Genomic DNA, 57,671 nt, shown 5'->3' with positions numbered 1-57,671 from the left:
GATTAGAATTAGCGTGTGTCACCTGTTAGGACCCGCGCAGGCACGTGGGGGATTGCCTTTCGTCATGAGCCAGCTGGCGAAGAGCACGCCAGTTGTCTCATGACTTCGGCCGACCCCGCAGTTGTGCCTGCGCTGCTGAGTGGAGGCAATCCAGGTTGCTGTTTAAAAGAGATGAAGTGCATTTACTCGCTGCCGACTGACGTATGCTTAGGCGAATGAAGTGTCATACTTGCTTCCCCCTAACTGAACGGAGGCGCCTTACAAGCGGTCGGCGAAGTGATGAGACAGCCAGGCGATCTTCCTGTCTGGCTCATTGCGTAGCCATCCGCCAGCGCCGCAGTGAGTTCAATGCTGTTCTAGCTCTAGTTTTAGGGTCGTTGCTCGACTTTTTGTCGGGGATTAGAATTAGCGTGTGTCACCTGTTAGGACCCGCGCAGGCACGTGGGGGATTGCCTTTCGTCATGAGCCAGCTGGCGAAAAGCGCGCCAGTTGTCTCATGACTTCGGCCGACCCCGCAGTTGTGCCTGCGCTGCTGAGTGGAAGCAATCCAGGTTGTTGTTTAAAAGAGATGAAGTGCAGTGACTTGCTGCCGACTGGCGTATGCTTGGGCAAATGAAGTGTCATACTTGCTTCCTCCTAACTAAACGGAGGCGCCTTACAAGCGGTCGGCGAAGTGATGAGACTGACAGGCGATCTTCCTGTCTGGCTCATTGCGTAGCCATCCGCCAGCGCCGCAGTGAGTTCAATGCTGTTCTAGCTCTAGTTTTAGGGTCGTTGCTCGACTTTTTGTCGGGGATTAGAATTAGCGTGTGTCACCTGTTAGGACCCGCACAGGCACGTGGGGGATTGCCTTTCGTCATGAGCCAGCTGGCGAAGAGCGCGCCAGTTGTCTCATGACTTCGGCCGACCCCGCAGTTGTGCCTGCGCTGCTGAGTGGAAGCAATCCAGGTTGCTTTTTAAAAGAGGTGGAGACCAGTGAGTCTAATGCCGTTCTGGCTTTGGTGTTGGGATCGTTGCTCGACTAGTTGTCGGAGATTGGAGTTAGTGGGTGTCCGCTCTTTGGACCCGCGCAGGCACGTGGGGGATTGCCTTTCGTCATGAGCCAGCTGGCGAGGTGCGTGCCAGTTGTCTCATGACTTCGGCCGACCCCGCAGTTGTGCCTGCGCTGCTGAGTGGAAGCAATACAGGTTGTTGTTTAAAAGAGATGAAGTGCAGTGACTTGCTGCCGACTGGCGTATGCTTGGGCAAATGAAGTGTCATACTTGCTTCCTCCTAACTAAACGGAGGCGCCTTACAAGCGGTCGGCGAAGTGATGAGACTGACAGGATGCTCTTCCCTGTCTGGCTCATTGCGTAGCCATCCGCCAGCGCCGCAGTGGGTGCAAAGACGTTTCGCTTCTATTTTTACAATGATGTCAACACGCGGAAACCAGTTATGATGCAAAAGAGCTGAACACGGTCTGCCCTGCAATTCTTCATCTCTTTTCCAAAACCAGAAGCCAAAGTGACTACCCCTCACTGAACGGAGGCGCCTTACAAGCGGTCGGCGAAGTGATGAGACTGACAGGATGCTCTTCCCTGTCTGGCTCATTGCGTAGCCATCCGCCAGCGCCGCAGTGGGCGCAAAGACGTTTCGCTTCTATTTTTACAATGATGTCAACACGCGGAAACCAGTTATGATGCAAAAGAGCTGAACACGGTCTGTCCTGCAATTCTTCATCTCTTTTCCAAAACCAAAAGCCAAAGTGACTACCCCTCACTGAACGGAGGCGCCTTACAAGCGGTCGGCGAAGTGATGAGACAGCCAGGCGATCTTCCTGTCTGGCTCATTGCGTAGCCATCCGCCAGCGCCGCAGTGGGTGCAAAGACGTTTCGCTTCTATTTTTACAATGATGGCAACACGCGGAAACCAGTTATGATGCAAAAGAGCTGAACACGGTCTGTCCTGCAATTCTTCATCTCTTTTCCAAAACCAAAAGCCAAAGTGACTACCACTCACCGAACGAAGGCGCCTTACAAGCGGTAGGCGTAGCGATGAGACAGGCAGGCGTACTTCCTGTCTGGCTCATCGCGGAAGCCATCCGCCAGCGCCGCAGTGGCTTCAATGACGTTCCCCTTCTCCACTCACAATAACGTCAACCCGTGCAATCCGGTCATGATGCAAAAAAGCAGAAGCCAAAACAGCTTCCCAAAACTTGGACAAAATAAAAAAAGCTACCAAGTTACTGGTAGCCTTTCAGAGTATTATGAGAAATATTTATTTACTTGTTCAAACACGTTGGAATCCATGACCACTGTACCATATTCTGCTATACGATGAATCGACATCTTCGACATTGCACCGTACTCCGTAACCATACTGGCAATATCCTTGGCACGTTTCTTCTCAATCAAAGAAGAATCGAAACGTAAGTTGAGATAATAACGATCCTCGAATGCATATAGCTGCGAATCAAATTCGTCTTCAAGTGAAATCATTTTGGCTGCCAATGGTATGATCTGGTCAAATTCATTGAAAACAAACAATTTGTCAGTGATTTGCAACTCTTCCTCACTATCCTCTTCCGTTTCATTAATTGCATCGAAAATCGGGTCAAACAGCTCTTCCGGGTCTTCAATTCCAAAAGGAAACTGTGAGGATTCTGCGTTCTTTGGAAGATGTGCACGAGTAACAATTACTTCAATGCCTTCATTCATCGCGTTCACCTGAATCCAAAGCGGACCTTCCACTTCAAATTCTGTGTCGTCACCGAGTTCATCCATCATATCCCAAAAAAGCTCTTCGCTTTTATCACGATTGTACCAGACGTCTTCTTTACTAAATCCACGGGCTTCAATATCTCCATAGGACAAATTAAACTTTACCGTGTTTTCATTAATACGCTCTATTTCCATCCCTTATCTCTCCCTTCTGTTGAACAGGCCCTCCCCTGTCCTATACTTTACACACACTTGCAATGCTTATTATTACTATATGTCGACACTGCCGTTTACGAAAGGGTTTCTGACAAATCATTTTTATTCGTCAGCATTGAAGTGCTTAGCCTAGAGGAATACAAGGGAATATCAATTCAAAAAAGCTGATAGGCACAATTGTATCCCGTGTCATCCCTATCAGCTTTTTTTATTAAGATTAGTTCACCATACGCCGCGCTTCGAGCAGCTGATAGGCTCTAACTTTTCTCGGTAGGAAACGACGAATCTCATCTTCATTGTACCCTACTTGGAGTCTTTTTTCATCTAGAATGATTGGCCGTCTTAAAAGACCCGGATGTTCCTGAATCAATTCATATAATCTTTGAAGCGGAAGGCTTTCCACGTCAACATTTAGTTTTTGAAAGATTTTGGATCGTGTTGAAATAATTTCGTCAGTGCCATCTTCCGTCATGCGAAGAATTTGTTTAATTTCTTGAATATTCAATGGTTCAGAGAAAATGTTACGCTCTGTGTAAGGAATCTCATGTTCCTCCAACCATGCTTTTGCTTTTCTGCAAGATGTACAACTAGGTGATGTATAAAGTGTAACACCCATTAATTGACACGTCCTTTCCCACGGCTTGCGCTCAGTAGATTTAGTATATTTAAATTCATCTGCTTCACTTTAGAATTATTATAATTTGTTTCTATACTGCTCATTATACACATAATCATTCTCAATTAATATACTTTTTTTAAAAAACTTTTTTAGAATGCAAAATTTCTTATGTTTCAACATTTCATTAGAGAATCGTGATGTTTTCTGCGATAAATGAGCACCTTCTACTTTTATACCCAACGCTGAAATGTTTTAAACCTGTGAGTGGAAATTACTCGCATTCTCATTTAGATAAATTTTCTTCTAGTAATTCCCTCTCTATAATAGTACGTACAAGTGTACTGAAAGGTTTCATTTTCTCTGAAATCTTTTTTAATTATCAATGAAAGTTGCATTTTTCAAAACGTACCGATATAATTTTAAGCAATAAGCGAATGGCACTGAAGGAAAAAGTATTTTTGCCGCGGTTTTTTCAGAGAGCTTGTATATGGTGAAAGCAAGTAAAACCGCACAAAAAGAATGGGCTCCTGAGCTTGATGGATGAATGAAGTACTCCATCACGTCTTCCCGCGTTATGGGATTTGAGCGGCTAGTGATAGCAATTCGGGTGGTACCGCGGTTACCTTTTCATCAATCGTCCCTATTTACAGGGGATGACTGGTGTTTTTTTATGCCATTTTTTCGCAGCAGACAGTAAATAAGAGGAGGAAACATCTTATGAAAACTATTTTTTCCGGTGTCCAGCCAACCGGCGTCATCACGTTAGGCAACTATATCGGCGCATTCCGTCAATTCGTTGAGCTTCAAAATGAAGAGGACTGCATTTTCTGCATCGTGGATCAGCATGCGATTACGGTACAGCAAAATCCCGATGATCTGAAACAGGCAATCCGCTCACTCGCTGCGACATATATTGCAAGCGGCATCGATCCTGAGAAATCCACTTTGTTCATCCAATCGGAAGTTCCGGCACACGCACAGGCAGGCTGGATTATGCAATGTATTTCCTATATCGGTGAACTGGAGCGCATGACACAGTTTAAGGATAAGTCAGACGGTGCAGAAGGCGTATCCGCAGCACTTCTGACGTATCCCCCGCTGATGGCTGCTGATATCCTGCTGTACAATACGGATATTGTTCCAGTCGGAGAAGATCAGAAGCAGCATCTCGAGCTGACAAGAGATCTGGCTGAACGCTTCAACAGCCGATACGGAAAAGTATTGACCATTCCGGCCGTTCGTATTCCTAAAAATGGCGCGCGCATAAAATCTTTACAAGATCCGCTAAAGAAAATGAGCAAATCAGATCCGAATAAAAAAGCAACAATCACTATTTTGGACACACCAAAGCAAATCGAGAAAAAAATCAAAAGTGCGGTAACCGATTCTGAAGGCATCGTAAAGTTCGATGTCGAAAATAAACCGGGCGTATCCAATTTATTGACTATCGAATCTTCATTAGGCGGTTTAACCATTGAAGAATTGGAAGCTAAGTACGAAGGTCAGGGCTACGGGGCATTTAAAGCCGGCGTCGCAGAAACTGTTATTGAGCACTTGGCAGTAATTCAGGAACGCTACAACGAACTGATCGATTCTCCTGAACTGGATGCCATACTTGACCAAGGTGCCGAAAAAGCCAATGCCATCGCTTCCGCCACGCTTAAAAAGATGGAGGGCGCGATGGGCTTGGGACGCAGACGGTAAGCAGCATGAAAAAGACCGCGATAAGCAATAACGTAAAATCTGTGGACTGCAATATAAACACCAGGATTTGCCGGTAATTATAACCCAGCGCGGAATAATTCAAGTAAAATAATAAATTCGCCGTCGTCACTACAATTACGCAATAGCTAGAAACAAACACCATAAAACGCGTCAACTGCATCTCGTCCTTTACCGTTTTCTTTCATCCTATGTACAGGCACTATGCAATTAGACGGGAAGCGGTGCTCATAATAAAAAGACTGAAGACATCTCCATAGTTAACGGAGTTTGTCTTCAGTCTTTTGACTTTTATTACATTTTTTTCATGAAACCGCTTTTTGTAATTAAAAACATCTGCCAGTTCAGTGAAATCAGAATGGGTTTTCAGATGCGTCAGAGAAAATTGTAACGTCCCTGACATTCACCGCTTTCAGCTTATATTTTCTTAAATACCAGCGATGCATTATGGCCGCCAAAGCCAAGCGAGTTACTCATTGCATACGTAATATCCGCTCTGCGTGCTTCATTCACGACATAATCCAAATCACACTCAGGATCCGGCGTCTCGTAGTTCATAGTCGGAGGCAGAATTCCTTCCTGCAGCGCCTTTACAGTAAAGATCGCTTCAATACCGCCAGCCGCTCCAAGCAAGTGGCCGGTCATCGACTTCGTAGAACTCATTGCCAAATTATACGCATGATCGCCGAACACGGTCTTCGCTGCCATCGTTTCAAATAGATCATTATATGGCGTACTCGTTCCGTGGGCATTGATATAGTCCACTTGTGTCGGCTCCACGCCTGCTTTTGCCAATGCCTGCTGCATTGCACGCGCGCCGCCTTCCCCGCCCGGTGCCGGTGCTGTAATATGATGCGCATCTCCAGTTGAACCGTACCCTACGATTTCAGCATAGATTTTCGCACCGCGCGCAACTGCATGTTCGTACTCTTCCAAAATCAAGATCCCCGCGCCTTCACCCATTACGAAACCATCGCGGTCTTTATCGAACGGACGGGAAGCCTTTGCTGGATCCGGATTTAATGATAATGCGGTGCTTGCGATGAAGCCTGCTACTGCAAGAGATGTGATCGGCGCTTCTGTTCCGCCCGTGATCATGACATCCGCATCTCCGCGAAGGATCACTTCAAATGCATCACCGATAGAGTTCGTGCCTGACGCACAGGCAGTCACGGAACAAGAGTTGATTCCTTTCGCGCCAGTGAAGATCGATACTTGTCCTGCCGCCATATCCGGAATCATCATCGGGACGAAAAACGGACTGACGCGGCGGTATCCTTTTTCAAGGAATGTATTGAACTGGGTTTCATGAGATTCCATGCCGCCGATTCCAGAACCGATCCAGACGCCCGTACGCAGTGCCAGGTCGCCTTCAAGTTCAAGGTTCGCATCTTTCATTGCCATCATCGCTGAAGCGACAGCATAGTGCGTGAAGCGGTCCATTTTACGAGCGTCTTTGCGTGATACATATTGCTCGATATCGAAACCTTTCACTTCGGCCATTACACTGACAGGGAATTTCTCTTGGTCCAGTCTTGTCATGACATCAATGCCTGACTTTCCTTCCAAAACCGCTTTCCACGATTCTTCAGCAGTATTTCCTACTGGTGTGACTCCGCCGATACCCGTTACCACTACACGTCGTTTTTCCAATTCTAAACTCCCTTTCTATCGTCAACTTTAGTTAAACCGGTTGTTTACTTACCCCATTTTATACATAAGGCGCCCCATGTCAAGCCGCCCCCGAATCCTACCAGCACGATAATATCATCATCCTTGACGCGTCCTTCCGCTAAATCATCTGTTAATGAAATCGGAATTGATGCAGCAGATGTATTTCCATATTTGTGGACTGTTTTTGACATTTTCTCGATTGGCAGTCCGAGACGTTCACGGGATGCTTCCATAATACGGATATTCGCCTGGTGCGGTATCAGATAATCTACATCATCTTTCGTCAGTCCCGCTTTTTCTGCAACGCTCACTGCAGATTCTCCCATTTGGCGAACCGCAAACTTAAATACTTCACGGCCGTTCATTTCTAAGTGATCATTGTGGCAAAGATGCTTCCCTCCGGAACCGTCCGCTCCCAATTCAAATGAAAGAATACCTCTTCCTTCACTTACTTTACCTACGACTGTCGCACCGGCACCGTCTCCGAATAAAACAGCGGTATTACGGTCTTCCCAGTCCACAATCTTCGATAATTTTTCTACACCTACTACAAGAACATAATCATAAGCATCAGATTCAACAAATTGCTTTGCCGTCACTACACCATACATAAATCCTGCACAGGCTGCGGAAATATCCATCGCTGCAGCATTTTTAGCGCCGAGACGATCCTGGATCATAGTGGCAACTGAAGGGAATATATGATCAGGTGTTACTGTGGCCACCAGAATCAGACCGATTTGATCAGCACGGATATCCGCTGACTCCAGTGCAGCTTTTGCCGCTTCATACGCCATGTCTGAAGTGTTTGTTTCATCGTCCGCAATTCTGCGCTCCTCAATGCCGGTGCGCGTGCGAATCCATTCATCGGAAGTATCTATACGTTTTTCTAAATCTTCATTTGTTATAACAGTCGGCGGAACATATTTCCCCACTCCTAAAAGCCCAGCTCTCATTTCATCTACCCCGTTCCTTATCATCTAATATTAGTACCTGGTGGTAATTATAAAAGAAAACGAGCCTTTATTCAAGAAGAGGACACTTTTTCGTCAAATATAATGGATATTATCATTTCATCGGTTTAGCCCGCTATGGTATGATATACTTTGAAATAGACTAGTCGAGGTGAAAATCATGCACTATATTATGACATTTGTTTGGTCGTTCCTATTGGTAGCTATGTTAAACTACGTTGCCGGTTCTATTGGAGGCTTTGAATTTGACTTCATGGCGGGCGTAACCGTCTCTATCGTTTTAGCTGTTGTTGTACTGATTATCACAGCTGTTATTCCAGATGAGTCGCCTGCAGACGTTTGATTGACGACTAAAAAAGCGTAAGAACTGTTCACCAGTTTGGGCTAACCTAAATTTTTGAGACAATATAAAACACCTTCGAAGTGGTACACTTGTAAAAAGTACTTACAACGGAGGTGTTTTTGCGTGGGCAAAAACGTATATTCAAGCGAAGTAAAATGGGCAGTTGTCAAAGATAAATTGAGTGGGGAATTAACAACTAAAGAAATTATGGAGAAGCACGGAGTCAAAAATAAATCCCAGATTGAAACCTGGATGAGATGGTATCGTGCAAATGAAATATATCGTTTTGATCAACCGATAGGTAAACAATATACCTTCGGTCATGGGCCAGAACTTTCGAGTGAAGCGGACAAGAAAGAACGACAGATGTCTCATTTAAAAATGGAGAATGAGATTCTAAAAAAGTACATGGAGATCGAAAGGAGATTGAGAAAGAAATAGTTCTTCAGATTGTGGAAAAACTAAAAAAGAAGTATACAATAACAGCCATTTTATCCGCATTAGGAGTACCACGAGCTACCTACTATAGGTGGCGTCTGGAGGAAACGGATAAGTCTCTTTCAGTGGAAGAGGAGGCTATTATAGAATTGTGTAAACGCACTAAATATCGGAATGGACATAGAAAAATCAAAGCATTTCTAAAGCAGGAATACAACATAGAATTGAATCGCAATACGGTTCAACGCCTCATGCAAAAGCATAACTTACAGTGTCGTATCAAGCCTAAACGAAAGTGGAAATCTCAAGGGGAAAGTATCATAATTGCCCCAGATCTTCTTAAACGTAATTTCACAGCTAGTGAACCGAATCAGAAGTGGGTAACCGACATCACCTATATCCAGTATGGTAGTACGACAAAATATCTTTCAACCATTATGGATTTATACAATAATGAAATTGTTGCTTACAAATTATACGACCATCAACAGACACCACTCGTAATTGACACGTTAAAGGCGGCACTAGCTGCGAGAAACCACCCCACAGGAGTGATTATACATTCGGATCAAGGGAGTGTGTATACGTCATACGCGTATCAAGCCTATATCAAGGATAACGACCTGATCGGCAGCATGTCACGTCGAGGAAACTGTTGGGACAATGCGGTGATTGAATCATTTCATTCGAGTCTGAAATCTGAAGAATTTCAATACGTTAAATTTAATTCATTACGCAATAATATTGTAGTTGAACGAGTAATTGCCTATTTAAATTATTATAATGAAGAACGTATCCAAGAAAAATTAGGCTACCTGACACCGATAAAATATGGTGTCAAAGCAGCCTAATCATGGTGTTTTATATGTGTCTCATATCGCTAGGTCAGTCTAGTTCTTACGCTTTTTATCTTTTTTCTTATGCCTTCTGTGTAACATGCACGGCTAATTGTCCATCTTCCATCGACAATTTGATCGGCTGGCCTTCTTCCAGACCTCCCCGAATTACTTCTTTTGCTACTTTTGTTTCCACATAGCGCTGAATAAACCGTTTCAGCGGACGGGCACCGAAGTCGGCATCCGCACCTTCACGAACAATCCAGTCCAGTACTTCATCGTCATAAAGAAGCGGGATATCTTGCTCTGCTAGACGGCTGACCACATCGCCAAGCATTTTGCGTGTAATTCCTTTAAACGATTCTTCAGTCAGTGAATGGAAGATAATGATATCGTCCATACGGTTCAGCAGTTCCGGTTTAAAATGACGGCGAAGCTCAGCCATGATTAAATCTTCTTTCGCATGATCTTCAGCATCCAGATCATTTTCAAGTAAATAGGCTGATCCGATATTTGAAGTCATAATCACAACGGTATTAGTAAAGTTCACCAAACGGCCCTGACTGTCTGTGATGCGTCCGTCATCCAAGATTTGCAGCAAAATATTTGCCACATCGGGATGCGCTTTTTCAATTTCATCGAGCAGTACGACCGCATATGGATTCCGGCGAACCGCCTCTGTTAACTGCCCGCCTTCTTCATAACCGATATACCCCGGAGGTGCTCCGACTAAGCGGGACACACTGTGTTTTTCCATATACTCTGACATATCGATTCGCACAAAGTGGTCTTCCGAATCAAATAATGTGGCTGCCAATGTTTTGGCAAGTTCGGTTTTCCCGACTCCAGTCGGCCCTAAAAACAGGAATGACCCAATCGGTTTATGCGGATCCTGGATACCCGCACGCGCACGCCATACAGCTTCCGTTACAAGCTGCACCGCATTATCCTGACCGATGACGCGTTCTTTCAGCGTTTCATGCAAACGCAATAGCTTTTCCCGTTCACCTTCGACCAGTTTTGTCACAGGAATGCCTGTCCAGCGCGCCACAATGGAAGCAATCTCTTCTTCTGTCACTTCTTCACGCAACAGGCGGAGATCCTGGCTGCCCTCCAGCGGACTTTCCAGTGCCTTCAATTCCTTTTCAAGTTCAGGAATTTTTCCGTACTGCAATTCCGCGGCTTTGTTCAAATCAAAACGGCTTTGTGCCTCTTCCAGCTCCCGGCGATAACGATCGAGTTCCTCCCGTTTGCTCTGAACCTTTTTCAATGCCGCTTTTTCTTCATCCCATTGTTCACGCATCTCTTTGGATGAATCTTTCAATTCCTGCAGCTCTTCACGCAATGTCTTCAGGCGCGACTGGCTCATAGAATCTTTTTCTTTGCGAAGTGCCTGTTCTTCAATTTCAAGCTGCATAATTCTGCGGGTTACCGCATCCAATTCGGACGGCATAGAGTCAATTTCTGTCCGAATCATCGCACTTGCTTCATCAATTAAATCAATAGCTTTATCCGGCATGAAACGCTCTGTCAAATAACGGTCCGATAATGTGGCAGCGGCAACTAAAGCCCGGTCATGAATACGCACTCCGTGATGCAGCTCAAACCGCTCTTTCAGTCCGCGCAAAATTGAGACTGTGTCTTCTACAGACGGTTCCCGTACCATCACTTGCTGGAAGCGCCGCTCAAGCGCGGGATCTTTCTCGATGTACATGCGGTACTCGTCAAGTGTCGTAGCACCAATACAGTACAGTTCTCCCCGTGCAAGCATCGGCTTCAGCATATTCCCCGCATCCATCGCGCCTTCCGTCTTTCCTGCTCCGACAATCGTGTGGATTTCATCGATGAATAAAATGATTTCCCCTTCACTGTCTTTTACTTGTTTCAGCACGCCTTTCAGACGTTCTTCAAATTCCCCCCGATACTTCGCGCCCGCAATCAATGCACTCATATCGAGTTCAAATATCTGACGGTCTTTCAATCCTTCCGGCACGTCACCTTTAACGATACGCTGGGCGAGCCCTTCAACGATTGCGGTCTTCCCTACACCCGGTTCCCCAATGAGAACCGGGTTGTTTTTCGTCTTTCTTGATAATATTCGGATAACATTTCGGATTTCTTCATCTCGGCCAATTACCGGGTCCATTTTCCCATTTTTTACTTCATCCACAAGGTTACGGCCAAATTGCTCCAGTGGTGTGCGCTGATCTTCTTGCATTCCATCCATACGCATATACATCCGCCTTTCATTTGTTTGACTTTGACTATCTTTGATTAATTTAATTATAGTCTATTATGAAGGAAATGTAAAAGAATTTACCTCAAATAAAGCCGCTGTTTTTTTCGTTCATTTCTGTATATAAAAAAGCCGTCCGCAACAAGCGGACGACGTCGATTATACCAATTTGCGGGGTGCCACTACTACACCGTCTTCATCTGCGTAAACGTAATGGCCCGGCGTCCATTCCACGTTGCCGAAGTGAAGCACTTCGTCTCGCTGTCCTTCGCCGCGTTTAATACTTTTCACCGGCATGCTGCCGATTGCCATAACCCCAATTTCCTGCGTGCCAATGTCCGCTGTATCGCGCGCGCATCCGTAAATGATGACACCTGCGAGTTTGCGGTCTTGTGCGATTTCGCCGAGCATATCCCCCATTAGTGCGCAGCGTTTCGAGCCTCCCCCGTCGACAACCAGCACATTGCCTTCTGGAATGGTTTGCAGTGCTTCCTTGACCAGGACGTTGTCTTCGTAGACTTTTACCGTCGAGATCGGCCCCGAGAACCGCTTGTGCTTTCCATAGGATTTGAATTCTACCGTGCATACTTGCAGTTCGTCGATGAAATCATCGCAAAGGTCTGCTGTTTTTACTGACATTTTCCTATTCCCCCTAATACATTCTGTTTGACGCTACATCATCCTATTCGACAAAAACCCGCAATTCCTTCTTTTTCTTATCATTTAATGGAAATGAAGGGCTGATTTAATCTGCGTATGAGGTTTTCCGCTCCATTTCATTTATGCCGTTTTTGAAGTAGTGTTTGGCTGTGACGTGATCTTGAAACACCCTCGGCTGCCGCTCATTAATCCTTCCTAAGCGATCATAGTGGATATGCGAGCGCTCTATGCGGGCTGGCAACCGCTCAAAACTGTCGTTAAGCGCTCAATGGATCTGTGCAAGCGCTCATACTAGCCTGTTATCCGCTCATTGATTAGATGAAGATACTTTTGTTATACATGTAAGGGGGACTTGCAGTCATTACGGACTTAAAATGTAATCTGTTCTGCAGGCAAACCTGCAATAGATTCAACAGCCAAAATAATTCACATACTGCCTAAAGCCGCGATCATAATTATTTTAGAATCGCTGGCTGACCCGAATCACTCCATTCTGTACATTCCCAATAAAAAAACCACACGATGGGAACCGTGTGGTTTGTGTGATCTATTATCTTACGCCGAGTGCCATTTTTGCGTAGCGTGACATGTTGTCGCGGGACCATGGGGGGTTCCAGACGATGTCAACTTCTGCTTCTTTCACTTCAGGAAGTTCCATCAGTTCTTGCTTGATGTTTGCTACGATCTGCGGACCCATCGGGCAGCCCATGGATGTCAGTGTCATCGTGACTTTCGCAACGCCGCCTTCAAGCAGCTCTGCATTGTAAACCAATCCAAGGTTGACGATATCAATACCCAGTTCAGGGTCGATGACGTTTTCTAGTGCACCGAACAAATATTGCTTAATTTCTTCTTCGCTCATCGGAATGCTCCTCTCTGATGTGTGATGATTCTATCTTACCAACATACTGCCGCGCAAGCAAATGCTGTGCAAGCCAATCGACTGAAGCAAGCATTCCCTTACGTGAAACTGTATGTCCCGCATTTTCGTCAGGCATCCATTTCAGGCGTTCCGGATGGTCTTCGTAATCTTGCTGAATTTCTTCATAGAAGTCTTTTGTGATTTCAAATGGCACCATAGTATCTTGCTCTCCGTGCCACATGAACAGCGGACGCTGATGAAGTCTTCTTGCATTTTTTGATAAATCCACTTGATCAAGTGCAGTAAACAGCTTCTCACGTTCTTCGGCAGATACAGGAATTTTCCGGCCGCCGCGCTCCGCATAAGCGATCTGTCCTTTTGCCAGACGTGTGAATGCCGGTGAGCCCATCATGACAGAAGCTGCATCAATCCAGTCATAGCTTGCCAGACAGCCGAAAGTAGTGATGCCGCCCATCGACGTGCCTGCCATCCCGATTGGCGTGCTGTCGTCTGCCAGCCCTTTTCGATGCAGCTCTTCATATAGCATGTCCGCTTCTTTAATTGAATTCAAAACGATTCCCCAAAAGTTTAATGCCAGCTGAAACTCATCCAATGATTCTGAACGGTCTCCATGCAGCTTTGCTTCCGGCAAAATAACACGGATTCCTTGTTTCGCCAAGTTATATGCATAATGTAAATTATGTTCTTTCGCACTGGTAAATCCGTGAAAAAATAGTACGACCGGAATACGCTCGGCCTCTTTTGACTGTTCCACGATATGAAGGACAGGTATTTCCCGCCATTGTTCTGAACGAATAATCATTCCGATTCCTCTTTTCCTGCGATCATTTGCTGTTATTTCAGAATAACAACATTTAGCAGAGATGACAAAACCTTCGCCTTATCATTCATTCTTTTGACTTACTCTCTCTATTAACGATAAACTATAAAGACATAATAAGGAGAACTTATCAGTACCTATAGGAGAGGATTCAATGAAACCGCATTTAATCGTGTTGGATTTGGACGGAACTTTACTGACAGACGAGAAAGTCATTTCACCTAAAACTATGGAATCATTGCGCATAGCCGCTTCGCAAGGTCATCACGTGATGATTGCAACCGGGCGTCCGTACCGTGCCAGCGAGATCTATTACCGGCAGCTTGGATTGAAGACACCTATTGTCAATTTTAACGGTGCATTCGTTCATCATCCGACTGACAGCTCGTGGAAGACGATTCATGAACCAATCGCTTTGCCGGTTGTCAATGAAGTCGTGGAAGCGATGCAGGACTTCCCCGTAAAAAATATTGTGGCGGAAGTGATGGATGACGTTTATGCCCAATATCATGATGAACGCTTTTTAGATATTTTAAACTTTGGCAATCCGCTCATTACAGCAGGAGATATCCGGGATTCGTTAAAAACAGATCCGACCAGCCTGCTGATTCAAGCGGATCAGCCGACAGTCGAACCGATTCGCCGGCACCTTGAAGATCTGCATGCGGAAGTTATCGATCACCGCCGCTGGGGAGCGCCGTTCCATATCGTGGAAATCGTTCGTCACGGCCTGAATAAAGCCGTCGGAATCGATGCCGTCTCGAAATGGATGAACGTGCCGAAAGAACGGATCATCGCGTTCGGCGACGAAGACAATGATTTGGAAATGATTGATTACGCAGGTACAGGGGTAGCTATGGGGAATGCGATCGACCGATTAAAATCGATTGCGGATGAAATTACCGATACGAATAATGAAGATGGAATTTCACGGATACTTGAAGAACGTTTGGCACTACAGAAAAACATCGTCGTATAAGGGGGAAAAGATATGAAAATTTTTGCAGACAGTGCCTGTGATTTACCGCTGGAATTTTTTAAAGAAAATGATGTGGAATTATTTCCGCTCAGTGTCCTTCTTGATGGCAAGGAATATGAAGACATCGTTGAAATTCATTCTAACGAAGTGTTTGATGCCATTCGCCAAGGACAGCAGCCAAAAACATCGCAGGCTTCACCTGATAAAATGATGCAAACTTGGAATTGCCTCGCAGCATCCGGTGAAGACGGTCTTTATATTGCTTTCTCCTCCGAGCTGTCCGGAACGTATCAAACAGCTGTCATGACGAGTGATCAAGTAAGGGAGGAAAACCCTTCCATGAACTTGGCAATCATCAATTCACACTGCGCGTCCCTCGGTTACGGCCTGCTCGTTAAAGAAGCAGTGCGTCTGCGGGATGAAGGTCTCGGTGTGCAGGAAATCGAAGATAAAGTCCGCACAATGGCCTCACATATGGAACATTTATTCACAGTGGAAGATCTGGACTACCTCGCGAAAGGCGGACGTGTATCCAAAGCGAGTGCGTTCTTCGGCGGCCTGCTCAACATCAAGCCGCTGCTCCACGTAGAAGAGGGAAAACTTGTGCCGATAGAGAAGCATCGCGGACGCAAGAAAGTGCTTCGCCGCATGATTGAAATGATGGAAGAGCGCGGCAGCAACCTGCAGGAGCAAACGATTGCCATCAGCCACGGCGACGATTTAAAAACCGCCAAAGAATTTGAGGAAATGATCCAAGAAGTCGTCAAGCCAAAAGCCATTGAAATCCATCAAATCGGCTCCGTTATCGGCTCACATGCAGGCCCCGGAACGATAGCATTATTCTTCCTGAATCAAACAGAAAATGAATAAAACAGACAGTCTGCGCATGTGCAGACTGTCTGTTTTCATTTTCCTCGCGTTTTTTGTTCATGTATAATCAGGTGTTTCACTCACTGCCCCGCTTGCCCGGACTGTTTACCTTTGCGAATCACCATGTACAGGAACAGCAGGAACAGTACGACAACCATGATAGAAGCGATCAGATAAGGCGTGTTGAAGCCTTTGTCGTCTTCAATGATATAAATTTCAGCAAGCTCACGATCAAGCACAATGTGATATTTATTGTCTTTTGTTTCTTTAATTAAATCCTGGCCAAGAACACCGCGGAGTTTTTTATTCTCTCCGATTTTTTCCGGGTCGATTTCTATGCTTTGCACTTCTGATGTGTTGTTCAGCGCAATGATCCATTTTTCCTCATCCGATGTGCGTTCAAATACGACGAAGCCATCTTGATTGTGCAGGAATTTAAAATCTCCGTTGCGCAATGTGTCGGAGTCATTACGAAGCGTGTTGAGATCCCCGATCCACTCTTTCAGTTCCATATCGGTCTTGAAGTTAAAGAACGGATGGGATTCAGGCGCTTCTTTTCCGTTGACGGCAATTTCAGTTGCATACGGCACTAACGGCACGCCAGGAAGCATGAATTGTGCCGCTGTTGCCACTTTCCAGCGTGTTGGAGGGAATTGGCGCAGCTCCACCATTTTATAAGTGAAGCGCGGCCCTGTCAGATCATCGAACTGAAGCAGCTTCCCTTCGCTGTCTTTGCCGATTTGATCCAATGAAGAGGAATCCGGATCTACTTGAACGAAAGATTCCTGCATTGCTGCACTTTCCTTTTCAGCAGGCGTGCTGTCAAATGATGCATCACTTGCTTCATTCGTAATTACATATAACCCTTCACGTGCTTCCTTCACTGCATTAATAACACCATTTAAAAAATCCGTGTCTGCCTGGCCAAGTTTCGTCAGACGAAGCCCGTCCAGTTCATAATCCGTAACAAATTGTACCGCATATTCCTTCAATTCGTTTTGAACAGCCGCATCCGTTACATCACCAGTGAAAGGGAAATCTGCCATGACTTTTAAATCATTGTCATGCATTTCATCAATCAACGCCGTGAATTGTTCTGCTGTTCCGAAGTGCGGTTCGATCTCGTTATAATCGAGTACGTCATTTCCGTCATAGGAAGCGGTTTTGAAAACCGGACCGACCGAAATCATCGTAAAATGCATGTCGAGCAAATGCTGAAGGCGGTTGCTGATTCCGGCAAAGTCTCCGCCATTAAAAGCGCTGGGATCTTTTGCATCCGCTTCGAAATCATTTTCCCCGAGACCATTGTTGAAACGGTCAACGAGCAAATCATAAATACTTTCATCACTGAATGTTCTGCCGGTATCTGCAAAAGCCGGTGTTGCTATAGATAGGGCAAGCATACATGCCGCCAATAGTCCGATCATTCGTTTCAATTTAGTAAATCCTCCTCACAAAACTCTTCTTTCAGTTTATCAAACGGCCGCAAACAGCGCCATTCTTTCTTTTGAAAACAGCTGGTACCGTATGTAAATGCGACAATCTTGTGAAAAAATGGCCGCCCGCGACAAATAAAAAAGCAGTAAGAGGGAAAACCCTCCACTGCTGCTCACTGATCATCTTCTGAAGAAAAGTCAGGATCATGCTGCCTGCGCGCACTGATCAAAACGGTGACGGCAAACAGCGCCATCAATAACAGGATTACAAGTAAAAATATCCACCCCGTTGATGCGGCCATTTGCTCATCCCCTTTTACATTCAATGTTTAGTTCTTACGCAAACCAGTTGAAGCCCACCGGCAGTTTGAAGCCAACAAATAATGTTGCCAGTAATGCGACGATGAAAAGAATCCACATAAGTCCTGTGTTTTTTCCTTTATTGCCGCGCACAAGCACCATTTCCATAAATCCGATAGTCAAAATACCGAGTACGAACTTAATTCCGTACAGCGCAGAATCAATCGTCATATGCTTGAAGAACAGCGCCGCCCCTGTAATGATGATCAGCACGTAGAACAGACGCAAAATCATATGTGTTACTGTTTTACCTTTTGATCCTGTTGCCATGCTGGCAGAAACTAAAAATAGTACAATTGCAACTACCCACGTAAAAATATGCATGTGGGTTGTATCAGTTAAAAAGCCCAATATTGCCACCTCATTTTAGTATAGTCGTTTGATATTCTACCATATCTTTCAAACAACGACTATTCTATTGCTTATTTCATATTCCGGAAGATTATTCGAAACGGTTGACTAATGTGCCGATACCTTGCACTGATACCTTTACTGTATCGCCCTTTTTCAAATATGTCGGCGGCGTCATGCCTTTGCCTACCCCGGCAGGCGTACCTGTCAGAATCACATCGCCCGGCTCCAGCGTCACATACTTGGAAATTTCTGCAATCAGGTCATCGATTTTGAAAATCATAGCCGATGTATTGCCGTTTTGACGCACTTCATCATTTACTTTTGTAACGACGGATAAATTTTGCGGGTTTGGAATTTCGTCTTTCGTCACTACATAAGGCCCCATCGGACAAGAGCCGTCTAAGCTTTTGCCTAAGAAGAACTGTCTGTGCTCCGTCTGGATATTGCGCGCTGTAATGTCATTGCCGATTGTATAACCGAAAACATAATCATACGCCAGCTGCTTAGGGATATTCTTGCCTGTTCTGCCGATGACGACAGCCAATTCCCCTTCGTAATCCAATGAATCCGTTACATCGCTGTGAACTGGAAGTGTTTGCTCATCTCCAGCAATAGCAGTTGGAGATTTTGTAAACAGCATCAGTTTTTCCGGTGCTTTTGATCCGAGTTCCTCCGCATGATCCAAATAGTTCTTGCCTACACATAATACGTTTTTCGGTGTGCGCGGGATTGGAGACAGCCACTCAATCGCTGTAAACGCATGCTTAAACTGCTCTGCATTTCCTTCAGCTTCCGTTTTCTCTACCAATTTACGAACCATCTCTACAAAATCCATGCCAAGAGATACAGCTTCAATCATGGTCTTAGGAAAATCAGTCTGCTCCAGTGCTTCTGCCATTGCAAGTACATTCCAAACAGCTTCCTCACGTTTCACTTTTGGTCCGAATAATGTCTGCCCTTCGTAACGGAATGACAATAGTTTCATTTGAATGCCCAACCCTTTCTATGTGAATTCACATACTCCTATGTTACGACAAAATCTATACTTTTTCCTCTTTATTGTCGAAATTCTTTCCGTAGGACAGCTTCCGCCATAAGGCTTCAAGCGGTCCCATGCGGAATTTCGACAGCCAGACCTGCGCTGCAATGAGCTGGGCCGCAAAAATACCGATGGCCAGCCACGTGCCGGTCACTATATCTACTTTACCATACAGACCGGCTCCGTATGAATAAAATATCAGCGTCGCAATAACCGACTGCATGATATACGTGGTAAACGCCATTCGGCCGACGGTTGCGAACGGCTTTGTGATGTACTTCAAAAATGGGACCTGAAACAGCAGTAAAAACAATGCCGCCCAGCCGACTGTCAGGACAGGTCCGCCAAATATCGACTGCACCAGCAGAACATTTTCAAATTTCGGCCCATCCCAGTTCGGAACGTTTTTCAGCACAAGCCCGACAGGAAGGAAAACGAACAGCACAACCAGCAGTTTCCCTTTATGGGCATACATCTTTTCGATCACCTTCCACTTGGAAAAGGCAGCCCCCATCATAATCAATGGCAAAATAATAAAACCAGAAGTCAACAAGCCGATAATTTCAAACATAAAAAATTCATTCAGACGAAAAGCAAAAATTTCACCGAACGTTCCGTTTCCGTAAGCTGAAATCGCCAATTCAATTTGCTTCGTATCTGCGAACCCGTCCATCATGAAAGATCCGCTATTACTGCGCATCAGTACGGACAAGCCGTAGAGCAGCAGCGACGGCACGAAATAGATCAGGAGTGACAGAGCCAGCAGCCACTTTCTCGGTATCCGAACGACTGCGATCATGATGAATCCCATCAGAGCATACGTAACAAGTATATCCCCCGACCAGATCAGCACAGCATGCAGCACACCGAATAAGAGCAGGACTGTCATCCGCTTTGCCATGAAAGGACCGAACGCTGTATTCTGCTTTACTGATTTCTCATACTGCATATTGATGCCGTAGCCGAACAGCATCGCAAACAGCGGATAGAAACTTGCTTCGATAAATACATCAATAAAATGGAACATGGACTGCTCAGACGGTATGGTATACCACGAATACGGATCCATATACGCATACGGTGAATGGAAATGCAGCATATTCGCAATGAGAATCCCGAGTAATGCGATGCCCCTCAAGTAATCGAGTGCTTCCACCCGCTCTGTAAGTGGCGTAGGAGTCACCTTCAAACTAATTCCTCCTGTAAGCTAATAGTTTTTGCCTCGCTGAATAAATACAGGAGCATTTCTTTTATTTCAATCGACAAAATGGATTCCAGCACGTTCTTATACAGATTCAGCTGCGTGCCGTAACGGATTTGCATTTCATTGGCAATCGCCTTGTCAGAATAAAACTTACTGACGTCATCTGTTTTATAATCGACAAGCACCCACTCGCCGTCTTCATGGAATAAGCAGTCCGCAATCCCCTGCAGCAGCTGATACTCGCCTTCTGCAGCGCGGTGAGCATATGTGAACGGCATCTCACGCAGAACTTGGTCGGCCTGCTTCATCCGCTGACCGAGCGGCGTATGGAAAAACTCCGCAATTGCCTGCACGTCGATGACTGCCGCTTCTTCTTTCGTCAGCAGCTCACGTGTTTCCAGCTGCCGGACAAATTGTGCGGCACTTTCCTGATCAAGTTCATTCTTCAAGTCAAGATGCTGCATGACCGTATGCATCGCCGTACCAATCTCTGCTTTTGTCAGCGAGCGCTGCTGTAAAAAGGAAGGACGCGCATGAAGATTTGTCATGCGTTTTGCAGCATCCGTCTCCAGCTCTTCAAACGGATCGGCGTCTCCGCGTTCGAGCTCCAGCAATGCAATCCGTTTCAATTCGCTGACGGACTGTTTAGATGACATGCCGACCGCAGCCTCATACGGATATTGCGCGTCAAAACGGCTGCGCACTACTTCCGTCAGTTCCGGATCCGCCACTGCCGCTTCCTGATCAACCGGCAGCCAGTCATCAAATCCGGTCTCCTCTGTGCTACGGAACGCGGAAAATGGATACGCGTTGACTTCCCACTTCGATGCATCATCCATCAGTTCCCCGCCCGCTGTCTTGCCGAACTTCATGAAGTCGATATGGCGCGCAACTGCGGGACCGATCCAGTCAAGATAACCGGCCGCCCTTGAACGTTTATATTCAGGCAGCGGCTCTGATTCATCAAGCAGCTGTGCTTCCTGCCACTGCGTGATCGTTTTTTCAATATCTTTGACCGATGCGATCAGCTCCAGATGCTCTTTAGCACGCGTCATGGCCACGTAGAGCACCCGCATCTCTTCTGCACGCATCTCGAGCTCTTTCTTCTCTTTGATCGCGAGGAACGGCAAAGAGGTGAACATGATTCGCTTGTCAGGATCAATCGCTTTGACAGCCAGGCCGAAGTGCTGATCGAACAGATACGGATTATGGAAGTCCATCTTATTGAAAGGACGCCCCATGCCGGCTAAAAATACATACGGGAACTCGAGCCCTTTGGACGAGTGGATCGTCATGATGCGGACGACGTTTTCCTTTTCGCTCATAAAACGCGCTTCTCCGAGATCATCACCGCGTTTACGCATGCGGTCGATGAAACGAAGGAAGCGGAACAGACCGCGGAATGAAGTTTTTTCATACATCATTGCCCGGTCATGCAGCGCACGCAAATTCGCCTGTCGCTGTTTGCCGTTTGGCAGAATTCCGACCATTTCGTAGTAATACGTATCTTGATACACTTGCCAAATTAATTCTGACAGCGATCCGTGCCGGGCCATATTGCGCCAGTCTTCCAGGAGCAGGAAAAAACGCTGCAGTTTTTCCTGTGCAGCAGAATGAATGCCGGCGCCGCCTGTCTGCATAAATGTCTGCACTGCCTCGTAAAACGATACATTCCGGTTTACCAGACGGATCTGCGCAAGTTCATTTTCCGTCAGGCCGACAAACGGTGCCCGCAGAACGGATACGAGCGGAATATCCTGATACGGATTATCAATCACCCGCAAAGTATTCAGCATGATCATCACTTCAATGGCGTCAAAATAGCCAGACGATAATTCCACATAGACAGGAATGCCCGCCGCTTTCAGTTCATCCGCAATTTCTCCCGACCATGTCATCGAACGCATGAGAATGACGATATCGCGGTACTCAAGCGGACGCTGCTTTCCGCTGAAGGCGTCTGACACCTGTGCCTGACTGTCTTTCCACGCGTTGATTTTCTGCGCGATGGCACGTGCCTCCACTTGGGATTTCTTCAGCTCCTGCTGTGCTTCCTGCTCTTCCGACAGACCTTCTTCCTCTTCATTTTCATAAAGTATCGTCAGTCCTGCCGCCACTTCTTTTTCAGGATATTGCGCGCCGTACTTCAGCGCCGCCGCTTCGTCATATTCAATTTCACCGACGCGTGTCCCCATGATTTGCCTGAAAATGAAGTTCGTTGCGTCGAGCACTTCCTTGCGGCTCCGGAAATTGGCGTTCAAATCGATTTTCAGCCCCTGCTGCTGCACATCTTCTGTAAAACGGCCATACTTGCCTAAAAAGAGCCCCGGTTCTGCGAGACGGAAGCGATAGATCGACTGCTTAACATCCCCAACCATAAATAAATTCCCGTCCGCTTCACCGCCCTGCTTGATTAGCTGCAAAATGGCTTCCTGTAAAAAGTTCGTGTCCTGGTACTCATCGACAAGCACTTCCGCAAAGCGGTTCCGGTAGTCAATCGCAATATCAGACGGTGTCAGTTCGCCTTCTTTGGATAAAATCTGCAGCGCATAATGCTCCAAATCAGAGAAATCCACTAAGCCGCGCTCTTCTTTTACCTTTTGATAACGCACGGCAAAATCTTCGACAAGTCCGACCAGCGTATGCATGAGCGGTGCCATCAGGCGGATTTCTTCCAGCAGCCTGGCAGGTGTTCTCGTAAAATACGTATCTTTTAATGCATTGACGATTTTCTTCACCTGATCGCGCATCGCTTTGCCGCGTGCCGCCAGTTCTTCATCACAAGTGTCTTTCTTAATCGTGCCCGCTTTCACCCATTTCAGCGTCTGGAAATACGTAAAAGCCTCTTCCCATGTGCCGTGAAGCATATGATGAAGCGCCCCGTCAATCCAGGCTTCATCCGCTTTAGCGGTCTCCTGCAGCGGCAGCGGCCCTTCATTCATTTCCGCCACCCGCTGGAGATCCCGCGTAACCGTTTTCGCTTCCTCAAGCGTATGACGGATCGAAACTTTCAGCGAATCAATAAATGACAGACCGTCAATTGTCGCATCGTCTCCAATTTCATACTGCTGAGGAATGAGTGCCAGCCACTGCGAAGGATTCGGGTGCACGCGTGAATAGTCATAGAGCTTGTCTATCAGTGTTTCAATTGCCTGGTCGTTCCGGTCCGCCGTAAAACTGTCGCTCAGACGATAAATTGCCTCTGGATCTGCCTGGCTGTATGCGTCCTCAAGCACGAGTGCAATCGTATCGTCACGCAGAATCGATGCTTCCGCTGCATCGGCAATCCGGAATCCAGGATCAATATCAAGCACATACGAGTATTGCCGCACGACTTGCAGGCAGAACGAGTGCAAAGAAGAAATTTGTGCTTTATTCAGCAGATTCAACTGTCTGCGCAAATGAACAGAAGACGGATCATTAATGATCGCTTCTTCAAGTGCACTGGCCATCCGGTGGCGCATCTCTGCAGCAGCCGCATTTGTAAATGTGACAACGAGCAGCTGATCGACATCGATCGGATTTTCCGTATTCAATACTTTTTCTATCATCCGCGTAATAAGGACTTTTGTTTTCCCCGAACCTGCAGCTGCAGACACGAGGATATCTTTGCCGGACGCATGGATTGCCCTCCATTGGTCGTCCGTGAACGTCTCATGCGGCGGCTTATCTGGAATTCGCATCTGGATCTATCTCCTTCCGCATCTTTTCTAATGATTCTTCGGGCTTGAACGCCGTATAATTCCGCGTCGGCTGTGTCGGATCCGTCTTGTCGAACTGACAGATGGACTGATACGAACAGAACGTACATGGCATATGTTCTTTCAGCCGGTACGGATACACGCGCGTATCGCCTGACAGCATTCCGTCGCCCGCCTGCTGATGCCTTTTCCGGACAAATGAACGCATCATATTAATATCTTCAGGCGGCACTACTTTCGACGTCGAATAAAACGTCCCGTCTTTTTTCAGGCGCGCCGGAATAATAAGTGACTCACTTTCCAGTCTGTCGTCCATGCCGAGCGCCACTTCAGCGTCTTCAATAATATAGCCTTGCATTTTATAGGATTTAAGCAATTCTTTTTCTACCGCTTCTTCGGTCAGCTCTTTCGTCATGCGCAGCATCGGATTGTGCACATACATATACAGCACCCCTGCCGGATTCGCATACACACCGAGCCAGTCTTCCGCATGCTCAAGCGCAACATCGAGATAAGTCAGCATTTGCAGCGACAAGCCGTAATACACTTCCGTCAAATCGAGCGCCCGTGCTGAAGATTTATAATCCACTACACGCAGAAACGTCTGATCATCTTTTTTCATTGTGTCAATGCGGTCAATTCGTCCTCTAATATGCATATGCCGGCCGTTTTTCAAATTAATTTCAAGCGGCGCGATTTCTTCATTCGGACCAAACCCTGCTTCAATCGCAATCGGCGTAAATCTTGAATTGCGCGCCTGTGACTGCAGTGCGCGGATCGTCCGCTGAATAATTTGCATCAATTTTCTTTGGATATATGCATAGCGCTGGCTCGACAGTAAAATACGGTGGAAAAACTTCGGCGCTAATGCATCAATCGCATCCCGGCCCAGCTGCCAGCACTGTTCTTTCGTCAGCGCAGCCCAGGAAAGCCCCTGGCGCATCACTTCATCAGACACCCATTTCAGCGCCGCGTGGAATAAATCCCCGATATCCGGTGCTTCCAGCTGAAATTCAAAACGCTCCTGCAAGCCAAGCCCGTACGTCGTGAAATGCTGGAACGGACAGCTGTAATACGATTCGATCCGCGATACACTCGTTGTAAACGAAGATCCATATAAACCGGCCGTCAATTCCGGCTCCAGCAGCTCTGTTTTCTGGCGTTTTAAAGCAGGCTGCACAATCGACTGGATAATCGATGACCAGAGCGGATCTTCAGTATAATATGCAAGGACCGCCTGCCATTCAGGTTCGATTTCCTCATGGGCAGAAGCTTCACGCATCATGCGGATCGCGTAAGACAGCGCCACTTCCGGGTGCTCAATATACGTCAGCTTATCTTCAACTTCTGACAGTTCGGTCGGCTCAATAACTGCTGTTTCAAGCGGTATATTCGATACAATCTGCTGCAGCCTCGGAATGTAAAGCGACGGTATGAGCGCCTTTCCCTCCTCGTCCGCAACCGGATAACTGACGGTCAGCCGCTGACTCGCTCCTGTGAACGCACGGTACACCATAAACGATTCGCGCATAAGCTGGAGCTTGGTAGTCGGTGCCAGCGTAATGCCAAGTTCACTGAATAATTCCCGGTCACCGTCTGATAATAATCCTTCGTGATCATTGCGGAGAGGCAGTACCCCTTCATTCGCACCGAGCACAAACACGGCCTCCACGTCCATGGAATTAAACAGCTCCACTGTCGTCACGGTCACTTGGTCGAGTGACGGCGGAATGAGTTTAAATTCCAGCGTATCGAATCCTTCATCGAGAATTTTGATCGATTCCGCAATCGGAAGTTCCTTGTCTCCAAACATCAGCACAAACTGATCGAGCACATTGATCCAGCTAGTCCATGCCTGTTCGTGTTCTGCGGCCGCCTGCAGCCGGTTGTTCGTATGTTCCATCTGCTGCAGCTCAATGATTTTATCGTAGACGTTCAATGATTCCAGCGTGACAAACAATGCCTCCGCGACGTCCCGCCCGGTCACTGCCGCTTTCAGTTTCTGCTGCAGTTCCATAAGCGGCGTGCGAATCAAATCCCGAGTCTCCGCAAACTCCGCCTGTGCCGCGAGTTCTTCATCGGTCTGCACGGTGCGAATCTTTTCCAGTCCCCGGTAACGGCTGACTTTCCAGCGTTCTTCATCATTCCAGCGTGAAGTGCCGTGAATTCCTTTTGCCAGCACAAAATTCTCCAGGCGGTCAGCCCTTTCCCTCCACACTTGTTTGCTTTCATTGGCAGGGAAAAAGAGATCCGTCTTTACTGCACGGAACACCGCTTCATACGACCAATCCGTGCGCACCGCTTCCAGCAATGAACGAACGAATTCGATGAGCGGATGATGCAGCATCGGCTTTTTCTGACTGATGAAAACAGGGATATCATATTGCGTAAAAATATTTTGAATCAATTCGTCATACGCATCTGGCTGCCGGTACAATACCGTCATTCCTCGGTAGCGCTTGCCTTCACGCATCATTTTCCGAATCGACCGCGCCACCGCATGCACTTCCGCCCGCCGGTTCGTCGCTTCAATCAGATGAATGGCACCGGTCGCTTCACACGCTTTTGGCGGGTACCGATCGAACTGTTCTTCCAGATGTGCAAGTTCCTGGTTCGCAAAGCGCTGCAGTTCCGTCAGATGAACCCGTTCTTCGTGCTCAACAGATTCACTGTATGCGAGCTGCTGCAGCGTTTCGTATTGCTGTTCTGCTGTATGGAACAGTTCATGCTCTCCGCTGTGGAGCTTTTCTTCCATCGGCAGCACAACCGTGACACGTTTCGTATATTTCATTAATTGTGTAATGATGTTGTATTCCTGTGTCGTAAAGTCGCCGAAACCGTCAATATAGATCGATGCATCCTGCAGCCACTCCGTATGCGGCAACTGTTCAGCAAGTGCGTTGAGCTGCCCTTCACTGTCCATATAGGTCGTTCCAAGGCGTTCTTCAATTTTCTCAAGCAGCAGCTGCAGGTCATGCGCCTTATCCTGCAAAATTCTCGGTGCTTCTTTGGAAGCCAGCGAGCCGGTCAGTTCGGCAAACGCCTGCCGGTCGATGCAGTATTTGCTGAATTCTTTCATGATGTCGCTGACTTGCTCGGCGAATCCATGTTTAGAGGCTGCCTGCTTAAACAGTTTGAACGAGTCTTTGTTTTCTTCGAGCACGCTGCGCACGAGCATGCGGTAGCCGAAGCTGTCGACTTCTTCCCGCGTGATGCCGCCCACTTCCTGCAGCACGCGCCACGCAAGGCGTTTGAACGTCAGCACTTGCGCACGGATCATCCCGGACAGTCCGCGTGTGACGGACAGGCTGTATTCCATCGAGTATGACTGCTGGTCGGGCACGATGATTACGATAGGAGGCCCCATCGGCCGCTCCTTCAGCTCTTCTGCAATTTCCTGTTCAATAAAAGTCGTCTTCCCTGTACCGGAGCGACCTGTAACAAAACGCAACGACATAGCTCTCTCTCCCCTTTCATGGGCAATGGATGATAGTTATATAGTAAGTAGCACGGAATTGGTACGTCATTATAATAAGTGAAGTGAAACGGCATTGGACTCACTGCGCGCTGGCGGATGGCTTCGCGATGAGCCGACCGCTTGTATGGCGTCTTCGTTCGGTGAGTGGGAGCTACTTTGGCTTCTGATTTTTGAAATGTGACGGGCAAGTGCTGTGCAGATGGTTTTCTGCTTTTTGTATCGAAAATGGAATACACCAGTTGCCGTCATTGTGATAAGAGAAGCAAAACATCCTTGGACCCACTGCGGCGCTGGCGGATGGCTACGCAATGAGCCAGACAGGGAAGAGCATCCTGTCAGTCTCATCACTTCGCCGACCGCTTGGAAGGCGCCTCCGTTCAGTTAGGGGGAAGCAGAATATGACACTTCTTTTGCCAGAGCATACACTAATCGTCCAATAGTCACTGCACTTCTTCTCCTTTAAAAAAGTGCTGGGATTGCTCCCACTCAGCAGCGCAGGCACAACTGCGGGGTCGGCCGAAGTCATGAGACAACTGGCACGCTCTTCGCCAGCTGGCTCATGACGTAAGGCAATCCCCCACGTGCCTGTGCGGGTCCTAAAAGCGGACACTCCCTAACTCCAATCCCCAACAACCAGTCGAGCAACGACCCCAACACAAATCCCCTTTATATAAACAACAACAATTTAGACAAGCAAATTTATACGACTGACAGCAGAAATCCAGCCCATTGACCCGCCTGGAATATGGATCAACGCGCCTTCCCGCTCTCCCTCACTTCTATCACCAAGCACAAAAATCCTGCCCTCTTTCTTCCATTGTACCGAAAGAAAAGAGAGACAGGAAACGTTAACCTTTATTCTTTTTCGTCCTGCTTATACAAACTCGAAAAACTTCTGAAGTCATCCTCAACCCTCCGCGCAAGCCGCCGCTCGAACCACTTGCCCACCAGCCACAGAAGGAAAATAACTACAAACATAATCAGCGTCCGGATCGGCTGCGTCAACAGCGCACGCACATCATAACCGATAAACGTAATCATCATGATCATCACCAGCTTACCGAGCATCAGCGCAAACAAATAATTCTTCCTGTTCATCTTCGACAAGCCCGCCACCAGATTGACCAGCGCAGAAGGGGTAAACGGAAAACAGATCAGGATGAACAGCGGGCCGAAGCCGTTGCGCTCTACCCAATGAATCAGCTGCTGCACTTTCTTCGGACGGGTCAGGAAAGAGAAGAACTTATTGCCGCCGTACTTCCGGATCAGCAGAAACACGACATACGAACCTGCAACCGTCCCTGCCCAGGACAGGATAAAACCGTACCAGAATCCGAATGCGATGGCGTTGGCGATTACGAATACGACCAACGGCAAAAACGGCAGGAAAGCTTCTATAAATGGCGGCAGCAGCCCCATTAAGAAACCAAGAGCTTCGTACTGCTCTGCCAAATCCTCTACTTTATCAATTGATAACCATTCATTCATCGCCAACACCCTCATCGGTTTTTTAGTCAGTTTTTGTTTGTTCTGCTGTGGATTTTGTCCGGTTATAGTATACTAGCATTCAGATTCGTTAAAGAAGGATGGGCTGCTTAGTGAATACAACGTTTTCTCATGGTCTGAAGGCAGGATCGAGTATCGCGATCGGTTACTTCCCTGTCGCGCTGACGTTCGGCCTTCTTGCCAAAACAACCGGATTGTCTATAATCGAAGCGACTGCAATGAGCCTGTTCGTGTATGCAGGAGCTGCGCAGTATATGGCGCTCAGTCTCATTGCGACCGGCGTTGCGCCCTGGCTTATTGTCATGAATACGTTTATCGTCAATATCCGGCATTTTCTCATGACCGCTTCATTAAGCGAAAAAGTGGAGCCGGCACCAAAATGGATGAAAGCCATCTATGCATTCGGTGTGACAGATGAAACATTTTCTGTTCTCGCAACGCAGAAGAACCGCACCGTGACGACCGCGTTTGCATTTGGTGTCGCCTTCATCGCGTACGGCAGCTGGGTGATTTTCACCGCAGTCGGCCACGTTATTGGAGCGAATTTGCCGCATTTCCTGCAAAAAGCGATGTCCGTTGCGCTGTATGCGATGTTCATTGGGCTTCTTGTGCCTTCGATGAAAGGCAACCGCAAAGTCGTGCTGCTTGCTTTGATTGCCGCGGCGATTCATTGCGCATTATATTATTCCAATGCTTTATCTACGGGATGGTCGATTCTGGCTGCCACACTCGGGTCCGCCATCTTCGTTGAAATCCTGTATGTAAAGAGTAATAAAAATGCAGACCGATTTATTGCACAGAAGGAGGAAAACTGATGGGTGCTTCTTATTGGTGGATGCTGCTCGGCATGGCCGTTGCTACGTACCTGCCGCGAATGATTCCATTGACGATTCTCGACGGAAAAGAGCTGCCGCCGATTGTCAGCGGCGTATTGCGCAATATTCCGTTTGCAGTGCTTGGCGCGCTTATATTCCCCGCCATCTTACATATCCAGGATGACATCCTGTTTGGCGTCATTGGCGCTGTAACAGCTTTTGCTTTGTCATTCATCGGACTCGACGTCATGTTTGTGGTCATCGGCACGATTGCGGCACTCGCCGTGTACAGTTTATTTTAACTATGTATTATTACTATTCCCCTGAGCTGCCTTCGTTAAAACAGCCAACTGCTTTTTGATACAGAAAAGCGGTTTTCAAAGCAAATATGCTCTTTGAAAACCGCTCTTTTTTTACTCCTCAGCCTGATTCAGCCGCGCATTTTTCACCATACGCGCTGCAAACCAGAAACCTGCAGTAAGTGAGACAGCATCCGCCACATAGAGCATCCAGTTATGGGTGTATCCCGCATAGACGGACGCCGCAATGAGCGACACTGTCAAAATTAACCCGACCACATGATGAAATGTCACACGGGTGAAAAATACGACCAAAATTCCTGGCAGCAACATCGCAAGCAACAGTTTCGTATCGAAATCTTGCATAGTGTCCTCCCTTTTACCGCACAACCAGCATGCCCAGACGGAAGTGATCGTGACGGAACAGCACTTGCTGCTTCAGACGAACTTCCCCGTCGCGGCCGATTACTTGCAAACGGCAGTGTGCGGCATTCACTTGAACTGCATCATACAATTCATCTTCATTGTGAATCGAGATGCCGTTCACCGACTTGATCAAATCACCGGCTACAATACCCATCTTCTCTGCCGGCGAATCCGGCAGCACCGCTACGACAAAGACACCTTCAGACTGCGGCACGAGCATCACCTGTTTATTGCGGTCAGATGCCGAAATAACCGCGCTGATCAGCAAGCGGCATACAACGCCCGCAAGCAAAGCCGCCCAGCCGAGAACTGGCATCCAGATCGCGCCAATTCCGATCGCCGCTACAGAAGCGCCAAGCCAGGCAATCGCCTTCCCCATTTTAGGGAACAGTTCATCCGGGAATGTAGAACGCACCAGCTGTGAGAATCCGATCACTAACGGTATCGGAATAAATGAAAATTTCTCCGCGCCCAGCGTAAATTGCGGCCAGTATGGAGCAAACTCTGAAACCATATGTCCCGGGACCAGCAATACAACCGGCACAATCCACAGCAGTTTCGACTGATAGATCGTACCGCGCCCGCCGCGCTGAGTCTGTACGAATAACGGAGACGTATGACGTGCCGCATGACGGCGAACGAGCATGCCTTCCGTGATCAGAAACAGACCTGCAATAATCGGCACCGTTATAGCCAGGGTGCCGGAAAAGTCCAGATCTTCCTGTACAAACCATGTGCCGATCGAAACGTCTCCTGCCCAGCGATTCAATGCCCAAAGCGCAAAAAATGCAATGGCTGCATAATAAATCGGTGAAGCCAATTTATAAGAGAATGAGAGAATGACGAGCAGCATAACGACAGATAACATCACAATCCAGTTGAAGTCGACGATCAATCCGATACCGGCAATCAAAATCGACAGCACCAGTCCGTGCAGCCAGCCCGCTGAAATCGCATGTTTCATCTCAGCTGAACCTTTTCGTATGCTTACATTAAAGTCTGTCCGCTCGCGGCTTACCCGTTTACTGCCGAGCATATAGGCAGCCACTAAAGCAACCAGCCAGACGGGGTTCAGAAAAAAGTAAAGTAATGCATCTTTCAAATTCAGTAATAGTTCGCTAGACATCTTCTGTCACCTTTCTCGCTTGTCCTTACAGCTCTTTTCTTTATTGTACAAAAAAAGAAGGAAAATAGCGAGAGTGTTGTGAAGGAAGTTCCAATTAAAGCTACAAAACTCACGGCAAAAAAGAGGCTGCCCTGCAGAAAGTCGTGTTGCCTGGACTTTTTCGGACAGCTTCCACTATTATTTTGCTAATTCATTCACCAGATAATCGACCGCCATGCGTAATTGTTTATCGTTTTTCTCTTTCGCACGGTATTCTTCCGCGGCAGTTTTCAGCGCAGTAAAGAATTCACGGTCCATATCATAACCTTCTTTAATTTCGCGGTCAATACGGAATGCATGTACCGCATCTGCTGTGTCACTGTCGAAGTATCCGTCAGTCCGTCCGGGTTTATGGCCGAGAGCTTTAAGCATACGCTGCGCATAGGCAACTTCTTCTGTAAAGTGACCTTCCTTCAAAGTTTCTGTCACCATTTGCAAATGCTCTGTAAATAACGGATGCTGTTTCACTTCAATATCTGCCTCTACACCTTTTCCATGGATCCACTTTTCTTTCGGTGTCAGCCATTTATTTGTCGACAGCTTCAATTCACCGCCGTTAGATAATTCCATCGTCTCCTGGACAGTTCCTTTTCCAAAACTTGTCGTCCCGATGATGGCTCCCCGTTTCAGATCTTTGATCGCTGCACTCAAGACTTCACTCGCCGATGCACTGCCGACATCTTGTACAACGACAATCGGAATATGCTTCAACCGTTCATTGAATGAAAGTTCCTCGTTTTTTTCAGTGACTACAGGTGATAAGTTGCCGGCAGCATCCTGCATAACAACAAATGCACGGTCTTCTTCCAGTAAGCTGCTTGAGATTTCGGATACCGCTTTTAAGTAGCCGCCCGGATTCCCTCGCACATCGATAATAATTGCCTGTGCTCCTTTTTTGATCACGTCCGACGTTGCTTTCTGCCATTCTTTCGCCGTCTCTTCTCCGAACATGCTGAGTGCTATGTATCCGAGCTTAGCACCACGTTCTTTAATCAGATCATGTGCAACCGACTGAACCGGCATATGATCGCGCATTATTGCGTACTCCATATGTTTATCCGCTTCCGGCCGGAAAATTGTCAATTTCACTTCAGTTCCTTTTTTCCCGCGAATCAAATTCACCACATCACGAAGGGTTTCCCCTTCTAATCTTTCACCGTTCACACGCACAATTTCATCATACGGCTGCAATCCTGCTTTCTCGGCCGGTCCGCCTTTAATTGGCGCCACGATAATATACTTGCCGTTCGTCCGCGTCACTTCCGCTCCGATGCCGACACGCGACCCCGCCAGCGATTCACGGTGGGACTCCGCTTCCTGCTCTGTCAGATAGGTCGAGTACGGATCACCGATCGTATCGGTCATGCCGCGCAATGCCCCTTCGATCAGCTCGTCCTTTTTGACCGGGTAAACGGCCCTCTCCTGAATCTTTTCAAACACCTCATCCACCACGGGCAAATTACTGACCGACTGTGGCTGTGCAGAGTCTTTCTTGCCGCAGCCGTTCAGCCATACAATGCCGATCAGCAGTAACATGCCCACTAAAAAAAGCCTGCTCCTTCGCATTCATAACCTCCTCCTCCCTTCACTATATGAAGGGAGACAAGAAGTTACGACACTAGAACAGACTCTTTTTTCAGTCCATGGAATCGACTAAATCATGCAAGGCTTTTTCATCGAGCGGACCGATAATCTTTTGCGCTATGCGGCCTTCCGTATCGATCATGAACGTTGTCGGCATAGAAAACACGCCATACAGCTGTGTGACTTTAGCTGTTTCGTCCAGCGGAATCGGGAAGCTTAAATGATATGAATCCACAAACTTTTTGACTTCATTGACACCGAGCTTCTCTGATTCCGTGACATTCACCGCAATCAGTTCCACTTGATCTTCATCCGTCAATTTTGAATAAAACTTCTGCATATGCGGCATTTCTGCTTTGCATGGCGGACACCATGTCGCCCAGAAATTCAAAATGACTTTCTTTCCTTTCAGCGCGGAAAGTGTAACCGTTTCGCCTGCAAGTGTTTCGAGCGTAAAGTCCGGTGCCGGTGAATATTGCTCCAGTCCTTCTTCTCCCGGCATTGCTTCGTCATCCACTTTTATAATCTGCGTCGGCGAAGGATCCGGCTTCCCCGCCATGTTTTGCACCATGATGAAGATCAGCGTACCGACGAGCAAAGCCGTAATAATATACCCAAGCGTTTTCTTACTCACTCTACCTCTTCCCTTCTGCTATCAGATTGTGCGGAAACCCGTTCTGTTCCCCACATCAGCAAGCCGATGAAACCTGTCGTAATAAGTGCATTATGTACCAAGGGACCCGGCTGAAATGAAGATACCAAAAGATGAAGCGCTATGAAAATAACAGACAGTTCACTGACCGTATTCACAGCTTTTCGTTCACTCCATACCGCCAGCACCAATACGCCGAGAAATAAAATAACCGTACCGCTCTTCACTGCCAGACTTCCTTGATTCAGCACCGCCATCATCGTCTGATAGATTACTTGCCAGGTGATCAGCGCAAGCAACAGCGTCCATTGATCGATACGCTTCCACTTTTCCTGATATGCCTGCTTAAGAGTCAATAAAGCCGCGACAGTTAATCCGAGAATCCAGCCGAATGTGCCTCCGTGAAAGTAAAGGAGTGACAGAGGATGCCGGATCACCATCGAAAAATCCGTCAAAATTACGGACAGCTTCCAAGTCATTACAACATAGAAGAATATATTTCCGATCCGCTCACTATATATTTTACCAAAACACAGGCGAATGAAAAGATAGGTCACAATGAAACCTGCGGCGACCGCAATCCACGAAGACGGCATCGTGATGGAACCGATGGGGTAGTACTGCGTGACCGGCATCGTCATCCCCTCCCTATTATCACTAAAAAAACATGAAAACCTGCCGTCTTAGGCAGGTTTTCTTTTCATGCTATATTAAAAAGATACATAATGCAACGGGTTGACTGCGCTCGGACCTGTGGCGGAGAAGTTTCCTACATGCACTTCAAAATGAAGATGCGGACCTGTAGATAAACCTGTCGAACCGACCGCTCCAATCGACTGGCCTTTATCGACAGTCGTTCCTGAGCTTGTGCCAATTGAAGATAGGTGTGCATAAACAGTCGTTAAAATCTTGCCTTTTACGGAGTGAGTAATCATTACTACATTTCCAAAGCCTTCCATGCTGCCCGCGTACGATACGACACCGTCAGCTGCGGATACAACCGGTGTGCCTGTTGGTGCGCTAAAATCTATTCCACGGTGCTGCTTCTTCACTTTCGTTATCGGGTGAATCCGCCAGCCAAACCCTGAACTCAATGTGCCGCTGGTTGGCTTTGTCCATGTTCCGCTCGAAACTGCCGGAATTTCACCGGAGTAAGCTGCTGAACCGCCCTGTGCTGCCGCTTGTTTCTGCTGCAAGCGCAGCTTTTTCGCCTGTTCTTTCCTTGCCACTTCAGCTAAACGCTCCTGCTCAGCAACGATTTTCTGTTCCAGCTCCTTGCTGAATTCCACAGTATTACTGTATTCTTCTTCCAGCTGGCCTTTTTCACTGGAAAGTTTTTCCTGACTCTTTTCCAATTCGTTAACGACATCTCGTTTTTCAAGTTTCTTTTCCAGTAACTCATCTTTCATAGCCTGGATTTTTTGCCGGCGTTCTTCTTGTTCAGCCAATTTCTGCTCAACCAGCTTCTTTTCCTCTTCCAGTTGTGCCATATCTTCTTCCTGCTGCTGAATAATTTTCCTGTCCGCATCCATCAGAGTCGTTACTGCCGAGAAGCGGTCGATGAAATCCGCAAAGCTGTTTGCGCCAAGAAGCACGTCCAAATAGCTGACTTTACTTCCTTTGACTTGCATGACCTTGACACGTTCACGCAATACTTGATCACGCTGTTCAATACGAATCTCCAGCTCTTTAATAGAAGCCTGAAGCTCATCAATCTCTAATTTGGTCTTATTCATCTCTTCGATGATGCGATCCATATTTTGATTGGTTTCTTCAATTTTGTCGTTCAGCTTTTTGATTTGACTGATCAGCACATCGACTTGCGACTGCTTCTCCTGTATTTGTATTTCTTTTTTCTGAATAGTAGAATCTAAATTTTTCTTTTTTGTTTCTGCTGCCTTTTTCTCATTCTGCAGATCTTTCAGAGACTCTGCGAATACATCTGTACTGCCGACCGTTGCGGTAAGCAGACAAGCAGCGAGGACACTTGATATCATTCGATGTTTCTTTCTCAAAACCCAGTTCTCCCTTCCATTCAGACAATCAGGATCTTAAAAACTTTCTGACTGACATAAAGCTGCCCCATACGCCGATGAAGACGGCGACGAACAGCAGCAAGCCGTTTAATTGTAATAAGAATGGTGAGGGATCAAGCAAATGGAATAATTCATTCTGCAGCCGTCCTTCCCAAAACGTATACAATTGTGAATAAAATGTTGTCATTAAAGCTATTGGTATGACCGCACCAAATATCCCAAGCCACACTCCTTCGAGCATGAAGGGAATCCGTACAAAACTATCTGTTGCGCCGACCAGTTTCATAATATCGATTTCTGTGCGTCTCGCCACAATAGTAAGACGAATCGTATTCGATATGAGGAACATAGCCGTAAATAATAGTGCCAGTATTAAAATCAGCCCAACATTGCGGCCTATCTTCAGCACATTAAAGAGCTTTTCTACTTTACCTTCTCCGTACTCCACGTCGTAAGTGTATTTATACGTGCTGATTTCTTTTGCGATGGATGCCGTTTTCTTCGGATCATCCGCTTTTATATATAACGCATCGCCGAGAGGGTTGTCCTGCTTATAGAGCGCAAACTCTTCACCAAATGATTGAATCATCTGATTGAGTTCCTGTTCACTTGAAGAATATTTGACCTCGGCCACTCCCGGGGTCTCTTTCACTTCTTTCAGCAGCTCCTGGACCTGCTCTTTCGTTGCTTCCTGCTCTGCAACTACTTTGATCTCCACGTCGTTCTCGATATTATCCGCCAGTTGATTCAAGTTCATCATAATGATGACAAATACGCCGATTAGCAGTAATGTAACCGTTACTGCGCTCACCGATGCAAACGTCATCCAGCCATTTCGGCTGAGACTTTTGAAACTTTCCCGAATATGACGCCGTACTGTTCTAGATTTCATTGGAGTACTCTCCTTCGTACTCATCCCGTGTGATGAGTCCGCCTTCTATCTGAATGACCCGATGTTTTAGTTTATCTACAATTTCTTTATTGTGCGTAGCCATGATGACCGTTGTTCCTTGCGCATTTATCCGTTCAAAAATCTTCATGATCTCCCATGAAGTCTCCGGATCCAAGTTTCCTGTCGGTTCGTCGGCAATGACCAGCCTCGGCTGATTGACGATAGACCGTGCAATCGATACGCGCTGCTGTTCCCCGCCTGACAGTTCATTTGGAAACATTCTCATTTTCTTAGTAAGTCCCACTAACTTCAAAACTTCTGTCACTTTTTGACGAATGACGCTTGGTGATTCTTCAATCACTTCGAGCGCATACGCGATATTTTCGTAGACAGTCAGTTTCGGCAGCAATTTAAAATCCTGAAACACTACGCCAATTTGCCGTCTTAAATAAGGCACATCTTTTCTTTGCATTTTTGTCAGTTCCGTATTGTTGAAGTAAATTTGTCCGCTGGTAGGAACTTCTTCCCGATACATCATCTTGATGAAGGTGGATTTACCTGCCCCGCTTGGTCCGACGACATAGACAAATTCGCCTTTTGCAATCTCGACATGGATTCCGTTAGAGGCAATAACACCATTCGGGTATTTTTTGTATACATTTTTCATCACAATCATACATAATAACCACCTGAATTTTGTTTTTCTCTCATATTCGCCATTGTAATTATAGCATGATTTCTATCAGCAAGTATTACAGTTATATTTCAATTCAGTTAGCTGGCGATTCAGCAAAAAATAGCTCCTTTATTTTCAGACAAAAAAAGATCGTTCCCAAGAAATTCTCAGGAACGATCGTTGATATTTAACTTATTTCTTTTCAGCTAACCAAGCAGCAACTGCGTCTGCTTCTTCGCCTTTGATAATACCAGGAGGCATAGCACCTTTACCGTTTACGATGACATCATGGATTTCTTCTTCAGAAAGTCTAGAACCAACGTCCTCAAGTGCAGGACCTGCTCCGCCTTCTAAGTTTCCACCGTGACATGATGCACAGCTTTGCTGTACAACTGCTTCTGCATCTACATCAGTAGTTGCTGCGCCGTTGTCGTTTGTTGCGTCGTCTGCTGGTTCAGAAGCGTTATCGTTGCCCCCGCCGCAAGCGCCGAGTACTAGTGCCGCTCCGAAGAGTGTAGCCAATAGTTTATTCTTCATGTAATATCCTCCCTTTTGCGAAATATTTTCCAACATGAGTAGTATACCAAAAAACGGCCATTCTATGGTGTACAGAAATGACAAAGTTGCAAATTATCCAGGATAATTAAGGTTTTCGTCTGTTTCCAACACAAAAAGGCGCTTTGGTAATGAATACATCTATAGTATTCACCAAAGTTCCGGTTTTTAAACATTACATTTTGGAAAATGAGTGAAATTTTAAGTTAAATGGTGAGTACAAGGGGATGGCAACTCCAGCTTGGGGACGCTTTCTGGAGGGAGGGCGGTGAACCACAGCCCTCTGCTTTAGAGCATTATGGGACAGAGTTCAATGCACGTTAAAAACGATAGCTATTTATACGGCATGGGATTTCCACTCCAGCCGGGGGACGCTTTCTGGAGGGCGGGCGGTGAACCACACCTCTCGCTTCGCTCGCTGGGTGTTTCACCTGTCCCGCTGATCCTCCCAGAGTCGCCCCCGGCTTCCGTTGCAATCCAAATTTTATAGTGGTGGTATGTGGATCACGCATGGCAGGCAGAGTGTGAATGGTTGTTGTGTTTTAATTTATTTACATTCAAGTGCAACTGCTTTAGAGCATTAAGGGACAGAGTTCAATACACGTTAAAAACGATAGTTATTTATACGGCATGGGATTTCCACTCCAGCCGGGGGACGCTTTCTGGAGGGAGGGCGGTGAACCACACCGCTCCGCTTCGCTTCGCAGGGGTGTTTCACCTGTCCCTCTGATCCTCCCAGAGTCGCCCCCGGTTTCCGTTGCAATCCTACGGAGATATTGGATGGAATTTTCAAGTTGCATTGTAATAGTGTGTAATATTGTAACACTTTTGAAATATTTTAAGTTCGAGTTCAAATACAAACGATTACAACCCTTACTTCAATGCACAACAATTAGTGTCTCCTACTGACATTGCAAGGGATTGAAGCGGAGGAGGGGCGACTCCCGGAGGATCAGCCCGACAGGTGAGACAACCAGAGGGAGCAAAGCGACCTGGTTGGCTCACCGCGGGCCCTCGGGAACGCGTCCCCTCCGAAGCGCAAATCCCCACCCCGACACTACTGCAAGCCTTCTATACTTCCCACTTCAATGCACAACAATGAGTGTCCACCGCTTACATTGCAAGGAGTAAAGGTGGAAGAGGGGGGGATCAGCCCGACAGGCGAGACAACCAGAGGGAGCAAAGCGACCTGGTTGGCTCACCGCGGGCCCTCGGGAACGCGTCCCCTCCGAAGCGTAAATCCCCAACCCGACACTACTGCCAGCCTTCCACAATTAAAAACACAGCCCAACAAGTCAGATGATACTGACATGCCGGACTGTGTTTTTTATGTTCAGGAAATTCGTGAACGCAAGTATGCGTTGATGAACTGGTCGATTTCGCCGTCCATGACGGAGCTGACGTTTCCTGTTTCTTCATTTGTACGGTGGTCCTTCACCATAGAATACGGGTGGAAGACGTAGGAGCGGATCTGGCTGCCCCAGCCGATTTCTTTTTGCTCGCCGCGGATATCCGCAAGACGCGCTTCTTCTTCTTCGACACGAATCTGATAAATCTTCGCCTTCAATAAATTCATCGCCCGCTCACGGTTCTTGATCTGCGAACGTTCTGTCTGACACGTAACGACAGCGCCTGTCGGGATATGCGTCATACGCACAGCAGAATCCGTCGTGTTGACGTGCTGTCCGCCGGCGCCGCTTGAGCGGTATGTGTCAATTTTGATATCTTCAGCCTTCAGATCCAACTCGATATCGCCTTCAAATTCTGGCATCACTTCAATGGAAGAGAATGACGTATGGCGTCTGCCTGAAGAATCGAATGGTGAAATCCGAACTAGTCGGTGAACACCTTTCTCCGCTTTCAGATAGCCGTATGCATTATGCCCTTTGATTCCGAGTGTGACAGACTTCACGCCTGCTTCATCACCGGCCTGGTAGTCGAGTGTTTCGACTTTGAAGCCATGGTGCTCTGCCCAGCGTGTGTACATGCGAAGCAGCATCGATGCCCAGTCTTGGGACTCAGTACCGCCAGCGCCTGAGTGAATCTCAAGTACTGCACTATTTTTATCGAATTCATCGCTTAACAGCATTTGCAGATCGAATTTATCCATTCGTCTTTTGAACTCTTTTAATTCGGAAATGAGTTCGTCCTGCAGCTCTTCATCGGCTTCTTCACGAAGCAGTTCAAGCGTCATTTCCAAGTTTTCTTGCGTGTCGTTCAAATCTTTATATTCGCCGACAATATCTTTTAATGCATTGGACTGCGAAATAACTTTCTGCGCGGCATCCTGGTCATCCCAGAAGCCCGGCTCCAACATCATTTCGTCAAATTCCTGCATACTGGCCTCTTTGTTTTCTAAGTCAAAGAGACCCCCTAAAGTCCGCTAATTTCTTAGCTGTTTTGTCGAGCTCGTTCCGAACATCGGATAATTCCATCATAATCATTTCCTCCTGAGTGGTTGTTTCTCGTTATGCTTTGCCGTGGCAGTTTTTGTACTTCTTGCCGCTGCCACACGGACAAGGGTCGTTGCGTCCGATATTGACAGAGCGTCGGATCGGCTTTTTGCGGACCGGTGCGCCATCTTCTTTCGGATTGTTCGCCTGCCCTTTTGCTACTTCTTCCCGCTCGAGGTTATTGCGGATTTCTGCTTTCATGACATACTTCGTCGCATCGTTTTCGATGGCCATCAGCATATCTTCAAACATCGCAAATCCTTCTGCCTGATATTCACGCAGCGGGTCGTTCTGTCCATATGCGCGTAAGTGAATCCCGTTACGAAGCTGATCCATCGCATCGATATGATCCATCCACTTGGTATCAATCGCACGCAATAAGACCACTTTCTCGAATTCACGCATCCGTTCTTCGGACATTTCCTGCTCTTTCTCATTATAGCGCGCAATGACCAATTCGTGAATAAATGTTTGCAGGTCTTCAGGTGTTTTGTCTTCCAAGTCTGCAACCGTCACGGAGTCCTCCGGCAATAAATTCGCTTCCAGATAATCCTTTAGCCCTTTGGAATGCACTGTACCGTCTGCTGTATGCAGCGCGACTACGCGTTCGATGACCGATTCGAGCATACCTTCAAGCACCGGACGGATATTATCCGAACCTAATACTTCATTACGTTCCTTATAAATTACTTCACGCTGCTGACGAAGTACATCGTCATACTGCAATAAACGTTTCCGTGAATCGAAGTTATTCCCCTCTACCCGTTTCTGGGCAGATTCAACCGAACGTGAAACCATTTTTGACTGAATCGGTGTTTCATCGTCCATACCGAGCTTCGTCATCATTGACTTCATTTGCTCAGAACCGAAGCGGCGCATCAATTCGTCTTCCAGTGACAGATAGAACTGTGTGACACCCGGATCTCCCTGACGGCCTGAACGTCCGCGAAGCTGATTATCGATACGTCTCGACTCATGCCGTTCTGTACCGATGACCGCAAGACCGCCGACTTCTTGAATATGATCGCCAAGTTTAATATCGGTACCACGGCCCGCCATGTTCGTCGCAATTGTCACGGCACCTTTTTTACCGGCATCTTGAATGATTTCTGCTTCGCGCTCATGGTTTTTCGCATTCAGTACGTTATGCGGTATGCCATACTTTTTCAGAAACGCAGAAATAATTTCAGACGTTTCGATGGCGACCGTACCGACCAGCACCGGCTGGCCCTTTTCGTGGCGCGCCTTAATATCTTCCGCCACCGCTTTATACTTGCCGTCCATTGATGCATAAATTAGATCCGGACGGTCGTCACGGGCGATCGGTTTATTCGTTGGAATCGCAATAACGTTCATATTGTAGATATTGCGGAACTCTTCTTCCTCCGTCTTCGCCGTACCAGTCATACCAGAAAGTTTTTCATACATACGGAAATAGTTCTGGAACGTAATCGTAGCGAGTGTCATGGACTCGTTCTGAACTTCCAGACCTTCCTTCGCTTCGATTGCCTGGTGCAGACCGTCACTGTAGCGGCGGCCTTTCATCAAACGTCCGGTGAAGGAGTCAACAATTACGACTTCTCCGTCTTCTACAACGTAGTCTACGTCATTATGCATGCTGACATGCGCTTTTAATGACTGGTTAATCGCGTGGTTCAATGTTACGTGCTGCAAATCGAATAAGTTATCAATATTAAACGCTTTCTCAGCTGCCTCAATACCCTGCTCTGTCAGAACGACACCTTTTGTTGATTCATCGAATGAATAATCTTCTTCTTTTTTCAGCGTAATCACAAATCGGTTCGCCAGACGATACAGCTCCTGTGCTTTCGCCGCCTGACCGGAAATAATGAGCGGTGTACGTGCTTCATCGACTAAAATGGAGTCCACTTCGTCAATGACGGCAAAATGCAACGGACGCTGAACTTTATGTTCATTGTACAGAACCATGTTGTCACGCAGATAATCGAAGCCCAGTTCGTTGTTCGTACTGTACGTCACATCGGCTTCGTACGCTTCACGCTTTTCTTCCTTGCTGAGACTGTTCAGGTTCAGACCGACCGTCATGCCGAGGAATGAATATAAACGGCCCATCTCTTCTGCGTCACGGCTGGCCAAGTATTCGTTGACCGTTACGACGTGCACACCTTTAGAAGTGAGCGCATTCAAATAAACGGCGAGTGTAGAAGTCAATGTCTTCCCCTCACCGGTCTTCATCTCTGCGATATTCCCTTCGTTCAAAGCAGCTGCCCCCATGATTTGCACACGGAACGGGTACATTCCGAGCACACGGCGAGAGGCTTCACGGACGACCGCAAAGGCTTCTGTCTGCAGGTCCTCGATGGTTTCTCCCTGCTGGTAGCGCTCTTTGAATTCATCTGTTTTGGCGGTCAGTTGTTCGTCCGACAGCTTTTCCATATCACCGGCCAATAGTTCTACTTGGTCGGCAATTTTCTCAAGTCGTTTCAGGTCACGTTTGTTTGGGTCGAACATTTTATTTAATACGCCAAGCATTTATTGTCACATCCTCATAGCTTCATCAAATAGCAGGACGCTCCTGCCAGTTGTAAGTTCTTCTTTCGTCACATGCAATGTTACATTCCAAACATTTTTGAGTCACATTCCATTTTAACATTGTAAAAAGGCTGGTGCAAATAGTGCGCTGTATCAAATTTCCTAAGTTTTCTCGGGAAGTCTGGCTGTGGTATTTGGGTTAGGGATTTGCGCTGCGGAGGGGACGCGTTCCCGAGGGTCCGCGGCGAGCCAACCAGGTCGCTTCGCTTCCTTTGGTTGTCTCGCCTGTCGGGCTGATCCTCCGGGAGTCGCCCCTCCTCCGCTCCAATCCCTTGCAATGTAAGTGGGTGACATTAATTGTTGTGCATTAAAGTAAGGATTGTAATCGTTTGTATTTGAACTTGAACTCAAAACATTTCAAAAGCGTTAGAACTTTACACACTATTACAATGCAACTTGTAAAATCCATCCAATATCTATGCAAGATTGCTACAAAAGCTGGGTGCGACTTTAAGAGTGTCTGCACTTGAATGTAAATAAATTAAAACACAACAACCATTCACGCACTACCTGCAATGAGCGATATAAATATCACCACTATAAAATTAGGATGGCAACGGAAGCTGGCGGCGACTCCCGGAGGATCAGCGTGAGTCCACGACCCTGGACTGAGCTGAAAGCGAGGGAAGCGGCTTGGGCCACGCCCTCGGGAAAGCGTCCGCCAGCTGGAGTTGCAATCCCCTCGTACTCACTAACTAACTCTCCACGTAAAAAAGACATTCACTCTATATTTAAGACGGCAACTGCACTCTGGAATTAGTCCTCAATTACCGTTCAGCAGCTGCACTTGAACTTAAATACATTCAAACACCACACTAATTCACACACCGCCTGCAATGGGTGATATAAGTACCACCACTATAAAATTAGGATAGCAACGGAAGCTGGGGGCGACTCTGAGAGGATCAGAGGGACAGGTGAAACTCCCCGGCGTAGCAAAGCGGAGCGGTGTGGTTCACCGCCCTCCCTCCAGAAAGCGTCCCCCAGCTGGAGTTGCTATCCCCTTGTACTCACTACGTAACTCTCCATGGCCAACACCGTTCGCTCATAAATAAAAAACAAGCCCAGCGAGATGCCGGACTTGTCTGGATGCTTATGAGTTTGTTTCGATCAGGCCGTACTTGCCGTCCTTACGCTTATACACGATATTCGTGCCGTCAGACTCTGCATCCGTAAAGATGAAGAAGCTGTGACCCAGCATGTTCATCTGAAGGATCGCTTCCTCTTGATCCATCGGCTTCAGGTCGAACTGCTTCGTGCGTACTACGTCGAACTCGCTGTCGTCTTCAACTTGCTGGTCTGCAGCATTGTCGTTATCTTCCACTGCCTGGAAGAATGCAGCGACGCCTTCGCGCTCGCGGGATTTTCGATTAACACGTGTTTTATATTTACGAATTTGACGCTCTAGCTTGTCGACGATCAAGTCAACTGCTGCATACATATCGTTGTGGCGTTCCTCTGCACGAAGTGTCAAATTTTTCATCGGAATCGTAATTTCCACTTTTGTTTGCTTGTCTGTATACACTTTCAAATTTACGTTAGCTGTCGCGTTTACACCTTCTGTGAAATAACGCTCCAGTTTCTCAACCTTTTTCTCGACGTACTCTCTGATTGCCGGAGTAACCTCGACGTTTTCACCGCGAATATTGAAGTCTAACATATGAACTCCTCCTTTGTTTAAACCCATCACTACTTACTTCTTCATAGTACCCTTAAAACCCTTTTCAAAACGTAAGAAAATTGCTGAATGGTAAAGAAACTTCTGTCAGGTGTGGGATTTCACTCCGTTTCCTTCACTTTCCGTGCGTGATGTTTTAATTCTTCGATAATCAATGCATCTGCATGCTGGTCTTCACCGAACTCGAACCCGTATTGATAGCCCTCTTCAGCATCTTTTTTCCATACTATATTGCCAAGAATTTCAAAGGGATGTTCAAATATCGTAAAATCCAATTGTATAGTAAGTATTTCGGAGCGCACCGGCAAATCCAAATTCGTAATGAATTTAACGCCGCCTGTGCTGATGTCGGCAATTTCACACTGTCCTTCATTTGATAAAAGTTTTTTATCATTATTCAATTGGATCCGAAACGTTGCCGGTATGTAGGGTTCGAATGAATACCTAAAGTAATCATGACGATTATAGCGCATAGAATTATTCCTCTCTTTACAAGCCTGTATGGAAAAAACCGCAAGAGAAATACTCTCTTCCGGTTTTAGTGCCTGGAATCGAAATACGCGCCGTCCTGAGTCATTTTTCCATACGGATTCACATAGTTATTCATATTTTCTTTTTTGGCCTGAGCCTGCGTAATGTTTGACCGGATACTGTTTCTATATGATTCGAGACCGGACTGTACGTCCTTTTCCAAACGGATCAGCTCTTTGCCGAACTCATCTTCCTCCGCAGTAAAAGGCTTGGCGATTTGTGACTGCAGCAAATTCCGTTCATCGAGAATACGCTCAATCTGCTGGATTACGTCCTCACGCTTCTCCTCATCAGTTTCTTTTGTCAGCGAAATTAATTGCAGAGAACGGTCACGCCACATGGTCATGGCCGCCCGGATCATATTTCGCTCACGTTCGCATATTGCTTGGTACGATTAATCTGAATCACTTGTTTCCACGTGTCGCGGAATTCGGTAATGATGCCGGCTGCCTCATCAAACATTGACGGATCATTTTGGATATTTCCATCGATCAGACGGCTGTTGACGAACTCATAAAGAATCAGCATATTTTCGGCTACTGGATAAGATGTATCCAACGTCAGCATCAACTCAGTGACAATCGCCTGCGCCTTTTGGATTGCAATATTCTTTTGCTCAAGATTTCCTTTTTCCAGCTCCATTTTTCCTTGCTGAATGAATTTCAAGCAGCCATTATAAAGCATCAGCGTTAATTCACCAGGTGTAGAAGTAGTCACCGTATTGTTTTGATATGCTGCATAAGGGTTATTTGTCGCCATTATCTGTCATTCTCCTTTTTTCTAGCAAAGTTACGTTACATGCCGCCAAGTGCATTCATCAGCTGCACAGATTGATCATTCGCACGCTGGAAAGCCTTTTCCATTGCGGTAAACTGCTTCCAGTAACGGTCTTCCATCTTCTGCAATCTGCTTTCAAACCGCTCAATTTGTTTATCCATATTTTTAATGGAACGGCCAAGTGCAAAACTGTCATTCACTGTTGTCGCGCTGCCGGCTTTTACAGTAATCTTTTTTTGCGCGTCCTGCAGTTCTGTACGGTATCTTTCTGCAATCCCTTTATTCCCTTCCTCTTTGCCGCCAATCAAATCATAGACAGCGGATGGATTTTCAGAGATCTTTTCCCGTAATTTATCTTCATTAATAGTTAATTTTCCGTTATCCAAGTAATTACTTGTTGTTTCAATACCTAAATCTTTCAGGCTGATGTTGATTTCTTTCCCGTCTTTATCAGTTGTTGTAACCGAACTGGACATAATAGAACGTAAATTATTCAGCATGGTGGAAATCGCCGGATCCCCTTTAAGGGTACCGCTCTTCGCCTTTTCTTCCCAAAGCTCAATTTCTTTTTCCTTCATATCTGCTTTCTGCTCATCTGACAGCGGATGGAAAGATTTAAATTGCTTTTCTTTAATTTTGCTGTTCAGTTTTTCGATCATTTCATTGTAGTCATTTACGAACTCTGTAACCGAATCCACTATTTTATCTACATTTGTAGTGGAACTGAATGTCACAGGAGACGTTGTTTTGGCCTTAAGTGAGACCTCGAATCCATTGATCGTGAATGTATTGGAAGGACGGGATGTTTTTAAACCATTAAATACAAATTCGGCGTCCTCCCCCTTTGAAGAGTTCGCGCCATTTCCACTATCGAGCTTTAAATCATTTACCAAGGTGCCTGTGCCCGATATTTGTATTTCGCCTTTCCCGCTATTTTTCGAACTCAACGCAATTTTGCCGGTTGCCGAATCATAAAATGCACTGACACCCGTCTTCTCGTTTATTTTATCCAACACAGCATCGATCGTATCTGTTTCAAGTATTTCAATTTCAACTGCATCTCTTCCCGGCGCTGATATTGTCAATTTCTGCGTTCCTGAAACAAGCGGTCCGTCATCAGCATTCTTCATATCTTTAAATTGCAGAGTCTTCGCTTGCGCATCTGTTATCTTCACTCCATCGTGCGTCAGCTCGCCACTTTGTAATGTAGCTTGTTTGGCCAGTTGTGTAACTTCAAGTGTACCTGAGAAGTCGCTGATTGAAGCTTTTGAAGTAATACTTGCCACTTTATCGTCAGATACGCTGACAGTTTTCTTCATATATGTTCCCTGCTTCATGACCGTATCAAATAGCTTATCACTCTGTTTTCTCAAATCACGGTTAGTGGAACGATAATCATCGAGCTGCCATTGCGTATAAGCTTTCTTTTGCGTAATTTTATCAAGCGGAATCCGATGCGCTTTCATCATGTCCCTAATAATTGATTCTGTATCGATACCGGATGCTAATCCACCAATTCTCATCGTGCCTCACACCTTTTTCGTTAAATTTTCTGATCGATTAGTAATCCAATGAAGTCTCTCATCGCTGCGTACATGTCGAGCAATTTCTTCGGCGGGATTTCACGGACGACTTCTTCTGTGTCGGAGTCGATGATCGTTACGTAGTATTCATGAAGCTTCTCATGGTACTTGAAACGCAACTGAACATTGACACTTTCGAGGAATTTATTCATTCCTTCCGTTAATTCCTTCGCTTCTTTCTTCGTCAGAACATCTTGCGTCTCGTTTGTTTCCTGTTTCGCCGGCTCTCTAATGGGCTGTATTCCGGTAACTATTCTCTTATTTTCAACGGACCCGTTCTCATAAGATGTCTGCACTGGCTGTGTTGCGGGGCCGTCACCTATTCGGCTGACCATAGTGGAACCCCCCGTCTTCAATGAATAATCGCTACTTATAGTATCGGATGGAATTACGGGATGTTGAGCATCCGCCGCCACTTTCTTCTATATCAATAAGGAGCAGTGGACATTTGCAGCAGCCAATAAAAATGAAATTATAAATATCGTATTTTTATACTATTAGAATAGTCAAAAGTAATGTATTATTAGAATTAACTATAAGAATAAAGGAGCATACACATCCATGTTTCATTCCATCAAAACGAAAATGATCCTGCTCGTCCTCGTCCTGGTTGCCGGCGGAATACTTACAATGACAGGCATCAGCAGCTGGCTTGTCAAAGAACGGACTGAGGAAAACATCATCGAATCCAGCAGCACCTTGCTTACGGAAATGAGTACTGCGATCGGGGCAGACCTGCAGCAGTATAGTAAAGGTCTCGAATTACTGACAGCGTCAACGGACTTTACGGATTCCACCGCCACAACCGGCGGCGCAGAAGTTGTCAAAGCACTCAACAACACACTTGACACGTATCCGAACGTCTCCAGCGCATATCTCAGCTACGCTACAAAAGAAACGACAATCCGCCCATTTGCAGATCTGACAGGGTTCGACCCTACTGCAAGAGAGTGGTATCAGCTGGCGGCTGCAGAACCGGATAAAGTGCACTGGACAAAGCCTTATATAGATGAAGCAACCGGAAACTTCGTCATCAGCGCATCAAAAGCCGTGATGAATGAAAATAAATTGACCGGCGTAGCGGGAATCGATATTCAGTTATCGACAATGTCATCGGATATCGCCAAGATCGATATACCGCACGGCGGCTATGCATTCATTTTGGACGCAGAAGGTACTGCCATCGCCCATCCATCATTGATCGGTGAAACTATTATGAACCGCGACTATGTGGCGGAAATGTACAAAGAACAGGCAGGACATCATACATTCAAACAGGACGGCATCAGCAAAGTGGACATGTTCACGACGATTCCCGACTTTGGCTGGAAACTCGGCGTCATCTATGATGAGAAGAATATGCAGTCCCTTGCAGCAGGCCTGCGCAATGTCATGATTATCGCTGCCATAGTGACGCTGGCAGTACTGGCAGTGATTCTGTACCTCTTTATCAACCGTCTGCTGAAGCCGATTTTCCGCTTGCAGGAAACCGTTCAGCAAGTGGCGGACGGTGACTTGACGGTAAGAGCAGATATTCATTCGAAAGATGAAATCGGAGAACTTGCGAACGGCTTCGATCAGATGCTCAATCAAATGAATGGCTTGATCACAACGGTCACGCACTCTGCTTCCAACGTACTCGCCAGTTCACAAAACTTGAGCGCGGTATCGGAAGAAACGAACGCAACGAGTGAAGAAATCGCGCATGCCCTGCAGGAAATTACGATGGGTGCTGCGAAGTCCGCGGAAAACGCGGAAACTGTTACGACACGTGCGGATTTATTGAACCAGCAAATCCAGGATGTCAACGCAACTGCTAGTGAAATGGCCAGCATGGCAACAGAAGCTGTATCCTTTAATGCCGACGGGCGCGCGCAGATGAGTATATTAAGTTCTTCGTTCAATCATTGGAATCAGGACTTGCAGCAAATGGGCGGCATGATCGGAACGCTTGAAGAGAAAGTGAATGCAATCAGTTCCGTCATTGATGCCATCACTGCGATCTCTTCCCAGACGAATCTGCTTGCATTGAACGCAAGTATTGAAGCGGCAAGAGCCGGTGAGCACGGAAAAGGCTTCGCTGTCGTCGCAGAAGAAGTCCGCCGGCTGGCAGAGCAGTCAGCACAGTCAGCAGAACAAGTCCGCTCCACAATTCAGGAACTGCAAGACGGGACGCATCACGTCATCGAGCAAATGAATGGCACGCGCGATACATTCGAGCGACAAAGCAGTGTGGTTCATGACACCGAAGGAATTTTCGAGAAAATCTCCGGTTTCATCGGCGAAATGCAATCTCGCATCGACAACGTCACATCAGCACTTCAGGAAATGGATGTGCATAAAAATGACGTGGCCGAGCAAATCCAAAACTTGCTGGCTACGACAGAAGAATCCGCGGCTGCCTGCGAAGAGGTTAACGCTTCGACCGATGAACAGCTGCACGCTATCGGTTCTGTGGCAGAAGCAGCGGAAGCATTGACGCAATTGAGTGAAGATCTGAGCTTCGCTGTGGAGCGATTCAAAATTTAACACGATCCGCCAGCTTCTTTTTAAAGAAGCTGGCGGATTTTTTATAAAAGCCAAGGCACTTTCTGAATCTATGCATAGAATAAGGGTAGTTCCACATTTGGAGGTGAAATCAATATGGGCGAATCAGTTAAAGGATCTGGGTACGGCTATGATGGAGGCTTTGGCTTCGCAATGATCGTTGTTCTGTTTATCTTATTGATCATTGTCGGTGCTGGGTTTATGGGTTACGGTTGCTAATTACTAAAAAAATGGAGGTGGAGACATGTTTGGTTTCGGTGGATATGGACACGGTGGCGGAGGCTACGGCGGTTCCGGCTGCGAAGGTGGAGGCTCATACGGCTACGGCAACGGATTTGCATTGATTGTCGTACTCTTTATCTTACTCATTATCGTAGGCGCCGCTTGCCTATAAGATGAACATCGAAACCTGTCGGGTAACTCCGGCAGGTTTTTTGATTTCTTGTTTACTTTGTTTGGAAAGATTTTTTGGGGGGAGTGTGGGGTTGTGTATGCGGATATGAGCGGTTGGCGGAGGGTATTGAGCGGTTAAACAGCTACTATGAGCGCATCGCGGAGGTCATAGAGCGGTTATCCAACTGCTATGAGCGCGTGAAGAAGGACATTGAGCGGATAAACGGCCACTATGAGCGCATCGCGGAAGTCATAGAGCGTTTACCCAGCCGCTATAAGCGCGCGGCGAAGAGCATTGAGCGGTTGACCAACAGTTATGATCGCGTGCCGGGATTTATGAGCGCAGGCAGTAGTTAGGATCACTTGGCGGGAGTTTATGAGCGGACCGCGAAGGGCATTGAGCGGATAAACGGCCACTATGAGCGCATCGCGGAAGTTATAGAGCGGTTACCCAGCCGCTATGAGCGCGCGGCGAAGAGCATTGAGCGGTTGACCAACAGTTATGATCGCTTGCCAGGATTAATGAGCGCGGGCAGTGGTTAGGGTCACTGAGCGGAGTTTATGAGCGGACCGCGAAGGACATTGAGCGGATAAACGGCCACTATGAGCGCATCGCGGAGGTCATAGAGCGGTTACCCAGCCGCTATGAGCGGATGGCGAAGAGCATTGAGCGCTTGACCAACAGTTATGATCGCTTGCCAGGATTAATGAGCGCGGGCAGTAGTTAGGGTCACTTGGCAGGGTTTATGAGCGGACCGCGAAGGACATTGAGCGGATAAACGGCTGCTATGAGCGCATCGCGGAAGTCATAGAGCGGTTATCCACCCACTATGAGCGCGCAGCGAAGGGCATTGAGCGGTTGACCGACAGTTATGATCGCTTGCCGGGATTAATGAGCGCGGGCAGCAGTTATGATCGCTTGCCGGGATTAATGAGCGGCCCCCCGCAACTATGAGCGCGTCAGCAATCCCGAGCGCTCTCCCCCTTAATCAGCAACCACCCCAAAATAAACAAACTTTCCCACTCCCCCCTAAGCAAACCGCCAAAAAACCCCCTCCCCAAATCTCACTTTTCCCCAGAACAAAACGGCAATACACCGATTCGTTTTGCCGCACAATCCCCACTATGATAAAGATACCCAGGGAATACAATGTGTCGTGCACGGCCTGAAGAGGTCGCTTTTATGGAGAACAGAAACTTTGAAAATTTTGAAGAAGTAATGGAACAATATGAACCGATGATTTCATCCATCATACGCAAATTAAATATCTACCGGGATTTCGATGCATTCCGCCAAACAGGCCGCATCGCCCTGTTTCAGGCATGGTCACGCTTTGATGAATCAAAAGGAAACTTCACCCCTTTCGCGTACCGGTCAATCTACGGCGCTTTGCTTGATGATTTGAAAAAGGAAAATCGTTTCGGTTTAGTCAATACGCCGGTGGAAAGCAGTACAATCGAGCAGATGGAACAGATTGATTGTTCGGCGGACCCAAACAGCGAGCTGCATGAAATACTCACCGATCTGCCGCTGGAAGAACGGCAGCTGCTGTTCATGCTTTATGTTGATAACAAAACCCAGGCAGAATGCGCATCTTTTTTCGGCCTCTCCGTCCCCGGCGTGAAAAAACGCCGCGAAAGACTGATGAAGAAACTTAGACAGCAATTAACAGACAATCGAAGCTTAGAAATATAAAAAAACGAGCAAGGGCAGCCAAATCTGGCCGCTCTTGCTCATTTTGTATGCGAACATTTCCATCCCCTATTTAAGAAAACAAACCAATCAGCAGCGTTCACGTAAATTACCACTTTCTAAATCCGCGCCGCTCTGCAAATCTGGCACATGATGAACAGACTTTAATCTTTTTATCATTCGGCAGCAAATACCCCTGATAGACAGACGTTCGTTTCTTACAGTATTCACACTTCGGTTTAAAGAAATCAAACAACATACTCTTCCCTCCTGACCGCTGATGAACGCACTTTCTGTGAATCGAGTACTATTTACAAATTAGTATACCATTCAGCAGAGAATAACAGTGAACGTTTTACAAAAATCGTCAAGAGGAAAAGCGCTCCCCCGAGGAGGAACGCTTATGTATTGCAGCCGCCTATTCATCAGACACTTCGTAATTTCCCCGTTTACGATTTCTCCGAATCAAGTACGTTTTATAACTTTTCTTCACATTGTCTGCCATGAAATTAATCTGCGCCTCCAGACCATTTTTGTACATACATGTGCGCTGGTGCTTCCACTCAAATGAATCGTAACTGCAATCCAAAGTAAAAATCGTGCCGTCCCGGAAAATGATTTTCGTCCGGTCCTTGGCAATCGGCATATACGTCAAAATATGACTGAGCGAAAACCATACACAATCATCGCTTGACGGCGACTTGCTGGGGAACCAGTACATGTCCAGCTTTTCATTGATCATGACAGGCGACATGCTGATTCTGCCGAGCATCGATCTTGCTCCGGCAATTCCGCCCTGTAAACTGGATCCGAAATATTGCATACTGACATCGATTACATCTGTCGGACTTTTATCGACACGCACAAATTCTCCGTCTTTCAGCAACACGGCACATAATTTTCCTGTTTCATTGTAGTACGGATAAACCAGGCTGGTCCCCGGTGTGATCACGGATTCCGTTCTGTTCTTCATTTGCCCCATCCTCCTTTTAGTAGAAACCACTTTTGCTGAGCGGAAAAAAGGAGTATACTGACAATATGTTGGTATATACCAACTGCTGATCCTCGAGTGAGTCTGCCACGACTGCAAACACTCGGGGATTTTCTTTTTCCACTTTATTCTTCACCTGTCTCACCTCCCTCTGCTACTCCATACAAAAAGCAGGTCAATAAATATCGTTCTACTTATCGACCTGCATTCATTTGTATAGCATAGTAAGCGTTTTCAAAGACAATTATGCAAAAAGACCCTGTCTTCACGACTAGTATATAATAATTACGAATGACAGTCTATATAAAATTTCATTATTCTGAGTTTGTTGTTAAAAAATAATATAGCCCGATAAAGTTTGCAATTGACAATACGTTTTGAAGAAAAATACCCAAAAAAAATGCTCCCTGTTCAGCAGACAGTCTCTACTAAACAGGAAGCAGTTTTATTTTTTAACCCGTCTTTTCTTATAATACACTTAACTCAGAATCTAACATATCACTGATGAACATGCAGCCGGGAGAATGTGTAATCATAATGGACGGCTTGCTTTGCATCGCGACTGCCTGCGGTGTGACGCCGCACGCCCAGAATACCGGGATCTCCCCTTCATTGACAGTCACAGCATCCCCAAAGTCAGGTGCAGAAATATCGTCAATTCCAATCAAACTCGGGTCGCCCAGATGGATCGGCGCGCCATGGACGTCCGGGAAACGAGTCGTAATTTGAATCGCCCGAATCGCGTCCTGCGCATTCATCGGCCGCATGCTTACTACGGTCGGCCCTTCAAAGATTCCTGCTTTTTTACATTCAATAGAACTTTTATACATCGGCACATTTCGATTTTCTTCGATATGCCGAATAGGAATCCCGCCAGCAAGCAGCGGTGCTTCAAATGTGAAGCTGCATCCGATGAAAAATCCTACCATATCGTCTTCCCAGTACTCTGTAATATCATTTACTTCTTCCGCCAGCACACCGTCCTTATAAATACGGTAACTCGGCAGTTCGCTGCGGATATCTGCATCTTTTGCTAGCCGGGCGGGACGGTATGAACCCGGTTCTGTCACATCCAATAACGGACATGACTTAGGATTGCGCTGGCAAAACAGCAGAAAGTCGAGTGCATGCTCTTGTTTCAATATGACTAAATTCGCCTGTGTATAGCCTGAAGCCATTCCAGAAGTCTGTCCGGTAATTTTCTGCTCACGAATCAATTTCCTTATCTGCTGCGGTTTCATTGAACGATACTCACTCATCACTGCCACCTCCTATATCAGCTAAAGAGCAATGGAATCTGCTCGATCAGCGTCATAATACTCAGCACACCCATCACGATCACGACAATTACGCCGCCAATAGTCAGCCATAACGGATGCTTATATTCGCCGACAATATTCTTCTTGTACGCCGCAACAAGCAATGTGCCAAGCGCTAACGGCAGTATCAGCGCATTCAGTGCACCGACCAATAATAGAATAGTAACCGGCTTTCCAACGAATGCGAACGTCGACGTAGATACGACGATGAATAAAATAATAATCCAGTTGTGGTACTTTTCAATCGTCGGGTGGAATGAGCGGATAAATGAAACCGATGTATAGGCCGCCCCTACTACAGACGTGATCGCAGCTACCCACATAATAACGCCAAACAATCGCAGCCCAAGCTCTCCTGCGCCCAGCTGGAACACAGATGCCGGCGGATTGTCAGGATCAATTTGTAAGCCTTGCGAAACGATGCCAAGCACTGCCAGGAATAAGGCGACCCGAATGATGCCTGTCACAGCGATCCCTGTAACAGAACTTCTCGTTACGAGCGGCACCGAATCAATACCTTTAATACCCGCATCCAGCAAACGGTGTCCGCCGGCGAACGTAATATAGCCGCCGACTGTTCCGCCGACCAGTGTGACAATTGCGAAGAAACTGATTTCTGAAGGTTTGAATGTCCCTACAATGGCTTCACCAATTGGCGGAGACGTTTTGAACGCAACGAATACGACCAGCAGAATCATAACTACACCGGCAACGGCAACGACCTTATCCATTACTTTGCCCGCTTCTTTTACGACGAAAATGAGAATGGCAAACACGGCACTGATTACTGCACCTTTTATAGGATCAATACCAATCATCGCGTTAAGCCCTAGACCAGCACCCGCTACGTTCCCAATATTAAACGCAAGCCCCCCTGCGACAATGAGGAAAGCGAGCACAAACCCGAGGCCCGGCACCACTTTATTGGCGATTTCCTGTCCGCGTAATCCGGAGACCGCAATCACCCGCCAAATATTCATTTGTGCAAAGACATCCAAAAGCAATGAAATTAAAATAACGAAACCAAAACTCGCGGCCAATTGCTCTGTGAAAACTGTCGTCTGTGTCAGGAAGCCAGGTCCGACAGACGACGTCGCCATTAAGAATGCGGCACCAAGCAGGACGCCGCGGGTTGCTTTTTTCCGTTCAAGATCTTGTGTCAGACCTAACTTTTCCTCGTTCATTTAGCATCCTCCCTGCCAGAAAAAGCAGTTATCGTAATTTGTTCGCCGCTTAAGCGATCCGTAATATATTTTGCGAACTCCACCGCATGCTCTCCGTCACCATGGATACAGATCGTATCTGCGCGCAAGTCAACATCGGTTTGTTGCTGTGAACGCACTTTCCCTTCCTTCACCATCCTAATGACTTGCTCAGCGGACTTCTCCTGATCTGTAATCATTGCATCATCTTGCAAGCGCGACGTCAGCATGCCGTTTGATTGATACGTGCGGTCAGCAAATACTTCATGGGCAGTCACTAAGCCCAGCTCTTCACCCGCTCTCGTCAATTCACTGTCGGCCAAGCCGAATAATACGAGTGAGGGCGAGACATCATACACTGCTTGTGCAATAGCCTTCGCAATTTCTTTATCTTTCGACGCCATCTGATAAAGCGCGCCATGCGGCTTCACATGCTGCATCGGTTCGTCATGTACAGCCAAAAATGCCTGCAATGCGCCAATTTGATACACGACCATGTCATACGCTTCTTGCGGGGTAATGCTCATATTTCTGCGGCCAAATCCGACTAAATCAGGCAATCCGGGATGTGCGCCGATTTTTACCCCGTTGTCGATCGCAAGCTGTACCGTCTGACGCATCACGGAAGGATCACCGGCATGGAATCCGCAAGCGATGTTTGCAGATGTAACGTATTTCAATATTTCATCTTGTTCTCCTAATGTATATCTTCCAAAACTTTCTCCTAAATCACTATTTAAGTCTACTTTTACCACGTAAATGACCTCCTTTGATTTTCAAAACACCATTTCCTATCAACTTGCGGACAGACCGCATGACCGTATCAAAACCTCCGCTTGGAAGTAAGCGATTACATTCTCTTTAGTTCCGTAAATCGAAACCTTGGTTTTGAACTTGAAACCCAGTTTAGCATAAAATCATTTTGTTGAATAGTCCATTGTCGAAATATAGCAAGTATTTTTATTAAATGAATAATCTACTTGTATTTTTTCAGAAGAAATTTATAATAGTACTACGATTCGTTTTTCAGAATACAAGTTTCGACATTCGGAACTTCGAGGAGTTGTTATGATGAATCAGCAGAAATCTCTTGACATAAAAGTACTTGGCGATTCTGCCATGATTATAAAAATGGGTGAAGGCATTCACCCTTCCATCCATCAGCAAGTAAAAAATCTGTCGTTCCTTTTGGAGGAATATCCATTTGACGGATTTATCGAATCGGTGCCTGCGTATAACAGTTTGGCTGTCTACTACTCCCCTTACTTGGTCCATCAATCAAAAAAAGGCTTTCAGACAGACGGCACACCGATCGAAAAAGTGACCGATTATATTACTGCTTTAGCGGTCCAAATATCTGATCTTCCTGTTACAGAAGGCAGATTAGTAGAGATTCCAGTGCTCTATGGCGGGGAATTCGGCCCTGATCTGCAGTTCGTGGCGGAGACTCATCATCTGTCCATTGAAGAAGTCATTGAAATTCATACAACACCAGAATATCTCGTCTATATGATCGGTTTCGCACCGGGATTCCCGTTTTTAGGCGGACTTGACGAACGGATCGCCACGCCAAGAAAACTGACGCCGCGGACATCGATTCCTCCAGGCTCCGTCGGTATTGCCGGGAAACAAACAGGCGTCTATCCGCTGGAAACACCGGGCGGCTGGCAAATCATCGGACGCACGCCAACCGATCTGTTCGTACCAGATATGTCTCCTCCTTCCTTATTGCAGTCAGGAGACAGAATTAAATTTTGTCCGATGACAGAGGAAGAGTATGATG

53 protein-coding genes, 1 pseudogene and 1 other annotated feature (1 of these 55 only partly in view) are annotated in these 57,671 nt (G+C 46.7%); of the genes and pseudogenes, 13 read left to right on the top strand and 41 right to left on the bottom strand.

All coding sequences use genetic code 11. The annotated features are described in order from the left end of the window. Nucleotides 1-459 precede the first annotated feature (459 nt). From SporoP37_RS17100 to spxA, 4 genes are all read right to left on the bottom strand, one after another. The gene (locus tag SporoP37_RS17100) at nt 460-624 is read right to left on the bottom strand and encodes a hypothetical protein (protein ID WP_157118653.1); all 165 of its coding nucleotides are present in this window, start codon (nt 622-624) and stop codon (nt 460-462) included. A 471-nt stretch (nt 625-1,095) separates the two neighbouring features. Next, on the bottom strand, nt 1,096-1,260 hold the full coding sequence (locus SporoP37_RS17095; protein WP_157118652.1) for a hypothetical protein: 165 nt from the start codon (nt 1,258-1,260) through the stop codon (nt 1,096-1,098). Nucleotides 1,261-2,243: 983 nt separating this feature from the next. Further along, nucleotides 2,244-2,894, bottom strand: coding sequence for an adaptor protein MecA (gene mecA, locus SporoP37_RS13470; protein ID WP_085431230.1), 651 nt, complete (start codon nt 2,892-2,894; stop codon nt 2,244-2,246). 238 nt (nt 2,895-3,132) lie between these two features. After that, complete coding sequence (gene spxA, locus SporoP37_RS13465) at nt 3,133-3,531, bottom strand: transcriptional regulator SpxA (RefSeq protein ID WP_009765721.1); 399 nt, start codon at nt 3,529-3,531, stop codon at nt 3,133-3,135. Nucleotides 3,532-3,965: 434 nt separating this feature from the next. Further along, nucleotides 3,966-4,179, top strand: a binding site (T-box leader). 72 nt (nt 4,180-4,251) lie between these two features. Here spxA and trpS point away from each other — a divergent pair. Continuing rightward, the gene (gene trpS / locus SporoP37_RS13460) at nt 4,252-5,238 is read left to right on the top strand and encodes a tryptophan--tRNA ligase (RefSeq protein ID WP_081244176.1); all 987 of its coding nucleotides are present in this window, start codon (nt 4,252-4,254) and stop codon (nt 5,236-5,238) included. A 435-nt stretch (nt 5,239-5,673) separates the two neighbouring features. On the opposite strand, the gene fabF is transcribed toward trpS, so the two are convergent. After that, entirely contained in the window at nt 5,674-6,909 is a 1,236-nt protein-coding gene (fabF, locus tag SporoP37_RS13450) for a beta-ketoacyl-ACP synthase II (protein WP_081244175.1), read from the bottom strand. A 44-nt stretch (nt 6,910-6,953) separates the two neighbouring features. After that, entirely contained in the window at nt 6,954-7,886 is a 933-nt protein-coding gene (locus tag SporoP37_RS13445; protein WP_085431228.1) for a beta-ketoacyl-ACP synthase III, read from the bottom strand. 190 nt (nt 7,887-8,076) lie between these two features. Between SporoP37_RS13445 and SporoP37_RS13440 the strand changes: the two genes are divergently transcribed. Then, nucleotides 8,077-8,247 (top strand): DUF2929 family protein, encoded by a 171-nt coding sequence (locus SporoP37_RS13440; protein ID WP_232329769.1) that lies wholly within the window; start codon nt 8,077-8,079, stop codon nt 8,245-8,247. A gap of 123 nt (nt 8,248-8,370) precedes the next feature. After that, a protein-coding gene (locus SporoP37_RS13435; protein WP_099662801.1) for an IS3 family transposase occupies nt 8,371-9,536 on the top strand; the annotation gives its coding sequence in 2 pieces (ribosomal slippage) (nt 8,371-8,647 and nt 8,647-9,536; 1,167 coding nt in all). Between the two features lie 67 nt (nt 9,537-9,603). Here the strand turns inward: SporoP37_RS13435 and SporoP37_RS13430 are convergent. The 4 genes from SporoP37_RS13430 to SporoP37_RS13415 all read right to left on the bottom strand — a co-directional run bounded on the left by SporoP37_RS13430 (nt 9,604) and on the right by SporoP37_RS13415 (nt 14,102). Next, a complete protein-coding gene (locus SporoP37_RS13430) occupies nt 9,604-11,748 on the bottom strand; it encodes an ATP-dependent Clp protease ATP-binding subunit (RefSeq protein WP_269466707.1) in 2,145 nt (714 codons plus the stop codon). A gap of 168 nt (nt 11,749-11,916) precedes the next feature. Then, nucleotides 11,917-12,396, bottom strand: a complete 480-nt coding sequence (gene rraA, locus SporoP37_RS13425; protein WP_081244171.1) for a ribonuclease E activity regulator RraA — start codon at nt 12,394-12,396, stop codon at nt 11,917-11,919. 571 nt (nt 12,397-12,967) lie between these two features. After that, nucleotides 12,968-13,279: a metal-sulfur cluster assembly factor gene (locus tag SporoP37_RS13420; RefSeq protein WP_081244170.1), complete on the bottom strand. Its 312-nt coding sequence runs from the start codon at nt 13,277-13,279 to the stop codon at nt 12,968-12,970. Continuing rightward, nucleotides 13,260-14,102, bottom strand: a complete 843-nt coding sequence (locus SporoP37_RS13415; RefSeq protein ID WP_085431227.1) for a prolyl oligopeptidase family serine peptidase — start codon at nt 14,100-14,102, stop codon at nt 13,260-13,262. The genes SporoP37_RS13420 and SporoP37_RS13415 overlap by 20 nt, the downstream gene beginning before the upstream one ends. Before the next feature lie 172 nt (nt 14,103-14,274). On the opposite strand from SporoP37_RS13415, the gene SporoP37_RS13410 reads away from it, so the two are divergent. Then, the gene (locus SporoP37_RS13410; RefSeq protein ID WP_085431226.1) at nt 14,275-15,099 is read left to right on the top strand and encodes a Cof-type HAD-IIB family hydrolase; all 825 of its coding nucleotides are present in this window, start codon (nt 14,275-14,277) and stop codon (nt 15,097-15,099) included. Between the two features lie 12 nt (nt 15,100-15,111). After that, the gene (locus SporoP37_RS13405; RefSeq protein ID WP_085431225.1) at nt 15,112-15,969 is read left to right on the top strand and encodes a DegV family protein; all 858 of its coding nucleotides are present in this window, start codon (nt 15,112-15,114) and stop codon (nt 15,967-15,969) included. Between the two features lie 80 nt (nt 15,970-16,049). Here the strand turns inward: SporoP37_RS13405 and SporoP37_RS13400 are convergent, their stop codons facing one another. The 8 genes from SporoP37_RS13400 to SporoP37_RS13370 all read right to left on the bottom strand — a co-directional run bounded on the left by SporoP37_RS13400 (nt 16,050) and on the right by SporoP37_RS13370 (nt 29,029). After that, entirely contained in the window at nt 16,050-17,396 is a 1,347-nt protein-coding gene (locus tag SporoP37_RS13400; protein WP_232329848.1) for an alpha-amylase family glycosyl hydrolase, read from the bottom strand. 182 nt (nt 17,397-17,578) lie between these two features. Next, a complete protein-coding gene (locus tag SporoP37_RS17620; protein WP_255363018.1) occupies nt 17,579-17,707 on the bottom strand; it encodes a hypothetical protein in 129 nt (42 codons plus the stop codon). Nucleotides 17,708-17,741: 34 nt separating this feature from the next. Next, nucleotides 17,742-18,116 carry a YisL family protein gene (locus SporoP37_RS13395; protein WP_081244165.1) on the bottom strand — a complete coding sequence of 125 codons (375 nt, stop codon included), beginning with the start codon at nt 18,114-18,116 and terminating at the stop codon, nt 17,742-17,744. Between the two features lie 91 nt (nt 18,117-18,207). Further along, nucleotides 18,208-19,104 (bottom strand): fumarylacetoacetate hydrolase family protein, encoded by an 897-nt coding sequence (locus SporoP37_RS13390; RefSeq protein WP_085431811.1) that lies wholly within the window; start codon nt 19,102-19,104, stop codon nt 18,208-18,210. Between the two features lie 55 nt (nt 19,105-19,159). Next, nucleotides 19,160-20,341: a DUF418 domain-containing protein gene (locus SporoP37_RS13385; protein WP_232329847.1), complete on the bottom strand. Its 1,182-nt coding sequence runs from the start codon at nt 20,339-20,341 to the stop codon at nt 19,160-19,162. Between the two features lie 2 nt (nt 20,342-20,343). Continuing rightward, nucleotides 20,344-24,045, bottom strand: a complete 3,702-nt coding sequence (gene addA / locus SporoP37_RS13380; RefSeq protein ID WP_085431222.1) for a helicase-exonuclease AddAB subunit AddA — start codon at nt 24,043-24,045, stop codon at nt 20,344-20,346. Next, nucleotides 24,029-27,520 (bottom strand): helicase-exonuclease AddAB subunit AddB, encoded by a 3,492-nt coding sequence (gene addB / locus SporoP37_RS13375; RefSeq protein WP_085431221.1) that lies wholly within the window; start codon nt 27,518-27,520, stop codon nt 24,029-24,031. Before addB ends, addA begins: the two co-directional genes overlap by 17 nt. An 876-nt stretch (nt 27,521-28,396) precedes the next feature. Continuing rightward, a complete protein-coding gene (locus SporoP37_RS13370; RefSeq protein ID WP_081244160.1) occupies nt 28,397-29,029 on the bottom strand; it encodes a TVP38/TMEM64 family protein in 633 nt (210 codons plus the stop codon). Nucleotides 29,030-29,139: 110 nt separating this feature from the next. Between SporoP37_RS13370 and SporoP37_RS13365 the strand changes: the two genes are divergently transcribed. After that, nucleotides 29,140-29,862 (top strand): AzlC family ABC transporter permease, encoded by a 723-nt coding sequence (locus SporoP37_RS13365; RefSeq protein WP_232329768.1) that lies wholly within the window; start codon nt 29,140-29,142, stop codon nt 29,860-29,862. Further along, on the top strand, nt 29,862-30,164 hold the full coding sequence (locus SporoP37_RS13360; RefSeq protein ID WP_081244158.1) for an AzlD domain-containing protein: 303 nt from the start codon (nt 29,862-29,864) through the stop codon (nt 30,162-30,164). Before SporoP37_RS13365 ends, SporoP37_RS13360 begins: the two co-directional genes overlap by 1 nt. A 111-nt stretch (nt 30,165-30,275) precedes the next feature. On the opposite strand, the gene SporoP37_RS13355 is transcribed toward SporoP37_RS13360, so the two are convergent. The 17 genes from SporoP37_RS13355 to flaG all read right to left on the bottom strand — a co-directional run bounded on the left by SporoP37_RS13355 (nt 30,276) and on the right by flaG (nt 48,078). Further along, nucleotides 30,276-30,527, bottom strand: coding sequence for a CsbA family protein (locus SporoP37_RS13355; RefSeq protein ID WP_081244157.1), 252 nt, complete (start codon nt 30,525-30,527; stop codon nt 30,276-30,278). Nucleotides 30,528-30,540: 13 nt separating this feature from the next. After that, entirely contained in the window at nt 30,541-31,713 is a 1,173-nt protein-coding gene (locus SporoP37_RS13350) for a PDZ domain-containing protein (RefSeq protein WP_085431219.1), read from the bottom strand. 177 nt (nt 31,714-31,890) lie between these two features. Next, nucleotides 31,891-33,318, bottom strand: a complete 1,428-nt coding sequence (locus SporoP37_RS13345; protein WP_085431218.1) for a S41 family peptidase — start codon at nt 33,316-33,318, stop codon at nt 31,891-31,893. Between the two features lie 70 nt (nt 33,319-33,388). Continuing rightward, entirely contained in the window at nt 33,389-33,970 is a 582-nt protein-coding gene (locus SporoP37_RS13340; RefSeq protein WP_085431217.1) for a peroxiredoxin family protein, read from the bottom strand. Next, nucleotides 33,967-34,623 (bottom strand): hypothetical protein, encoded by a 657-nt coding sequence (locus SporoP37_RS13335; protein WP_085431216.1) that lies wholly within the window; start codon nt 34,621-34,623, stop codon nt 33,967-33,969. The genes SporoP37_RS13340 and SporoP37_RS13335 overlap by 4 nt, the downstream gene beginning before the upstream one ends. 75 nt (nt 34,624-34,698) lie before the next feature. Further along, nucleotides 34,699-36,003, bottom strand: coding sequence for a murein hydrolase activator EnvC family protein (locus SporoP37_RS13330; protein WP_231293253.1), 1,305 nt, complete (start codon nt 36,001-36,003; stop codon nt 34,699-34,701). Between the two features lie 28 nt (nt 36,004-36,031). Then, nucleotides 36,032-36,916 carry a permease-like cell division protein FtsX gene (ftsX, locus tag SporoP37_RS13325; protein ID WP_081244152.1) on the bottom strand — a complete coding sequence of 295 codons (885 nt, stop codon included), beginning with the start codon at nt 36,914-36,916 and terminating at the stop codon, nt 36,032-36,034. Next, nucleotides 36,906-37,592 (bottom strand): cell division ATP-binding protein FtsE, encoded by a 687-nt coding sequence (gene ftsE, locus SporoP37_RS13320; RefSeq protein ID WP_081244151.1) that lies wholly within the window; start codon nt 37,590-37,592, stop codon nt 36,906-36,908. Before ftsE ends, ftsX begins: the two co-directional genes overlap by 11 nt. 192 nt (nt 37,593-37,784) lie before the next feature. After that, nucleotides 37,785-38,129, bottom strand: coding sequence for a cytochrome c551 (cccB, locus tag SporoP37_RS13315; RefSeq protein WP_081244150.1), 345 nt, complete (start codon nt 38,127-38,129; stop codon nt 37,785-37,787). A 1,351-nt stretch (nt 38,130-39,480) separates the two neighbouring features. Beyond that, nucleotides 39,481-40,582, bottom strand: a protein-coding gene (gene prfB, locus SporoP37_RS13310; RefSeq protein WP_099662772.1) for a peptide chain release factor 2 whose coding sequence is annotated in 2 segments (ribosomal slippage) — nt 39,481-40,509 and nt 40,511-40,582 — 1,101 coding nt in all. Because the reading frame shifts where the segments join, the coding sequence is not laid out codon by codon here. 33 nt (nt 40,583-40,615) lie between these two features. After that, a complete protein-coding gene (gene secA / locus SporoP37_RS13300) occupies nt 40,616-43,114 on the bottom strand; it encodes a preprotein translocase subunit SecA (protein ID WP_085431214.1) in 2,499 nt (832 codons plus the stop codon). 1,153 nt (nt 43,115-44,267) lie between these two features. Continuing rightward, nucleotides 44,268-44,834, bottom strand: coding sequence for a ribosome hibernation-promoting factor, HPF/YfiA family (gene hpf / locus SporoP37_RS13295; protein WP_085431213.1), 567 nt, complete (start codon nt 44,832-44,834; stop codon nt 44,268-44,270). A 119-nt stretch (nt 44,835-44,953) separates the two neighbouring features. Further along, entirely contained in the window at nt 44,954-45,325 is a 372-nt protein-coding gene (locus SporoP37_RS13290) for a PilZ domain-containing protein (protein WP_085431212.1), read from the bottom strand. Between the two features lie 65 nt (nt 45,326-45,390). After that, on the bottom strand, nt 45,391-45,729 hold the full coding sequence (locus SporoP37_RS13285) for a flagellar protein FliT (RefSeq protein WP_157118651.1): 339 nt from the start codon (nt 45,727-45,729) through the stop codon (nt 45,391-45,393). An 11-nt stretch (nt 45,730-45,740) separates the two neighbouring features. After that, on the bottom strand, nt 45,741-46,142 hold the full coding sequence (gene fliS / locus SporoP37_RS13280; protein ID WP_085431210.1) for a flagellar export chaperone FliS: 402 nt from the start codon (nt 46,140-46,142) through the stop codon (nt 45,741-45,743). 35 nt (nt 46,143-46,177) lie between these two features. Then, nucleotides 46,178-47,683 (bottom strand): flagellar hook-associated protein 2, encoded by a 1,506-nt coding sequence (locus SporoP37_RS13275; RefSeq protein WP_085431209.1) that lies wholly within the window; start codon nt 47,681-47,683, stop codon nt 46,178-46,180. Nucleotides 47,684-47,703: 20 nt separating this feature from the next. Then, on the bottom strand, nt 47,704-48,078 hold the full coding sequence (gene flaG / locus SporoP37_RS13270; protein WP_085431208.1) for a flagellar protein FlaG: 375 nt from the start codon (nt 48,076-48,078) through the stop codon (nt 47,704-47,706). A 226-nt stretch (nt 48,079-48,304) separates the two neighbouring features. Here flaG and SporoP37_RS13265 point away from each other — a divergent pair, with 226 nt between their 5' ends. From SporoP37_RS13265 to SporoP37_RS13245, 5 genes and pseudogenes are all read left to right on the top strand, one after another. Continuing rightward, nucleotides 48,305-50,272, top strand: a complete 1,968-nt coding sequence (locus tag SporoP37_RS13265) for a methyl-accepting chemotaxis protein (RefSeq protein WP_085431207.1) — start codon at nt 48,305-48,307, stop codon at nt 50,270-50,272. Between the two features lie 114 nt (nt 50,273-50,386). Next, nucleotides 50,387-50,509: a YjcZ family sporulation protein gene (locus tag SporoP37_RS13260; protein WP_081244139.1), complete on the top strand. Its 123-nt coding sequence runs from the start codon at nt 50,387-50,389 to the stop codon at nt 50,507-50,509. A 94-nt stretch (nt 50,510-50,603) separates the two neighbouring features. Beyond that, nucleotides 50,604-50,684, top strand: a pseudogene (locus tag SporoP37_RS17480) (YjcZ family sporulation protein); the annotation flags it as partial. 83 nt (nt 50,685-50,767) lie between these two features. Beyond that, nucleotides 50,768-51,040 carry a hypothetical protein gene (locus SporoP37_RS13250; protein WP_157118650.1) on the top strand — a complete coding sequence of 91 codons (273 nt, stop codon included), beginning with the start codon at nt 50,768-50,770 and terminating at the stop codon, nt 51,038-51,040. 826 nt (nt 51,041-51,866) lie between these two features. Next, nucleotides 51,867-52,379, top strand: a complete 513-nt coding sequence (locus SporoP37_RS13245) for a sigma-70 family RNA polymerase sigma factor (protein WP_081244136.1) — start codon at nt 51,867-51,869, stop codon at nt 52,377-52,379. 106 nt (nt 52,380-52,485) lie between these two features. Here the strand turns inward: SporoP37_RS13245 and SporoP37_RS17090 are convergent, their stop codons facing one another. The 6 genes from SporoP37_RS17090 to SporoP37_RS13225 form a co-directional block, all read right to left on the bottom strand. After that, nucleotides 52,486-52,635: a hypothetical protein gene (locus tag SporoP37_RS17090; RefSeq protein WP_157118649.1), complete on the bottom strand. Its 150-nt coding sequence runs from the start codon at nt 52,633-52,635 to the stop codon at nt 52,486-52,488. Nucleotides 52,636-52,794: 159 nt separating this feature from the next. Continuing rightward, a complete protein-coding gene (locus SporoP37_RS13240) occupies nt 52,795-53,349 on the bottom strand; it encodes a competence protein ComK (RefSeq protein ID WP_158233642.1) in 555 nt (184 codons plus the stop codon). Nucleotides 53,350-53,365: 16 nt separating this feature from the next. Next, on the bottom strand, nt 53,366-53,503 hold the full coding sequence (locus SporoP37_RS17085; protein ID WP_157118648.1) for a hypothetical protein: 138 nt from the start codon (nt 53,501-53,503) through the stop codon (nt 53,366-53,368). A 331-nt stretch (nt 53,504-53,834) separates the two neighbouring features. Beyond that, nucleotides 53,835-54,626 carry a putative hydro-lyase gene (locus tag SporoP37_RS13235; protein ID WP_085431205.1) on the bottom strand — a complete coding sequence of 264 codons (792 nt, stop codon included), beginning with the start codon at nt 54,624-54,626 and terminating at the stop codon, nt 53,835-53,837. A 17-nt stretch (nt 54,627-54,643) separates the two neighbouring features. Continuing rightward, the gene (locus tag SporoP37_RS13230) at nt 54,644-55,870 is read right to left on the bottom strand and encodes an NRAMP family divalent metal transporter (protein WP_081244133.1); all 1,227 of its coding nucleotides are present in this window, start codon (nt 55,868-55,870) and stop codon (nt 54,644-54,646) included. After that, a complete protein-coding gene (locus SporoP37_RS13225; protein ID WP_081244132.1) occupies nt 55,867-56,643 on the bottom strand; it encodes a LamB/YcsF family protein in 777 nt (258 codons plus the stop codon). The genes SporoP37_RS13230 and SporoP37_RS13225 overlap by 4 nt, the downstream gene beginning before the upstream one ends. A gap of 316 nt (nt 56,644-56,959) precedes the next feature. Here SporoP37_RS13225 and pxpB point away from each other — a divergent pair, with 316 nt between their 5' ends. Then, nucleotides 56,960-57,671, top strand: the 5' portion of a protein-coding gene (gene pxpB, locus SporoP37_RS13220) for a 5-oxoprolinase subunit PxpB (protein ID WP_198160028.1). 29 nt of this gene lie beyond the right edge of the window; the window shows 712 of its 741 coding nt (coding positions 1-712); its start codon is at nt 56,960-56,962; its stop codon lies off the right edge, out of view.

This window comes from Sporosarcina sp. P37 (assembly GCF_002109365.1).
In the GTDB taxonomy this organism is placed as follows: Bacteria; Bacillota; Bacilli; order Bacillales_A; family Planococcaceae; genus Sporosarcina.
The sequence above is the reverse complement of the archived record's forward strand: the minus strand, read 5'-3'. Positions and strand labels throughout refer to the sequence as shown.

What these genes read in the sequence shown, in the direction of transcription:
- SporoP37_RS13345 (WP_085431218.1), bottom strand. Translation starts at nt 33,318, where the DNA reads ATGCGAAGGAGCAGGCTTTTTTTAGTGGGCATGTTACTGCTGATCGGC.
- SporoP37_RS17100 (WP_157118653.1), bottom strand. Translation starts at nt 624, where the DNA reads ATGACACTTCATTTGCCCAAGCATACGCCAGTCGGCAGCAAGTCACTG.
- SporoP37_RS13245 (WP_081244136.1), top strand. Translation starts at nt 51,867, where the DNA reads ATGGAGAACAGAAACTTTGAAAATTTTGAAGAAGTAATGGAACAATAT.
- SporoP37_RS17090 (WP_157118649.1), bottom strand. Translation starts at nt 52,635, where the DNA reads ATGTTGTTTGATTTCTTTAAACCGAAGTGTGAATACTGTAAGAAACGA.
- SporoP37_RS13230 (WP_081244133.1), bottom strand. Translation starts at nt 55,870, where the DNA reads ATGAACGAGGAAAAGTTAGGTCTGACACAAGATCTTGAACGGAAAAAA.
- SporoP37_RS13360 (WP_081244158.1), top strand. Translation starts at nt 29,862, where the DNA reads ATGGGTGCTTCTTATTGGTGGATGCTGCTCGGCATGGCCGTTGCTACG.
- SporoP37_RS13235 (WP_085431205.1), bottom strand. Translation starts at nt 54,626, where the DNA reads ATGAGTGAGTATCGTTCAATGAAACCGCAGCAGATAAGGAAATTGATT.
- ftsE (WP_081244151.1), bottom strand. Translation starts at nt 37,592, where the DNA reads ATGATTGTGATGAAAAATGTATACAAAAAATACCCGAATGGTGTTATT.
- secA (WP_085431214.1), bottom strand. Translation starts at nt 43,114, where the DNA reads ATGCTTGGCGTATTAAATAAAATGTTCGACCCAAACAAACGTGACCTG.
- addA (WP_085431222.1), bottom strand. Translation starts at nt 24,045, where the DNA reads ATGCGAATTCCAGATAAGCCGCCGCATGAGACGTTCACGGACGACCAA.
- SporoP37_RS13445 (WP_085431228.1), bottom strand. Translation starts at nt 7,886, where the DNA reads ATGAGAGCTGGGCTTTTAGGAGTGGGGAAATATGTTCCGCCGACTGTT.
- trpS (WP_081244176.1), top strand. Translation starts at nt 4,252, where the DNA reads ATGAAAACTATTTTTTCCGGTGTCCAGCCAACCGGCGTCATCACGTTA.
- fliS (WP_085431210.1), bottom strand. Translation starts at nt 46,142, where the DNA reads ATGGCGACAAATAACCCTTATGCAGCATATCAAAACAATACGGTGACT.
- ftsX (WP_081244152.1), bottom strand. Translation starts at nt 36,916, where the DNA reads ATGAAATCTAGAACAGTACGGCGTCATATTCGGGAAAGTTTCAAAAGT.
- SporoP37_RS13355 (WP_081244157.1), bottom strand. Translation starts at nt 30,527, where the DNA reads ATGCAAGATTTCGATACGAAACTGTTGCTTGCGATGTTGCTGCCAGGA.
- SporoP37_RS13440 (WP_232329769.1), top strand. Translation starts at nt 8,077, where the DNA reads ATGACATTTGTTTGGTCGTTCCTATTGGTAGCTATGTTAAACTACGTT.
- SporoP37_RS13240 (WP_158233642.1), bottom strand. Translation starts at nt 53,349, where the DNA reads ATGAAGAACAGAACGGAATCCGTGATCACACCGGGGACCAGCCTGGTT.
- cccB (WP_081244150.1), bottom strand. Translation starts at nt 38,129, where the DNA reads ATGAAGAATAAACTATTGGCTACACTCTTCGGAGCGGCACTAGTACTC.
- SporoP37_RS17095 (WP_157118652.1), bottom strand. Translation starts at nt 1,260, where the DNA reads ATGACACTTCATTTGCCCAAGCATACGCCAGTCGGCAGCAAGTCACTG.
- hpf (WP_085431213.1), bottom strand. Translation starts at nt 44,834, where the DNA reads ATGTTAGACTTCAATATTCGCGGTGAAAACGTCGAGGTTACTCCGGCA.
- SporoP37_RS13430 (WP_269466707.1), bottom strand. Translation starts at nt 11,748, where the DNA reads ATGGATGGAATGCAAGAAGATCAGCGCACACCACTGGAGCAATTTGGC.
- SporoP37_RS13410 (WP_085431226.1), top strand. Translation starts at nt 14,275, where the DNA reads ATGAAACCGCATTTAATCGTGTTGGATTTGGACGGAACTTTACTGACA.
- SporoP37_RS13290 (WP_085431212.1), bottom strand. Translation starts at nt 45,325, where the DNA reads ATGCGCTATAATCGTCATGATTACTTTAGGTATTCATTCGAACCCTAC.
- mecA (WP_085431230.1), bottom strand. Translation starts at nt 2,894, where the DNA reads ATGGAAATAGAGCGTATTAATGAAAACACGGTAAAGTTTAATTTGTCC.
- SporoP37_RS13350 (WP_085431219.1), bottom strand. Translation starts at nt 31,713, where the DNA reads ATGTCTAGCGAACTATTACTGAATTTGAAAGATGCATTACTTTACTTT.
- rraA (WP_081244171.1), bottom strand. Translation starts at nt 12,396, where the DNA reads ATGTCAGTAAAAACAGCAGACCTTTGCGATGATTTCATCGACGAACTG.
- SporoP37_RS13400 (WP_232329848.1), bottom strand. Translation starts at nt 17,396, where the DNA reads ATGATCGGACTATTGGCGGCATGTATGCTTGCCCTATCTATAGCAACA.
- SporoP37_RS13390 (WP_085431811.1), bottom strand. Translation starts at nt 19,104, where the DNA reads ATGAAACTATTGTCATTCCGTTACGAAGGGCAGACATTATTCGGACCA.
- SporoP37_RS13415 (WP_085431227.1), bottom strand. Translation starts at nt 14,102, where the DNA reads ATGATTATTCGTTCAGAACAATGGCGGGAAATACCTGTCCTTCATATC.
- SporoP37_RS13260 (WP_081244139.1), top strand. Translation starts at nt 50,387, where the DNA reads ATGGGCGAATCAGTTAAAGGATCTGGGTACGGCTATGATGGAGGCTTT.
- SporoP37_RS13370 (WP_081244160.1), bottom strand. Translation starts at nt 29,029, where the DNA reads ATGAATGAATGGTTATCAATTGATAAAGTAGAGGATTTGGCAGAGCAG.
- SporoP37_RS13275 (WP_085431209.1), bottom strand. Translation starts at nt 47,683, where the DNA reads ATGAGAATTGGTGGATTAGCATCCGGTATCGATACAGAATCAATTATT.
- SporoP37_RS13420 (WP_081244170.1), bottom strand. Translation starts at nt 13,279, where the DNA reads ATGAGCGAAGAAGAAATTAAGCAATATTTGTTCGGTGCACTAGAAAAC.
- SporoP37_RS13405 (WP_085431225.1), top strand. Translation starts at nt 15,112, where the DNA reads ATGAAAATTTTTGCAGACAGTGCCTGTGATTTACCGCTGGAATTTTTT.
- flaG (WP_085431208.1), bottom strand. Translation starts at nt 48,078, where the DNA reads ATGGTCAGCCGAATAGGTGACGGCCCCGCAACACAGCCAGTGCAGACA.
- SporoP37_RS13285 (WP_157118651.1), bottom strand. Translation starts at nt 45,729, where the DNA reads ATGACCATGTGGCGTGACCGTTCTCTGCAATTAATTTCGCTGACAAAA.
- SporoP37_RS17620 (WP_255363018.1), bottom strand. Translation starts at nt 17,707, where the DNA reads ATGGCCGCATCAACGGGGTGGATATTTTTACTTGTAATCCTGTTATTG.
- SporoP37_RS13265 (WP_085431207.1), top strand. Translation starts at nt 48,305, where the DNA reads ATGTTTCATTCCATCAAAACGAAAATGATCCTGCTCGTCCTCGTCCTG.
- SporoP37_RS13335 (WP_085431216.1), bottom strand. Translation starts at nt 34,623, where the DNA reads ATGCCGGTCACGCAGTACTACCCCATCGGTTCCATCACGATGCCGTCT.
- addB (WP_085431221.1), bottom strand. Translation starts at nt 27,520, where the DNA reads ATGTCGTTGCGTTTTGTTACAGGTCGCTCCGGTACAGGGAAGACGACT.
- spxA (WP_009765721.1), bottom strand. Translation starts at nt 3,531, where the DNA reads ATGGGTGTTACACTTTATACATCACCTAGTTGTACATCTTGCAGAAAA.